Origin of the sequence: Trinickia terrae (genome assembly GCF_005144415.1) — a bacterium.
GTDB lineage: Bacteria > Pseudomonadota > Gammaproteobacteria > Burkholderiales > Burkholderiaceae > Trinickia_A > Trinickia_A terrae.
In genome coordinates, this window is the sequence record NZ_SWJE01000005.1 from 57,672 (window position 1) to 115,342 (window position 57,671).

Sequence of the window (57,671 nt, forward strand, 5' to 3'; positions counted from 1 at the left end):
TTCGTCGACATCGATCCCAATACGCTCAATCTCGATCCGCGCAAAATCGAGGCAGCCATTACGCCGCAAACGACTGCCATCATGCCCGTTCACTGCTATGGGCATCCGTGCGACGTCGAGGCGATTCGCCGGATCGCCGACAATTACAACTTGAAGGTCATTTACGACGCCGCACACGCGTTCGGTGTACAGACCGACAGCGGCAGCGTCCTGCAGCACGGCGATCTATCGGCGCTGAGCTTTCATGCGACAAAGGTTTTCAACACATTCGAAGGCGGCGCGATCATCTGTCCGGATGCGAAGACCAAGCAGCGCATCGACCACCTCAAGAACTTCGGCTACGTCGATGAAGTCACCGTGGTGGCGCCCGGCATCAACGCGAAGATGAGCGAGATCAACGCGGCGTTCGGCCTGCTGCAGTTGAAGCACATCGACGAGGCGATCGCCAGGCGCAAGCGAATCGATGCGATGTACCGCGAGCAATTGCGCGACGTGAAGGGTATTCGCTGTCTGGAAGATGCGGGCGAGACGGTGGCGAACTGCGCCTACTTCCCGATTCTCGTAGAGAGCGACTACCCGATGAGCCGCGATGCGCTGTTCGAGTTGCTGCGCTCGCACGACATCGTCGCGCGACGCTACTTCTATCCGCTCATTTCCGATTTCCCGATGTACCGCGGGCTGCCTTCGGCAAGCCGCGACAATCTGCCCGTGGCGACCGAAGCTGCTCTGAAGGTGCTCTGCCTGCCGATTTACCCAGCACTGTCCGAGGAGCAAGTTGAACGGATTGCGGGCATCGTTGCGCGAGGCCGCTCGTGACGTTCGCGCCGGCGGCAAGGGATGCGGTCGAACGTCTATCGACGCGACGCGATGCGATCGGCGGATACTTCGAACTGGAGTTGCCGCCCGCTCACGGCGAGCTCTATCCCAATGCGCTGCGCTTTCAATCCGCACGCGCGGCGTTCCTCGCGCTGCTCACGGCTGGCCGGCCACAGCGCGTCTGGATGCCCTGGTACATCTGCGAATCGATGCTCGAAGCGCACGCGATGACGGGGGTGCAAGTCCAGCGCTACCAGATCGATGAACACTTCGAGATCGCGAGCGACATCGCGCTGGGTGAAAACGACTGGCTGCTGTACGTCAACTATTTCGGGGTTTGTGACGCGCGGGTGGAGCGGCTCTTCGCCCGCTTTCCGCGTCAACAGACCGTGATCGACAATTCGCAAGCGCTGTTCTCTCCGCCTGTGGATTGCCTCGCAACCATTTATTCTCCGCGTAAATTCTTCGGCATTCCGGACGGCGGCTATCTGGTCACGGAACGTGACATGCCGCTGCCCGATGAGCAGGACACAGGTTCGATCGAGCGTTTCGAGCCGCTTCTAATGCGCCTCGATCACGGGGCGGAAGCCGGATACCAGAGCATGGTCGCGGCGCGCACGACGTTGCGCGGTCAGTCGCCGAAGCGCATGTCGGAACTGACTCGGCGTTTGCTCGCGCATATCGACTACCCGGCGGCGATCGCGCGCCGCAATCGCAATTACGCGCGCTATCAGCGCCTGCTCGGCGCCGACAATGCGCTGCCGTTGCCGGAAGCCCCGCAGTACGCGCCGCTTTGCTATCCCTTCTGGAATTATCGCGCGGACCTTCACGCGCGGCTTGCCGCTCAACGTGTCTACGTCGCCAAGTATTGGCCGCACGTACGAGGCGAGACCGGGACTCCGGCCGACCTCGAATACCGCCTCGCCACTGAGTGCCTCGCTCTTCCGTGTGATCAACGCTACGGCGACGAAGAAATCGACTTCGTCGTGGCAATGCTGTGCGAAGCGATCAAGAGCCGTTAAGCGAAGGCGTCAGTCAGGCGACGCACCTCGTATGGCTGCGCAACGCTTGCGCTACGGTCTCCGGCGCGTTCCAAAGCAGCACGTCGATGATCGATAGATGCGGTTCGTAACGGTAGGGCGCTGGATCGTAGCTGAACTCGTCGAACTCCGCGAACTTGAGTGTGACGCCGGCGCGCTTGAACGTCGCTGGGTCGAACAGCGCCCGCCCGCCCGCAGGATTGACGTACTCCGTAGCGCCGAGTTGCTGGCAGACAAGAGGCGCCCAGTCGCCAGCACCCATCTGCGACGGAAAATCGAGGCTCAATTCCGAGCAGACACGGTACGAAAAGGGCACGCCCAGGTACTCGCAAACCGCCTTTAGCGTATTGACGTTCAGTTCGCACAGCGAGTCGCTCGAGGTGCGATCGAATGCAGCGCACACGAGATCGTCCACCTGCGCGAAGAACGGTGCCTGGCGGCGGAACGCGGACAGTTTGCCGTGCAGGCTCGTCTTCGTATCGGCGACGTTCAGCACGCGCGCTTCGTGGGTCTTGATCGTGATCGACGAATTCGACAGTGGGACTGTCACGTACTGCCAGCCTTCCTTGGGATGCAAAATGCGGTTGCGATTCATCCAGGTTTTCGGCGTGTATTGTGTGACGTCGAAAACGATCCATTCGTCGACGGCGGCGATTAACGCGAAGTGCCCGAGATAGGGAAAGAAGTAAGGCTGCATGATACCGAGCCTCATGCCGCGGTTTCCTCCTGATGGGCCCGCGCGATGATCTCGCACACGGTTTCTACCATCGCTTCGCGTACATGTGCGCCGACGGGCAACTCGAGCCAGGACGAGCAGAGACGTGCGGTCACGGGCAGCGCAGCGGTTTGCCGCGCAACGACGCTCGCACGCGAGACGGCGCGCGCTTCCACGTTATCGAAGGCAAGCCGTTCGACCAGCGCGTCGCGCGACCTGCCGAAGACGCGCTCGTCCAACTCGACTAGGAGCGCCTGATGATTCGAAGCGTCCACGCCGCCGGGTTCGACGACGCGCAGTCCGGCAATGGACGAAAGGCGCGCCCGGTACAGGTTGGTCAAAGACTGGTTGTGCACTTGGTTGGCCGCGTAGTCGTCGAGACTCAGGAGACCGATCGCAGCCTGCCCTTCGGACATTCGCCCATTCGACGTTTTCACTACGGGCACAGGGCGACCTGCGCCATAGCTACTGCGAATGTTGCGCAGCCGCGCCGCGAGTTCGTCGTCATCCGTGGCGACGCATGCCCCGCCCGCAGCGTTCAGGACATTGGATTCGCTGAACGAGAAGACTTCGAGCGCGCCGAAGCGGCCTGCGCGACCGCCCCTCACCGTGCAGCCGAATGCATGCGTCGAATCGAACAACACCGGCAAGCCGCGATCCCGCGCGAGGCTGGCAAGCGCCTCGGCGTCGCATGCGCCCCCCCACAGATTCGCGCCGATGATCGCACTGACGGCCGCGTCAACGGAGGCCCCGTCGATTGTCGTGACCGCGCTGTCAAGGCAGATCTGGCCGGTGGCGGGGTCGACGTCGCAAGCCACCGCTTCGACGCCGCACCATGCGAGTGCGTGTTCGACGGCGCGATCGCAAACCCCCGGCACCAGCGCGTGTCCGGAGATGGCGAGCGCTTCGCTCGCCATCATCAAGCCGATGGTCGCGTTGGTGACGCAGACAGCATGTTTGACGCCGAGGAAGTCCTGCAAGCGTTGTTCGAGCTCCCGTGCGAGCGGGCCTTGGTTCGTGTAGTAACGCCGCTCGAAGATGCCGCGCATCGCGGCCTCATAGCGCTCCCATCCGGGCGCATTGCGTTGGCCGACGGCGAGCAACTGGGCGAAAGCGGGGGAGCCGCGATCGCGCATGGCCGATGGGGCGTCGATGGGCATCGTGGTTTTCACCGGGCGACCTCGCGGGTTTCGGCGCGCGCGTGGATTTCGCCGGCATGCGCCTCTACGAACGAAAGCAGCATGATCACTTCGTCAATGTCATCCATCGTCACGAACTCGCCGCACGGCAGCAGCGCGCAGCGCTGCGCGAGGCGATCGGTCTGCGGCAATTCGGCCGGAACGTGCGGATAGGCCATCGGTTTGGCGTGCAGCGGCGGAGAGTAGTAAGCGCGAGCGAGCACGTTTTCGGCATTCAGAATCTCGATCGTCAGTGATCGTGGCAGAGGCCAATCGTCGAGCAATTCGACCACGATGTTCTTGTAGCTCGTGCGGTGCGATTCATCGAACTCGATGAGGCGCACGCCCGGTACGCTCGGTAACGTCGTGCGATATCGCTCGTAACGTTCACGGTTGCGCAGGACTTGCACATCGAGTTCGTCGAGGTTCGCAAGCGCCATCGCCGCATGAACGTCGGCGAGCCGTGCGTCGAGGGAGCCAGGTTGCACTGTGCTGCCGTCGCGCAACGTCGCAAGTTCGGCGGCGAGCTCTGCGTCGTTCGTCGTGACGTAGCCGCCCTCGAAGCCGTTAAGGAGTTTGCTCGCGTGCAGCGAAAAGCATTCGGCGTTTCCGAAGCCACCCACTCGGCCGGCCGCACATTCCTCGTAGACGGATTCGACGGAATCGAACATCAACGGGATGCGGTGCCGCGTGGCGAGCTCGACTAGCCCTTCTACGTCGCAACAATTGACGATCGGATGGACGCCAAGCAAAAGTGCCGTGTCGTCACCGATACATGCGCTCGTGGTAGCCGCGCTAATCGCGAGCGTTTTCGGGTCGACTTCGCAAAAGCGCGGCAACAGACCCGTCCAGGCGACCACGTCGGCCATGCGTCGATAGGTGAGCGACGGCATGACGACTTCACGCTTGCCTGGCCGGGCGAGCGCGGTCATGGTTGTCGCCAGTGCCCAGAAGCCACTGCAAAAGCTCACACAATGTGCCGTTTGGTGAAACTTTGCGAGGCGCGCTTCGAGCTGCATCGTCACCGCACCCGGCGCCGTGCCCGCTTGACCATAAGCGTCGCGCGAATACTCGAGGAAGCGATCGAAATCCGGCCGTACGAGGTTCGAGGTCGACTTCGGGACAGAAAACAGGGGCTTAGCGCCGAACAACGCTAGGTCGGCGGCGCTCGACTTCTGCATCATTGCACGGGTCCTGGGTTGACTTGCTCGCGCGATGCGTTGGGCGCCGACCGGCGGTGAAGCACGGCGTCGTAACGGTAATACCCGGAGAAGTAGCCCTCCGGCATTGTTCCGAATTCGGTATCCCAGCCGGTGCTGGCAGCTAGCGCAGCAAATTCGGCTCGCGTGCGCCAGATGCCGATCCGCGCGCGAGGGTCGGTGAGCTCACCCGGCTCAGGGATGCGTGGTGCGTAAAATGCCGCGGCGCGTTCGCCGTCGGGCACATTACCGAGGAAGACGCGGTCGACGTTGACGAATCGGCTGTGCAGCGTTTGCAATGTCGTTTGCGCCTCTTGCTCGGAAAGGTACGAGAAGCTCGCGTAGCACATGACTTTAGTGAAGCGCTCGGGCATGGCTTCGGCGCAAACATACTCGGCAGCACCGCTGGCCGCGAAGGTGAATTGCGGCGGCACGGCGAAATGCTGATTCGCGATGTCGATCATGTATGACGAGATGTCCACGCCGACGAGCGACGAGCAGGCACGGAAGAGTCGCGCGGACAGCGCCCCGTTACCGCACGCGAGGTCGAGCACGATATCTTTGGGCTCGATCGCGAGATGCTGGCGGATCGCTTGCATGATCATATCGACGTGTTCCTCGGACACGACCTTGCCGCCCACGGTGCGTTTGACTTGCGCCCAAAAGTCGTCGGGGGCGCAAGTTCTCGCATGCTCGTCGTAATCGACGGTCGGATAGTTGCGCGGCGCACTCGGATTGGGATGGTTCATGGCTTTGCGAGGTAAGTCGAGCGGCTATTGGACGGACGGTTGTACGGACGCGAGTCGGGCACGTGCAGCCGCTTCCTTTCGCTGAGCGACACGTTGAGCCACGTTGGCGCGTGCAAATGCGAAGTCGGCCTGGAAGCGTTCCGACGAGAGAAGCTCCGCCGGTGGCCTTGCCGTCAGTTCTTCAAGATTGGCGGAAAGGCGCGCGATCTCCGGCAGCACTCCGGCGAAGTTGGCGTACAAGGCATGCAAACGGTGCTTCGCACCTTCGAGCAACGCCCCATGAAGGTTGCCGGCGGCGGCCTCGCTGCGCACCAGCAGTTCCCATTCATAGAGACCCGCGCTGAAATTCCAGCTCATGACGGTCGACAACTGGCCCGCATGTCGCCGAAAGGCGCTCAGGTAGCCGCCTACTGCGACGAGCGGCGCCTGCTCGGCTATGTTGAGGAACATTGCGACGTCGCTGCCAAGAAAGTCGAGTTGCAAGCCTCGATAGTCGACGATGCGTTCGACGTCGATCCGCTCGCGATCAACCATCACGTTACTCGGCTCGCCGATGAAGTTATTGAGTCCGGCGACCATCTGTTGTACGAGATAGGCGCGGTCGACGAGTGCTGTTTGTCCCACCTGTAGCAGCGGCTGCGGGGTGCCGAGCACATTGCCGTCACCGTCGATCACCACCCGGTCGTGAAATGCAAGGGCCGAATTGGGGTTTGCGGTGAGCGCTGCCGACAGCACTTCGATCGAAGCCGGCATCAAAAGGTCGTCGTCGCACAGCCATTTGACGTACTTGCCGCTCGCTCGCTTCCAGAGGGCCTGGAAGTTGAGCGTGCCCCTCTGGAAACCATGATGGAAGTAGCGGATTCGCGGATCGTCGAAGCTTTTGACGAGGGCTTCCAGATGAGCCTCCGGCGTGTCATCGCCGATGAGGATCTCGAAGTCCTGCAGCGTCTGGCGCAGGGCGCTGACGATTGCCTCGCGCAGGTGCCCGGCTTTATAGGCGGGAATCAAAATGCTGACCAAAGCCATGTGAGGCCCCCTTTTTCATCGTTCGACCCGCACTTTAGCTTCGCTAGTGACTATTCAATGGCGCAAAAAGAGCCCCAATTCCGCGGCAATTCCGAAGCTTCGTGGCCGCTCAGGCTTGGGGCGCTGCCGCATTGCGCGCTCTTCGCGCGGTCTGAATGAGCGTCTCGCGAATTTGCAGGAATATCTGCAAGTAGCTTGCGCGGCCCGTTTCGATCGCTGCAGTCTTCAATGCGTCGAGCACCGACAGATCGACAGGGTAGGGACTGACCATCGACCCCGACATCGGCAGCTGAATCGGGTCATATTGCTTCACGCGCCAATGGGGCTCGGCGGCGAGGAGCAGCGACACGACGCGCTCGATGATGAACACCTTCGACGGAACGAAGCCGCGTCCATAGACGGCCGGCGCGTTCAGTTGGCCGCTGAGCGCGCTGTTGCCGGTTTCCGCGATCGCAAAGAGCATTTCGCACTTTTCGAGCCAACGCCGCCAAAACGCGGGTGTGGCCACAAAGTAATTGCAAAAGATGCTGTGGCGCGAATCCATTGGTAGCGCGTGCGGATCGACGCCCGGCGCGATGAGCGCGACGCTCTGCTCGAAGATTGGCCAAATGCCAGGCTGATTTGTCGCCGCCTGCTCGAAAGTGTTCAGATATACGGCGCTCTGGTCGAAAAACGGCGAGAACGCGATGACGTCGGCGCCGCTTTGCACGCTTGCGATGAATGCGTTGACGGCGGTCGAGTGGAGCGTGGTCTTTTGGCCGAACTTTGGTGAGAAGAAGCCGTAGAGCGTGTTTTCATCGAGCGCATGCCCGAGCAGGAACTTGCGGATGGGCCAGTATTCGCGCCAGTCGGGCCGCTCTCCGCGATTGTCGAGCGGGATGAAGCCCGGATCGAGTTGAAGGCGCGTTTCGTCGGAGTAGTAGATCTGGCGAATTTCGACCGACCGTCCGCCGGACGATGGCTTCGAAAGTTCAAGCAAGGGATTGCCTCCGGTGATTGGGCGATTCTCATGTGCAGCAAGCGCCGCGCGTGAGAAGCCGCAGGATGGCGAGAGTTTGATGGTTGGGCTTCAGGTTGTATCGATCGAACAAGGCGTGGTTTCAGGCTCAATTCACGATGTTCGAATAAACGAAAGTCGGCCTCTCGCCAGCCAGGGTGCCGGTGGCGCGGTGCAGTTCTGAAAATGAACGGGAAACGACGTGCTTTTCCTGCGATTGAAGAACGTACGGCAAGGCTATGCTGCGGTCTATTGTCAGATGCGGCGTGAACGCGCTGTATCAGCCCGAATTGATTTCCGATCTCCCCCAATGAAGCCGATCCGACTCGTATGTGGCACCCGGCATTCCGACACGGCCTTTGCCGCGCAATCCGCGCTCGGCCGCTCGCTGAAGCTCTATGACCACCAGCCGCAGCAGCAGCTGGTGCTGTTCGACAACAACAGCAAAGGCCTGTCGACGATCTACAACCGCGCGATCGAGCACGCCCGGGAGAACCCCGCGATTCTCGTCTTCATCCATGACGACATCTCGATTTGCGACTTCTTCTGGGTCGAGCGGATCCACGAAGCCGTCAAGCAGTTCGACATCGTGGGCCTCGCCGGCAACACGCGCCGCATGCCGCGCCAGCCGTCCTGGGCGTTCACGCCCGAGATGCAATGGGACCGCCGTGAATTCCTGAGCGGCGTCGTCGGGCACGGCAAAGGCTTTCCGTGCGACGTCGTTTCGCGCTTCGGCCCGTCGGGCCAAGCGTGCAAGCTGCTCGACGGCCTCATGCTCGTTGCCGACAGCGAGCGGCTCATCGAAAGCGGCGTGCGCTTCGACGAGCAGTTCGATTTCCATTTCTACGACCTGGACTTCTGCCGCCAGGCGGAGCTGAAGGGCCTGACGATGGGCACTTGGCCGATCAGCGTCGTCCACGAAAGCGGCGGTGCGTTCGGCTCGCCGTCGTGGCGCGCGGCCTACGAGCGTTATCTGCGCAAATATGGCGAGTAAACCGATGCCGGCGGCGGGCCGGCTTCCCCAGCCGATCGAAGTCGGCCTCGCGCATCAGCAGGCCGGGCGCCTCGCCGAGGCGGCGGCCGTCTACAAGCAAATTCTCGCCGTCCAGCCGAATCATCCCGACGCGCTGCATCTGCTCGGGCTCGTCGCGTATCTCGAAGGCAACTACGGGGCGTCGGCCGATCTCATCATGAGCGCGCTGAGCCACCGCGAGAGCGAGATCTATTACGGCAACCTCGGCAATGCGTTTGCCGCGCTCAGCAAGCACGCGGCGGCTGCCGAGTGCTTTCGTTGCGCCATCGCGATCAAGCCCGACTACATACACGCCCACAACAACCTCGGCAACATGCTGCGCGAGTGCGGCCAGTTCGACGCGGCCGTGCAGAGCTTCAAGACCGTCATCGCGCTGAAGCCCGATCATGCCGAGGCGTACAACAACCTGGCCAACGTGCTGGTCGATCTCGGCGGCCTTGACGCCGCGATCGACGCCTACCAAAAGGCGATCGCGCTGCGGCCGGACCTGCTCACGACGCGCAGCAATCTGCTGTTCATCCTCAGCTACCGCGAAAGCCTCGCGTCGTCCGACTACCTGGCGCAGGCGCTCGACTTCGGCCGCGCGGCGACGGCCCAGGCGCGACCGTGGTCCGAGTGGCATGTGCCGCTGGCAAGCCGGCGTGACGGGCCGTTGCGCGTCGGCCTCGTTTCCGGCGACCTCAAGGTCCATCCGACCGGCATTTTTCTCGAGAGCATCCTCGCGCACGTCGACACGAGACGGATCGAGCTCGTCGCGTATCCGACGCAGCGGATCGAGGATGAGCTGACTGCGCGCATCAAGCCGCGTTTCGCGGCGTGGACGAATCTCACGTCGCTTACCGACGAGGCGGCCGCCCGCCGGATTCGGGACGACAGGATCGACGTTCTCGTCGACCTGTCCGGCCACATGAACCACAACCGCCTGCCGCTGTTCGCATGGCGGCCGGCGCCGGTGCAGGCGAGCTGGCTCGGCTACTTCGCGAGCACGGGGCTGCCCGCGATCGACTACGTGATCGGTGACCCGCACGTGCTGCCGGCCGCCAGCGAGAGCCAGTTTTCCGAGCGGCTCTGGCGCCTGCCCGACAGCTATCTCTGCTTCACGCCGCCCGAGGAGAACGTGGCAGTCGGCCCGCTGCCGCTCGCGGGAGAGCGGCACGTGACGTTCGGCTGCTTCAACCACCTGATGAAGATGAACGACACGGTGGTCGCCGTGTGGGCGCGCATCCTCCACGCGGTGCCCGGCTCGCGTCTCTTCCTGAAGGCCAAGCAGCTCGACGACGCGGCCACGCGCAACGAGACGCTCAGGCGCTTCGCCGCCGTGGGCATCGGCGCCGAACGGCTGATTCTCGAGGGCCGCTCGCCGCGCCATGAATACTTCGAGGCGTACAACCGCGTCGATATCGCGCTGAGCCCGTTCCCTTATCCGGGCGGCACGACGAGCGTCGAAGGACTCTGGATGGGCGTGCCCGTCCTGTGCCGCCGCGGCGACCGGTTTCTCGCGAACATCTGCACGAGCCTGCTGCACTCGGCCGGACTCGAGGAGTGGATCGCGGCCGACGACGACGACTACGTCGCGAAAGCCGTCGCGTTTGCGCGCGACCCCGAGCGGCTCGCCGCGCTGCGCGGCTCCTTGCGCGCGACGCTGCTCGCCTCGCCGCTGTGCGACGCCGCACGCTATGCGCGCAATCTCGAAGCGGCGTTCGAAGGCATCTGGCGCGAGCGCGTTGCGCAACTGGGTGCGCCGCCACGAGATCCCGCGCCCTGAGCGCGGCGGCGCGATCGCCTGGACACGCCTCGCGCCGCTGCCGTTTCCTCATCCACGGACTATCCATGCAAGACATTCGAGAGACGTTGAACGCCGCGCTGGCGCATCATCAGGCGGGCCGTCTCGCGGATGCGCGGACCCTCTATCGACAGATCCTGCACGCACAGCCACGGCATTCGGACGCGCTGCATTTTCTCGGGCTGCTCGCATGCCAGATCGCGCAGCATGACGCGGGCATCGCGCTGATGCGCGAATCGATCGCCGTCAATCCGAGCCCGATCTACTACAACAACCTTGGCAATGCGTTGCGCGACCACGGCTTGCTGGCCGACGCCATCGCTGAATATCGCCGCGCGATCGTGCTCAAGAGCGACTACGCCGAAGCCCACAACAATCTCGGCAATGCGCTGCGCGAGGCCGGCGACGCGGCCGCGTCGCTGCAAAGCTGCGCTCGGGCAGTCGAATTGCTTCCCGGCTACGCCGAGGGCTATAACAATCTCGGCAACGCGCTGAAGGATCTCGGCCAAATCGACGCGGCCTTGCTCGCGTACAACAAGGCGATTGCCGCAAGAAGCGACTTCGCGCTTGCTCACATCAATCTCGGCAATGTGCTCAGGGAGCAAGGGCATGCCGATGCAGCGGTCGAATCCCATCGAGCCGGCATCGCGCTCGCGCCGAACCTCGCCGCGGCGCACGATGCGCTTGCCGGCGCGCTGATGGATCGCGGCGACGTCGATGCGGCCATCGAGAGCTACCGGCGCGCGGCCGAGCTGCAGCCTGAACAGGCCGCTGCGCACAATGCCCTCGGCAACGCGCTGAACGGCGCCGGCCGAGCCGGCGAATCGGTAGCCTGCTACGAGCGCGCGCTTGCCTTGCAGCCCGATCTCGCCGATGCGCATCACAATCTCGCCAACGCGCTGAAACGCCTGGGGCGCGCCGAGCAGGCGCTCGGCTTCGCGCGGCGCGCCGTGGAGCTACGCAATGATGCGCCGTCGTTCCACAACAACCTCGGCATGATCCTCGCCGACCTGAACCAGTTCGACGCCGCGCTCGAGCGCTACCGCAAGGCGCTCGCGCTCGATCCCGATCTCGCGGAATCGCATACCGCCGTGCTGTTCGGCCAGGCCTATGCCGCCGGATGGTCGGCCGGCGCTCACCTCGCCGATGCGCGCTACTTCGGCCAGCGCATGGCCGCGCTGGCGTCGCCCTACACGCAATGGCCCGCGCTGGCGGATGCGTCGCGCGCGACGCGTGCGCTCAGGGTCGGCTTCGTGACGGCCGATTTCCGCGCGCATCCCACCGGCTATTTCCTGGAAAGCGCGCTCGCCCATCTCGACCGCGCGAAGATCGAGGCGATCGCGTATTCGAACGGCTTGCAACATGACGACGTCACGGCGCGTCTGAAGCCGCGCTTCGCGGCGTGGCGCCACATCGCCGGCATGAGCGACGAAGCGGCGGCGCGCATGATCCACGAGGATCGCATCGACATCCTCGTCGACCTGTCGGGCCATACCGCGCGCAACCGGCTGCCGCTGTTCGCCTGGCGGCCGGCTCCGCTGCAGGTGAGCTGGCTCGGCTACTTCGCGACGACGGGGCTCGACGCGATCGACTACGTGCTCGGCGACCCGCACGTGCTGCCCGCGGAAGACGAGGCTCAATATGTCGAACGCGCGTGGCGCCTGCCGGACAGCTACTTGTGCTTCACGCTGCCGGCGCGGCAGGTGCCGGTCGGCCCGTTGCCCGCGCTGCAAGCCGGCCATGTGACCTTCGGGTGCTTCAACAATCACAAAAAGCTCAACGATGCGGTCGTCGCGGTCTGGTCGCGCGTGCTGCATGCGGTGCCGAATTCGCGTCTGATGTTGAAGAACTTCCAGCTTGGCGAGCCGATCATGCGGCGCGATACGCTCGCGCGCTTCGCCGCGCACGGCGTCGGCAGCGAGCGGCTCGTGCTCGAGGGACCGTCGTCGCGCGACGAGTATTTCGCCGCCTACCAGCGCGTCGATCTCGCGCTGGACCCGTTCCCCTATCCAGGCGGCACGACGAGCGTCGAAGGGCTCTGGATGGGCGTGCCGGTCTTGAGCCGCCGCGGCAACCGGTTCCTGTCCCGCCTCGGCGAGATGGTGCTGCAAACGGCCGGCTTGCCAGAGTGGATCGCCGGCGACGATGACGACTACGTCGCGCGCGCCGCAGCGTACGCCGCCGACCTGCCGGGCCTCGCGGCGCTGCGCGCCGGCTTGCGCGAGCGCGTGATTGCCTCGCCGCTCTGCGATGCGCCGCGCTTCGCCCGAAATCTCGAAGCCGCCTTCGCGCAAATGTGGCAGCGCAGGCTTGCGGCGATTGACGGAGTGCCCCCAAACCTGTCGCTTCGCGCCAGGCCCCCCGAGGGGGCCGAGGAAACTTGGGGCCGCCCGGCGTTTCCTCGAGGAGACAACCCATGAACGCAATCGCACCGGAAGCGATCTCGCAGCAGGCCGTCGAAGCTGGCCTCGTCCATCATCAGGCAGGGCGATTCGGGCAAGCGCAGGCGCTCTACCAGCACGCGCTGCAACTCGTGCCGCGCAATTCGGACGCGCTGCATCTGCTCGGTGTGGTCGCCATGCAGCAGGGCCGGTATGCCGATGCGCTCGACCTGATCGCGCGCGCCATCGAGATCAGCCCGCAATCGATCTACTACGACAATCTCGGCTCGGTGATGCGCGGCTGGGGCAAGCTGGCCGCGGCTGCGGAGAGCTACAGCCAGGCGATTGCGCTCGATGCCGCCAATGTCAATGCGCACAACAACCTTGGCTTCGTGCTGCAGCAGATGCGTCTCTTCGCGGCCGCTGCCATGAGCTTTCGCACGGCCACGGCGCTCAAGCCCGATTTTGCCGACGCCCACTGCAATCTCGGCAACGCGCTGCGCGAGCTGGGCGATCTCGACGGAGCCGTCGAGCACTGCCGCAGGGCTCTGGCGATCAATCCCGCGCTCGGCGAGGCGCACAACAATCTCGGCAACGCGTTCAAGAACCAGGGCAAGCTGACCGAAGCGGCGCAGTGCTACGAGCACGCGCTGGCCCTGTCGCCGCACGAGCCGCAGATCCCGCTCAATCTTGGCATCGTCCGGCGCGAAGAAGGGCGTCACGATGCGGCCATCGCGTGCTTCAGGCAGGCCATAGCGTTGCGGCCGTCGTGGGCGCACGCATGGAGCAACCTGTTGTTCAGCCTGAGCTTCGCGCCCGGCGTCACGCCGGCCGACTATCTCGCCGAGGCGGCCGAGTTCGGGCGGCGCGTCGGCGCCGAGGTTCGCCCTTACACGGACTGGCTCACTGATACGGCGGCGGGCGCCCCGTTGCGAATCGGCTTCGTGTCCGGCGATCTCAGGGCTCACCCCGTCGGGTTCTTTCTGGAAAGCGTCCTCGCGCAGTTCGACCCCGCGCGCATCCGCCTCTTCGCGTACACCACCCGGCCTCAAGAAGACGAGCTCACTGCCCGCGTCAAGCCGCGCTTTGCGGCCTGGCGCAGCATCGTCGACATGAACGACGAGGCCGCCGCGCGCGCGATTCGCGACGACGGCATCCATATCCTGTTCGACATGGCCGGGCACACCGACGGCAACCGGCTGCCCGTATTCGCCTGGAAGCCGGCGCCGGTGCAGGTGAGCTGGATCGGCTATTTCGCGTCGACGGGGCTTGCGGCCATCGATTACGTGCTCGGCGACGATTGCGTGCTGCCGGCCGGCGAAGCGCATCACTTTGTCGAACGGCCGTGGCGTCTGCCGCAAAGCTACCTGTGCTTCACGCCCCCCGAGCCGGCTGTGCCGATCGAGGCCGAACCGCTGTCGGCCGACCGGCCGCTCACGTTCGGCTGCTTCAGCGATCTGGTGAAGATGAACGACCGCGTGGCGGCGGTGTGGTCGCGCATCCTCCATGCGGTGCCGGGTTCGCGTCTTTTCCTGAAGGCGAAACAGTTGGCCGATCCGGCGGCGCGCAGCACGACGCTTGCACGCTTTGCGGCGCACGGCATCGGCGCGCAACGGCTCGTGATGGAAGGCCCCTCGCCGCACGCGGCGTACCTCGCCTCGCACAACCGCGTGGACATCACGCTGAGTCCGTTTCCTTATCCGGGCGGCACGACGACGGCCGAAAGCCTGTGGATGGGGGTGCCGGTGCTGTGCCGCCGCGGCGACCGCTTCCTCGCGCATTTGTGCGAGAGCGTGCTGCGTGGCGCGGGCCTCGCCGACTGGATTGCATCGGATGACGACGACTACGTCGCGCGAGCCGTCGCATTCGCCCGCGACCGCGAGCGGCTTTCGGCGCTGCGCGGGGAACTGCGCGAGCGAGTGCTGGCGTCCTCGCTGTGCGACGCGCCGCGCTTTGCGCGCATGCTCGAGGACGAGTTCGCCAAGATGTGTACCGACAAAAAAGCCGCATCGCTGCGGCTTCGAGAGTGAATCCAATTCCGCATTGACGGCATGCGGTTGTTATTCGTTATCCAGGTTCCGGCCTCGAGGCCGTCGTCAGAGCTTCCCCGTCGTGTTGTAGAGGCTCGTGGCGGCGACCCGCTTCATCGCTTCGCTTTGCCGGCAGATCATCGCCTCGCGCTCGTCCTGCGTCTTGCGCGTGATCGTCGCGTCGATCTCCTGGATCGCGCGGATCGTGGCGATCGCTTCAGGCGTCTGCGTCTGGCCGAGCGTCATGAGAAGAGGGGAGCGCTCGTCGGCCAGATCGGACGCGAACAGCCAGTCGCCTGCCTCGACGGCGGCGGCGATCGTCTTTGTCAGTTCGTATGCGCGGGACAGCGATTCTTGCGTCATCGTTCTCGATCCTTGGTCAGCGGAAGCTCAAGCGTCAGGACGTCTTGTTCAGCGTGCCCGAGCTGCCGTTGCCGCCGAACAGCTGGTTCAGGTACGTCGTGTTGTTCTGCATCTGCGTCATCAGGTTGTTCAGCGCGGTGAACTCCGAGTTGTACTGGCTCGTCAGCGTGGCCGCATAGGCAGTCAGGGTGGCCTGTTGCTGCGTCAGGCTCTGGAGGTCCGAGTTGAGCGCCTGGGTGCGCTGGGCGAATTGGCCGCCGGACTCCGTGTACGTCAGGGTGTACGCATTGAGCTGCTCGCCGATTCCGTTCGTGCTGTTGAAGATGGCCGACACAGCGCTTGAGTTCGTGGTGAGCGCCGTTTGCAGCGCCGTGCTGTCGACCTTGATCGTGCCGTCCGGCTGCAGGTTCAGGCCGATCGAGGACAAGCTGTACGTCTTGCCGCCCACGGTGATGCCGTTACTGACCATCGAGGCCATGTCGTTCGTGGCCGTGTTGAGCATGGCGTCGCCCAAGAGCGGTCCGGCCGTCGCACTCGTCGAGCCGCTCGCGGCGGTGTAGGTCGACAGCCCGCTCGCGGTCGTGACCCACGAGTTGTACGCCGTGACGAAACTGTTGATTGCGGTGGTCTCGGAGGTCGTGTCCGCGGCCACGGTGAGCGTTTGCGTGGTGCCGACCGCGGCGCTCGTGAGGTTGAGCGTCACGCCGGTGAGCGCGCCGGTTACGGTGTTGCTTGCGCTCGTGACCGTGTTGCCGGCGATCGAGAGCTTTGCATCCTGGCCGGCCGTGACCTGCGTGAAGCTGGCCGTGTTCAGGCCGGAGTCCACGCCGGTGCCGGCGGAGATCGACACCGTGTTCGCCGCGCCGGTCGAGGTCGAGGTGAGCACGAGGTGCTGGCCGTCGGACGCGGTGATGACGGTGGCCGACACGCCGGGGTTGTTCGACGCGCCGTTGATGGCCGCCGCGACGCCGGCGAGCGTGTTGTTCGACGAGTTCAGCGCGATCGTCATCGAGCTGCTGCCGACGCCGACCGTCAGGTTGCCGGTGCCGAGCGTGGCACTGCTTGAATACGCACCCGAGGAAATCACGTTCGACTGGGCGATCTGCGTCACGTTGACCGAATATGTACCCGCAACGGCGCCCGAGCCGGTCGCGACCGTCGCCGTGATGCCGCTGCCGCTCGTTGTGGCGCTCAACTGCTGGAGCGCGCTGCCGTCCGTGAGACCCGACAGCGAGGTCTGCAGCGACGCCATTGCCGATTGCAGCGAGCCGATCGCCGACACCATGGTGTTGTCGGACGTCTGCTGGTTGGTGATCGTGGCCTGCTGGCCGGCGGTTTTCGCGTTAACGAGGGCCGTGACGAGCGAGTTGACGTCGAGGCTCGACTTGGTCGATCCACTGATGACGGACTGGGCTGCTTGCGCCAGCGCGGCGCTTGCGCTGGTGGAGGACGTTGCCGTGGTCGACATGGGTAGCTCCGTTCGTTTCGTTCGTTATTGCGAGTTTCGGTCCAGTGCAGACTGGCAGAGGTGTTTGGCCCGATGGGCAAGTACCGCCAATGACTACAGGGAGGAATACCTCCCTGTAGTGTTGCTTGAGTTGCGCTGCTTTACCGGGGCCGCCGCGTGTCGCGCTATCCGGCGTCGCTGGCGGCCCCGCGCAGCACAGCGTGTCTTGCGACTCGCTGTGCGCCGGTCACGCTTACTGCAGGAGCTTCAGCACTTGCTGCGGCAGCGAGTTCGCTTGCGCGAGCACCGAGATACCGGCTTGCTGCAGCACTTGCGCCTTGCTCAGGTTCGCCGTTTCCGACGCGAAGTTCGCGTCGGTGATTTGCGACATGGCCGAGCTCGTGTTGGTCGATTGCGTCTCGGTGTTGGTGATGGCCGACGAGAACGTGTTCTGCGCAGCACCGAGCTGGGCTTGGAAGTTGTTCACTTGCGTGAGTGCGGCATCGATCGCCGTGATCGCGTTTTGCGCACCCGAGGTCGTCGCAACGGTGAGACCCGTCAGGTTCATGCCGGCCGAGTTCCAGTTCGTCGTGCCGAAGTTGGCCGTCAGGTTCTGGTTGGCCGAAGCGCCGATCTGGAAGGTCACGCTGCCGCTCGTGCCGAGCGCGCCGCCAAGAACGGTTTGGCCGTTGAACGTCGTTTGCGTGGCAACGCGGTCGATTTCAGCCAGACGCGTCGACACTTCCGACTGCAGGTTGGCTTGTGCTGCCGTGCTCAGCGAGCCGTCGCCCGACTCGACCGCCAGCTGGCGGATACGCTGCAGGTTGGCAACCGTCGACGAGATCGCGCCGCCAGCCGTTTGCAGCATCGAGATGCCGTCGTTCGCGTTCGATACGCCTTGGTTCAGCGCGTTGATCGAGGCCGTCATCGTCGTCGAGATCGCGAGGCCGGCTGCGTCGTCAGCTGCGGAGTTGATGCGCTTGCCCGACGACAGGCGGTTGATTGCTTGCGACAGAGCGTTCTGCGAGCCCGAGAGATTCGTCTGGGCCTCGAGCGACATGATGTTGGTATTGATGTTCAGCATTTCTTTCCTCGTTTGGAAAACGCCTCAGAGATCGGCTATTTCAAGGTTCGGCGACGCGCTTATCGCGAGTGGCGCTGACCGCCTTTCCTGGTTGTCGGCGGGGGGCGGAGAAAACTTTAGGGAAGGGATGCGAAATTGGTGATAGCGCATTGGCAGCCCCGAGGCGAGGGCGTTCGGCCGCTCGACAACGCAAGTGCTTGAACGCAAATGTCAAAATGGTGGTCGACGCGGCGTTTACCTGTTAAGATCGCTGGTTCGCGGTGGACTCCGCACCAATTTCCCCGGCCCCCGGGGCCGATTGCCTCTCGTTTTGCTGCTTGCGGCAAGCGTCGGGAGGGCCGGCGCGAGGCGGACTGCCATGAGTGGGCAGCTGCCACGCATTTTGACCGTATCAAGCGACTTAGGAATTACATGACGACGATTCTTCTGAAGGAAAACGAGCCGTTCGAAGTGGCGATCCGCCGCTTCCGCCGCGCAATCGAAAAAAATGGCCTCATCGCCGAACTGCGTGAGCGCCAGTCTTACGAAAAGCCGACAACGGCTCGCAAGCGCAAGAAGGCTGCGGCTGTGAAGCGCCTGCACAAGCGTCTGCGCAGCCAGATGCTGCCGAAGAAGCTCCACTAAGAGCTTCCTCGGCGACGCGGCTCGCAGCCGCGTCGAAAGCAGTAAAAAAACGGCGGTGTGTGCTTCGAAAGAAGCCACGCCGCCGTTGTTCTTGGGGCTGGAGCGCGGCGCCTGACCGCGGCGTGCAGCCGGCTGACGGCTGCGCTTCGGTCGGCTTCAGGCCGCCTGCTTCTTGAGGTGTTCCGCCGACAGGCCGAATTCACGCGCGATCGAGGTCAGCCGCTCGGCCCATTCCCAAGTGCCGAACGCATCGTGGACGTTCTGCAGGCAGCTCAGCAGGTTGATGGCCGTCGGATCGTAGATGTTGACGCGCGCCCTGAGCAGCGCCCGCTTGAGCGCGGCGACGCCGGCGTCCATATACGTGGGCACTTCGTCGGGGCGCTTGCCGATGTAGCGCACCGGCACGCCTTCCATCGCGGTCACGTAATCGCGCGGCTGGATCAGGCTGCCGACCGGGCAGCCGCCGCAATAGCCCCGATAGGCGCCACCCCCGCGCGGCAGCAAGGCGGCGCGCCCTTGGCCGAAAAGATGGTCGACGGCGTGGTCGAACAGCGCTTGATGCGTTAGGAAATTGAGATTTTTCATGGTTTCGGCGGCTCGAGCTGAAATGCTTCGGCCGTTCGTTGTCTTATACGTGCAGCTATAACGCTTCGATCGGTAAAAATGCGGACATTTTTCATACCAGTTCGCAATTTTGACCGTAACCGATTGCACGCCCGGTTGCATTGAAAGTCCGCCGAACCTTACCGGACAAGGCTCGCCGCCGCCTTGCGCCAAGTCGTGCGGCGGCGTTTCGGGACTTTCCCCTAGCGATGGCGCGCGTCGCGGCCAATGTTGCGAAAACGCAATTACGCAGTAGCGCCCTTGTGCCCCTTCTTGCCGAGCGCCGCACAGGGGTCGTGGCGGAAGCAGCCGACTTCGTGGTCGTTCACCATTCCCACCGCCTGCATGAACGCGTAGCAGATCGTCGAGCCGACGAACTTGCAGCCATAGTTCTTGAGCGCCGTGCTGAGCGCGTCGGAGATCTCGGTCGAGGCTGGCGCATCCCTGTACGAGGCATGGCGGTTCTGGATCGGCACGCCGCCGACGAACGACCAGACGAAGTTCGCAAGCGAGCCATGCTCGGTCCGAATCTGCTGCACAGCGCGCGCGTTGAGGATGGCCGATTCGATCTTGGCCCGGTTGCGCACGATGCTCGTGTCCTGCATGAGTGCCTCGATCTTCTTCGACGCGAAGCGGGCGACGGCGTCGACGTCGAAATCGGCAAACGCGCGGCGATACCCTTCGCGCTTGTTGAGTATCGTCGACCACGACAGCCCGGCCTGCGCGCCTTCCAGCACGAGCATCTCGAAGAGGTGCCGGTCGTCGCGGGACGGCACGCCCCATTCGGTGTCGTGATAGTGCTGGTCCGCTTCGGTCTTTGCCCAGTGGCAGCGGTGTATCTGCTCTGTCATGTGCTCGCCTCGTTTTGTTTTCCGCGTGTTTTCTGTTTCGCTGGGCTTTGATTGGCGCCGCGATACTTCCGCAAGAGGATAGCGTATCGGCCTCGCACGGAAACTAGGCCGTTTGGCCGATTGGCGCGCGCAGCCGAAGCGGATAACCTCGCGGTCAAGTCACTCGATACAAGCGGATGGACGATGGACAAACATGATTTCCTGATCGGCATCGACGGCGGCGGCACCGGCACGCGCGTCGTGCTGGCCGACACGCGCGGCGTCGAATTGGCGCAGGGCACGGGCGGCTCGTCGGGGCTCGGGCTCGGCGTCGAGCGCGCGTGGCAATCGATCGAGGCGGCGTGCGCGCAGGCGTTCGAGCGCGCGCGCATCGCGTTCGACTGGTCGCGCTGCGCGCTGGGCTGCGGCCTCGCCGGCGTGAACAACCGCGACTGGCTCGCGGCCTTCGTCGCGCAGGCGCCGCGGGTCGCGGCGCTGGCCGTGGAAAGCGATGCCTATACGACGCTGCTCGGTGCGCACGACGGCGCGCCGGGCGTGATCGTCGCGCTCGGCACCGGCAGTATCGCCGCGGCGCTCGACGCCGAGGGGGCCTGCCGCATCGCCGGCGGCTACGGGTTTCCGTCGGGCGACGAGGCGAGCGGCGCGTGGCTGGGACTGCGCGCCGTCGTCCACGCCCAGCGCTCGCTCGACGGCCGCGTCAAGCCCGATGCGTTCTCGCAGGCGCTGCTGGCCCGCACCGGAGCGAGCGACCATGACAGCCTCGTCGTCTGGCTCTGTGCGGCAAACCAGACGGCCTATGCGAGCCTTGCGCCGCTCGTGCTCGAGCACCGGGCGCATCCGTTCGCGGCCGGTCTGCTCGCCCAAGCGGGGGCGGACATCGTCAGCCTGATCGATGCGCTCGACCCAGCCGCGCAATTGCCCGTCGCGCTGTGCGGCGGCCTGGCCGAACCGCTGACGCCGTTCGTGCCGCCTTCGCACCGCGCGCGGCTGCGTGCGCCATTGTCGGATTCGGCGCATGGCGCGCTGCGGCTTGCACAACGCGAAGCCGCCCGCGCCGCGTGAGAGGCCGGGCTGGGAGCGTGCAGACGGTACCCCCGGCGCGCACTCCGCGGTTGTCATCGGGCGGTTACAGCCAGCGGCGATAAAATAGGCGTTTTCCCGCAACTGCCCTCGCCCAGCCTCGCCATGTACCAAGTCATCGCCACCGATCTCGACGGAACCTTGCTCAACAGCGATCACCAGCTCGATCCGTTCACGGTGGCGACGGTTCGCAAGCTCGCGGACGACGGCGTGCAATTCGTTATCGCCACGGGGCGCCACCACCGCGATGTCGCAGGCATTCGCGACGTGCTCGGCATTCGCCCGTATCTGATCACGTCGAACGGCGCGCGCGTGCACGCACCCGACGACACGATGATCCACGCGCGCGACCTGCCGCCCGCCACGGTGCGGCGGCTCGTTCAGCCGGACGTGGTCGGCGGGCATGGCCGCGTCATCGTCAATCTGTTCGCCGACAAGGCGTGGCTGATCGATCGCGACGCGCCGGAGCTGCTGGCATTCCATCAGGATTCGGGCTTTTGCTACGAAGTGATCGATACGCTGTCGCACGACGGCGCCGACATCGCCAAGGTGCTCTATATCGGCGAGCCCGATGACCTCGCTCAAGTGGCGGAGAATCTGGCGCGCGAGTTCGGCGATGCGCTCTACGTCACCTATTCGCTGCCCGACTGCCTCGAGGTGATGACCGCGAGCGTGTCGAAGGGGCGCGCTCTGCAGTTCGTACTCGAGCAGTTGGGCGCGGATGCGTCGAAGTGCGTGGCCTTCGGCGACAACATGAACGACATCGATCTGCTCGAGACCGCAGGCCATCCGTTCATGATGAACAACGCGAATCCGGATTTGATCGCGCGCTTGCCGCAAGTGCCGCGCATCGGCAACAACTTCGAAGCCGGCGTTGCGCATCAGCTGCGCAAGCTGTTCGCGATGCGCGACGAGATCGCGCAGTAGCTTACGCTAACGCACGCGACGCGGATTGCCGGCGTTACTGCGACGCGGCGTGCGCAGCCGCGCCTGAAGCCGCCGAGACCGCGGCCGGCAGCGCCGCGCATGGGCAGTCGGCCGGGCGTCCATTGAGGCCTTGCGCTTCGCGCTTGAAGCTCGCGCGCGGCGCGCCGCCTTGCCAGTCGAGCTTCACGATATAGATGCTGTCGAAATCGCTGCTCTGCCAATGCGGGACGTCGCTTGCATTGCCGCCGTTGGCCGTCAGCATGTCGCGCACGAGTTCCTCGATCAGCTTGTGCTCCCACGCGATCACCACCAGCTTGCCGCGATACGCGGGCGCGACGAGTGTGCGTTGCAGCTTGTCGATCTGGGAAAGGCCATACGGCGTCTGAACGGGCAGGCCGAATTGAATCGCCGTGGGCTCGATGGTCGCGAGCGGACGGACGTAGTAATACAGGTGGCCGCTGTCCTTCTTCTGCTCGCTGGGGTCCGGCGCGTAGATCGCGTCCGGCTTGCCGAATTTGGCGGCGATCACCGCGGGCAAGGCGAGCGCGCGGTTCAGGCCCTGGCAGTCGAGCTGTCCGTAGCCTTGCGCCGGCTTTTCTCCATGCCGCACGAAGATCAGTGTTTCGACGTTGTCGTCGGCGGCGCGCACCGGCGGCGCGAGCATGCCGACGCACAGCGCGATGCCGGCGCATAGAAAGCGCTTGATGTGTCCATGCGGGAGAGTCATATCGAATCACCTTGGCTGGCTATGCAAAGTCGGGAGATTCTAGCAGCGCGGCCAGCCAGCCATCGAATCGCCCGCGCCGAAAATCGGCAGCGATACGGTATCCTAATCAGCAAGCGATGCAGACCAATGGGAAAAGGAACATTCGCCATTCCGCATTGGCCGTTCGTTATCGCGCATTCGAGCGGTCAATACTCAGAAATTGTTAAATAATCACGAGATCGATCTGATAATTTCCCAATAAAGGGCAATTGCTCGCGGTGTAAGCAAATTTAATAATTATCAGATGATTTGCGGTTAGACTGGGTGAATTGCGCATTGCTAATTGTGTTCTTTACGACTAATCTCGGGGCAAACGTGTACATAACAGGGAGGCCAACATGTCTCAATACGCGGAACTGAAGGCGCAAATCGCCAAGCTGCAAGCCCAGGCTGATGAGGCCCGGCGCACCGAACTCGGAAATGTGATCACGGAGATTCGCCTGAAGATCGCCGAATATGGTCTTTCGGCGCACGATCTCGGCTTTGCGGAGGCCGTTCGCCGCGGCCGTCCGCCGAAGAAGGCGCCGCTGCCGCCCAAATACCAGGACCCCAAATCAGGGAATACCTGGAGTGGGCGCGGTAAGCCGCCGAAATGGATTGTCGGAAAGAACCGGGATCGTTTCCTGATTCAGCAGTAGGAATCGGCTGGCTCGAAAGCGAATTGAAGGTAGGCGGATCGTCTAAGCGAATACCTAAATCGGCTGGCGCATCGGGGCTATGCGCGCCGGCAAGAAAATAGGCATTTTTCGGCAATTTTTTGTCGGCCCGATGTCGATCCGGACTTGGCGCTTTAGCGCTTAGTCCGGTCCCATGCAGAGCTGTTGGCGCTTCAGTGGTTACTCGGGACCCATGCAACGCAGCCGGCGAATGAATTGCGGATATCCGCGCTCGCGCTCGCGAGCCTGCCAGCGGCTTTATCGGGGGTGATCTGTCATCCAGTCCCCTTGAAAAGCCGCTGGCGGCGCTTCTGGTTTGAAGCGCCGCCAGCTGTTCCGATTCTTCAGCAGATCCTTCAGCCCGCCGCCACGCGTCGCAGGACTGGGCGCCGCGCGCGCTGCAGGAGCGCCGTGTAGCTGTCCACGTAGTTCTGCGCCATCGTCTTCGAGCTGAAGCGCCGCTCGAACTGCGCGCGGATTTCGCTGCGCGACAGTTCGTCGAGCCGCTGCAGCGCGGCGACGGCGCCCTTGGCGTCTTCCACGATGTAGCCCGTCACGCCGTGGTCGATCACCTCGGGCACCGAGCCGCGATTGAACGCGATCACGGGCGTCCCGCACGCCATCGCTTCGATCATGACGAGGCCGAATGGCTCGCACCAGTCGATCGGAAAGAGCAGCGCCTTCGCGCCGGAGAGGAATTCGGGCTTTTGCGCCTCGTTGATTTCACCGATGAATTCGACGTTCGCCTGCGAGAGCAGCGGCTCGATCTCGGCCTTGAAATAATCCTGGTCGACCTTGTCCACCTTGGCGGCGATCTTCAGCGGCAGACCGCTCATGGCAGCGATCTTGATGGCTGTATCGACGCGTTTTTCCGGACAGATCCGTCCCAGGAACGCGAGGTATTCGGGCTTGCGGTGCGGCTGCGGCGTCAGGAGCGCATCGGGCAGGCCGTGGTAGATCGTATTGATCCAGTTGGCTTGCGAGAGGGGCTGGCGCTGCGAGTCGGAGATCGAGACGACGGGCGCGTCGGTAAACGTGTCGAACATCGGCTGCAGCTCGGGCAGGTCGAGGCGTCCGTGCAGCGTGGTGACGAACGGCGTGTCGAGGCCGGAAAAGAGCGGAAACGGCAGGTAGTCGAGATGAAAGTGCAGCACGTCGAACTCGTGCGCGACGCGGCGCACTTTTTCGAGCAGCAGCATGTGCGGCGCGAGCGGGTCGCGGATCGTCGGATCGAGGCGCAGTGCGCGCGGCCACGCGGCTTCGAGGTTCGCGCAGGTGACGGAGTCGCCGCTTGCGAACAGCGTGACGTCATGGCCGAGGTCGACGAGCGCTTCGGTCAGGTAGGACACGACGCGCTCGGTGCCGCCATAGAGCTTCGGCGGGACGGCCTCATAAAGCGGCGCAATTTGGGCGATTCGCATGCGTAAATCTCCTCTGATCCCATGCAGGGCGTTCAAGAACTTCGCGGGCCGGGCCCTGGCTGCTTGCGGCGGCGGGGGCTCGGCCCGGCTAGCCGGATTGCCTTGGATGAGGCAACCCGGCGAAGAGCGGCCAACGATGCCCGCAATGGGTTTGGCCGCATGGTGGTTGTCATTATCGAGATCGAGCGCAGGGATTCGAGAGGTTTTTCAATCGCTTGCCGCTTGTTACAGGCCGAAACACCGGCGCGTTTCTTGCCGCTGGCGGATAAAGCCTGCGATTGGTGATGGCTGCCTCCTTTCGGAGCCGCTGCGCCCGCATGGCGTCGCAAAAATCGGGCCGCATCTGGTAAACGCGCGGGAGAAGCTCGCCAGACCTAATAAGGAAAGGAGCGGGAAGCAATGCCGACGGGACTTTTATTGCGGCACCGTGAAATCTCACTATAATTTCGCAAGGCGCATCACGTCCTCTTCTTTCGGGCCATTACAAGGCCGTCCAAAACGACACGCTTCCACTCCAGGGCGTCGTCCGTGTCAGAAAAATTCCTACACGTTTTATAGACATTTCCGTCAATTGGGCGGGGTGTCTATCTGATTTCCGCCGCTTGCACGTTTCGAGACAATGCAGACAGGACCATAAGCGGGCTCTTCGTGCGTCTTTTTTTCGTGCGAACGGGCAAACGTTTCCGTAAGCCTGACCAGCTAAGTAAGCAAGACCCGGGGGAATCATGAGCGCCACAAGCGAAATGCTCAGCGAGATCAAAGAAGTGAACCTGTCCTATCTATTGCTCGCGCAGCGGCTGCTGCGCGAAGACAAGGCGATGGGCATGTTCCGCATGGGCGTCAACGAGCAGTTGGCCGACGTGATCGCCAATCTCTCGCTGGCGCAAACCGTCAAGCTCGCCGCATCGAACCAGATGCTGTGCCGTTTCCGCTTCGACGACCATGCCGTCCTGTCCGCGCTTGCCGACAAAGGCAAGACCAACGCCGTTGCGCAGGCGCATTCCGCCATCCTGATGGCGAGCCAGCGGGCCGAAGCCATCGGCTGATCCGGCGCCGTTGCCGTCAAGCGAACATGCCGTCCGGCGGCGGTGCTGCTGCGGGGCGAGCCGTTACGGGGCAAAACAAGCAGTCAAGAAGGCAGGACACATCGCCATGGCTACAAAGAGCGTGGTGCTCGAAGTCAAGGAAATCACCTTGGCGATCGAGTTGATCGAGCTTGGCGCTCGTTTGCAATTGCTCGAAGCAGAAACGAGCCTTTCGCGCGACCGGCTAATCAAGCTGTACAAGGAACTGAAAGGCGTTTCGCCGCCGAAAGGCATGCTGCCGTTCTCGACGGACTGGTTCATGACCTGGCAGCCGAACATCCACTCGTCCCTGTTTTACAACACGTACCGGTTCATGGTCGAGCACGGCGGCTGCGAGACGATCCAGTCCATCGTGAAGAGCTACCGGCTCTATCTCGAGCACGTCCACCTGCACGGCGACGAGCCGCTCCTGAGTCTCACGCGCGCCTGGACATTGGTGCGTTTCTTCGACTCGGGCATGCTGCAGATGACCCCCTGCACGCGCTGCGGCGGGCATTTTGTCGCACATGCGCACGACCCGCAGCATGGCTTCGTCTGCGGCTTGTGCCAGCCGCCGTCGCGGGCGGGCAAGACGAAGAAGTCCTCGCGGCCCGAGTTGGCCGAACTGGCCGCATAACCGGCCGGGTTCCGGCCGGACCCCGGCGGGCGCCCGCTCCCCCGCGCGGCGCCTGGCCTCGGCCTCGCTTGCAGGCTCGTGGTTTACACGGCCTTCCACTCCCTTATTTCCCCCAAAGTTTTCGCCCTGCTTGCCGTAAACCAATTAACGGCGGTCTCCCCGTCGCTCATTGTGAGGGCCCGGCTGTGCTGATTTTCGTTGGAACACTCGTAACACTGTTGTCCGTCTTCGGCGGTTATGCGCTGGCAGGCGGCCACTTGGGTGCGCTGATCCAGCCGACCGAAATCCTGATGATCGGCGGCGCCGGCGTGGGCGCGTTCATCCTGGGCAACGGGATCAAGAACATCAAGGCGACCGTGCGCGTGCTGCCGACCTTGTTCAAGGGCTCGAAGTACAACAAGGACGTCTACATGGAGCTGATGGCGCTCCTCTACGTCCTGCTTGCCAAGGCCCGCAAGGAAGGCACGCTGACGCTCGAAGCCGACATCGACGATCCCGAGAAGAGCCCGATCTTCACGCAGTATCCGAAGATCCTCGCCGATCACCACATCGTCGAATTCCTTACCGACTATTTGCGGCTGATGGTGGGCGGCAACATGAACGCTTTCGAGATCGAAAGCCTCATGGACGAGGAGATCGAGACGCATCACACCGAAGGCGAAGGCCCGGCCCATGCGCTCTCGCGCGTCGGCGACGCGATGCCGGCGTTCGGCATCGTCGCCGCGGTGATGGGCGTCGTGCACACGATGGCCTCGGCCGACAAGCCGCCCGCCGTGCTGGGCGCGATGATCGCCGAGGCGCTGGTCGGCACCTTCCTCGGCATTTTGCTTTCCTACGGCCTGATCGGCCCGCTCTCGAGCCTCGCCGAGCAGCGCGTCGCCGAGTCGACCAAGATGTTCCAGTGCATCAAGGTGACGATCCTCGCGAGCCTGAATGGCTACGCGCCGGCGATCGCAGTCGAGTTCGGCCGCAAGGTGCTGTTTTCGACCGAGCGCCCGTCGTTCGCCGAGCTCGAAGAGCACGTGCGCCGCGTGAAGGCGAAGTAAGCGGCGACGGGAAGGAGAGAATGTCGATGAACTACCCCCACGCTCACTTTTGTTCGCTGTCGACCGGAGTTAGCGCTTTAGCGGTTACTCCGGTCCCATGCAAAGCTCCCCCCGAGGGGGCGGACGCCGCCCTTGGGGCGGCCCGGCGGGAGGCGTCATGAGCAAAGGAAAAGATCGCGCCATCATCGTCAAGCGCGTCGCGCCGGCGAAGAAAGGACATCACGGCGGCGCGTGGAAGCTCGCCTACGCGGACTTCATGACCGCGATGATGGCGTTCTTCCTGCTGATGTGGCTCTTGAGCGCCGTCACGCCGGTGCAGTTGAAGGGCATCGCCGAATACTTCCAGCAGCCGCTGAAGGCGGCGCTCTTCGGCGGCGACCGCAGCGCCGAGGATTCGAGCATCGTCAAGGGCGGCGGCCGCGACATCTCGACCGACAAGGACGGCGTCACGCGCCGCACCGACGGCGAGACCTCGAAGGCGACGCACACCGCCGCGAAGAGCGACGAGGAAGCGCGGAACCAGCAGCAGGGCTCGCTCGAGCGCCGCGAACAGGTGCGCCTGCACGACCTGCAGATCAAGCTGATGGCCGCGATCGAGGCCAACCCGGTGCTGCGCCAGTTCAAGCAGCAGATCCGCGTCGACTCGACGCTGACCGGCCTGCGCATCGAGATCGTCGACACCCAGAAGCGGCCGATGTTCGCCACCGCGAGCGACGATGTCGAGCCGTATATGCGCGACATCCTGCGCGAGATCGGCAAGACGTTGAACGACGTGCCCAACCGCCTCGTCGTGCAGGGCCACACCGACGCCGTGCCGTATGCGGGCGGCGAGAAGGGCTACAGCAATTGGGAGCTGTCTTCCGACCGCGCGAACGCGTCGCGCCGCGAGCTGATCGCGGGCGGCATGGACGAGGACAAGGTGCTGCGCGTGATCGGTCTCGCGTCGGCGCAGAACCTGAACAAAGCCGATCCGCTCGCCCCGGAGAACCGGCGCATCAGCATCATCGTGCTGAACAAGAAATCGGAGGACGCGCTGACGCGCGACGACACCACCACGACGACGCTGTCGGACGATGCCGCGGGCGCCAAGGCGCTCAGCGACCGGATCGCGCCGCCGCCCGCCGTGGCTCCTCAACCCGTGACAGTGACGGGCAGCAAGCCATGAGCAGCCAGACGCGGAAGCCGTGCGCGCCAAGCGAAAGCAAGACGCAGTGAGGAATTCATGATCAGGAACATTCTGGCGATCGACGATTCGGCCGCCATGCGCGAGATCCTGTCGGCTACGCTGACGGCGGCGGGCTACAGCGTGACGCTCGCCGCCGACGGCGACGCCGGTCTCGCGAGCGCGCGGTCGCAAACGTTCGATCTCGTGCTGACGGACCAGTACATGCCCCAGCGCAGCGGGCTCGACGTGATCGCGGAGCTGCGCAGGAGCGCGGCCTACGCTGAGACTCCGATCCTCGTGCTCACGACCGAAGACGGCGAAGCGTTCAAGGACGCGGCGCGCGCGGCGGGGGCGACGGGCTGGATCGAGAAGCCGTTCGATCCGGACACGCTGACCGAGATCGTGGCGTCGCTCGGTGCGTAGCGGCGGCGCGCCAGGCAGGACCGGAAGCAAGCGAAGGTAAACCCGCGCGTAGACGCGCGAAATTTGAACAAGCAGATTTGCAACGCGACTTCTCGCGGTGACCCAGCATGACTCTCGACATCACACAGTTCTACCAGACGTTCTTCGACGAAGCGGACGAACTGCTCGCGCAAATGGAGCAGTTGCTGCTCAACCTGGATATCGACGCGCCGGACCCCGAGGACCTCGCTGCGATTTTCCGCGCGGCGCACTCGATCAAGGGCGGCGCGGCGACGTTCGGCTTCACCGCGCTGACGGAGACGACGCACATCCTCGAGTCGTTGCTGGACCGCGCGCGCAACAACGAGCTCACGCTGCGCAAGGAGATGATCGACACGTTCCTCGAGACCAAGGACGTGCTCGCCGATCAGCTCACCGCCTACCGCGCGAGCGCCGAGCCCGATGCGGCCGCGGCCGCCGCCGTGTGCGCGAAGCTCGAGCGGTTCAATGCCGAAAGCGGCGACACGCCGCCTGCGGCGGCTCCGGCCGCAGCGCCTGCGCCCGCACCGGCGCCGGCTGTCGCGGAAACGGGCTCCACGCCGCCGGAACATGTCGTTTCGCAGGCCGAGCAGGAAATCGGACACGGCTCGGCTGCCAGCGCTGCGCCGGCAGCTGCCGGGGCCGATGCTGAACCTCACCTGAAAATTACGCTACGGGGGGTGGGGGAGAAGGACCAGGAGCTCCTGACCGAAGAGTTGGGCAACCTGGGGCAGATCGTCGGCACGGTGAAGAGCGGCAGCGACCTGACGCTGTATCTCGAGACCGACGTGTCGTCCGACGACATCACCGCCGTGTGCTGCTTCGTGATCGACGACAGCCAGATCGCGATCGGCCGCGGCACCGCGCCGCCGAGCGGCGAGGCGCAGCCGGAAGAGGCGGCTGCGCCCGTCAGCGAGGCGCCGGCCGCGCCTGCGGTGCAAAGCGCCGCGCCGGCCCAAGCCGCGCCGCCGCCCGCCGCGGCGCCCGCGGCCAGCGCACCCGCGCCGGCGCAGCCCGCCGCCGCTGCGCCTGCCCCGGCTCCGGTCCCGGCCAAGCCGGCCGAGCCGAAGCCCGCCGCCCCGGCGGCGGCCGCATCCGCCGGCGAGGACAAGAAGAGCCGTCCCGCCGCCGCAGCCGCGACGGGCGAAGGCAGCTCGATCCGCGTCGGCGTCGAAAAAGTCGACCAGCTGATCAACCTGGTCGGCGAGCTCGTCATCACGCAGGCGATGCTCGCGGAAACCACGAGCACCTTCGACCCGGCCCTGCACGACCGCCTCTACAACGGCATGGCGCAGCTCGAGCGCAACGCGCGCGACCTGCAGGAAGCGGTGATGTCGATCCGCATGATGCCGATGGACTACGTGTTCAGCCGCTTCCCGCGCCTCGTGCGCGACTTGGCGGCGAAGCTCGGCAAGGAAGTCGAGCTCGTCACGTTCGGTCAGGCGACCGAGCTCGACAAGAGCCTCATCGAGCGCATCATCGACCCGCTCACCCACCTCGTGCGCAACAGCCTCGACCACGGCATCGAGACCGTCGAGGCGCGCCGCGCGGCGGGCAAGGATTCGACGGGTCAGCTGGTGCTCTCCGCTGCGCACCACGGCGGCAACATCGTGATCGAGGTCAGCGACGACGGCGCGGGCCTGCGCCGCGACAAGATCCTCGCCAAGGCAATGAAGCAGGGCATGCAGGTCAGCGAGTCGATGACCGACGAGGAAGTCTGGAACCTGATCTTCCTGCCGGGCTTCTCGACCGCCGAGCAGGTGACCGACGTATCGGGCCGCGGCGTCGGCATGGATGTCGTCAAGCGCAACATCCAGGCGATGGGCGGCCACGTCGAGATTCAGTCGCAAGCCGGCAAGGGCAGCACCACGCGCATCGTCCTGCCGCTCACGCTCGCGATTCTCGACGGCATGTCGGTGAAGGTGGGCAGCGAGATCTTCATCCTGCCGCTGAACTTCGTGATGGAGTCGCTGCAGCCCGGCTCCGAAGACATCTATACGGTCGCCAACGGCGAGCGCGTGGTGCGCGTGCGCGGCGAATACCTGCCGCTCGTCGCGCTGCACGAGGTGTTCTCGGTCGAGGACGCGCGCACCGAGCCGACGCAGGGCATCGTCACCATCATGCAGACCGAGGGCCGGCGCTTCGCGATGCTGATCGACGAGCTCGTCGGCCAGCAGCAAGTGGTCGTGAAGAACCTGGAAACGAACTACCGCAAGGTGCATGGCATTTCGGCCGCGACCATTCTCGGCGACGGCAGCGTCGCGTTGATCGTGGACGTGGCGGCACTCTACCGTGAGTCCCGTGCTTCGCACGGCGCTCTGAACTTTTCGTAATTCCCAACCGTCTGGGGGCTAACGTGGCAGAACTGCAAACCAACCATTCAAGCGGCGTGGCCGGCGGCCGCCGCGACGCGCTGCAAGGCGACGCGGCCGGGCAAGAATTCCTCATCTTCACGCTCGGCGCGGAAGAGTACGGCATCGACATCCTCAAGGTGCAGGAGATCCGCGGCTACGACAGCGTGACGCGCATCGCCAACGCGCCCGACTTCATCAAGGGCGTGATCAACCTGCGCGGCATCATCGTGCCGATCGTCGACATGCGCATCAAGTTCCACCTGGGCCGCGTCGAGTACGACCACCAGACCGTGGTCATCATCCTGAACGTCGCGCATCGCGTGGTGGGGATGGTGGTGGACGGCGTGTCGGACGTGCTGACGCTCTCCGTCGACCAGATCATGCCCGCGCCGGAATTCGGCGCGACGCTGACGGCCGAGTACCTGACCGGCCTCGGCACCGTCGACGGCCGCATGCTGATCCTGATGGACATCGAGAAGCTGATGGCCAGCAAGGAAATGGCGCTGATCGAGAACTTCGCGCACTGACCGGCGCGGCTTACCCGGCATTCAGCCCGTTCCAGGCACACGGAGATTCACAATGCTGCACAACTGGTCGATCCGCACGACGCTGACGGCGATAGCCGTCGTGCTCCTCGCGCTGACTGTCGCGGTCGGCGCGCTCGGTCTGTCGGCGCTCAACGGCGCGAGCCACTCGCTCGACACGCTCGCGCGCGGCGACCTGCCCGCGATCCACTCGCTCGACGATGCCAGTTCCTACCTGCTGCGCTCTCGTCTCGCTCTCGACCGCTTCCGCGCGCTCACGGAGGCGAACAACGCCGACGAGGCGAAGAAGGTGCTCGACCGCGCGCAGGAGCTGCTCGCGAAGTCGAACCAGGCATGGCAGGCGTTCCAGGACGCGCCAAAGGCCGAGCTCGACAGCGCGCTCCTCGACGACCTGAACGCCAAGCACGCCACGATGGTGCACGACGGCGTCGAGCCCGAGTTCAATGCCGCGCGCGCGGGCGACCTGGCCGGCTATCACGCGATCGCCGACACCAAGATCAGCCCGATGTTCGTCGCCTTCGACGCGGCCGCCGCGCAAGTCATCAAGGGCCGCCAGGATCACGCGGAGGCGCTGCAGGCCGCGTCGCAGTCGCACATCTCGCTGATGAGCATGCTGATCGTCGCGGTGACGGCGCTCGCGCTCGTGCTCGTGGTGATGATCCGCTTCACGATGCGCGGGCTGATCGTGCAGCCGCTCGCCGATGCGGTCGCGCATTTTGACCGCGTCGCGTCGGGCGATCTCACGCAGCCGGTGCAGGTGTTCAGCAAGAACGAGATCGGCCAGCTGTTCGGCGGCATCAAGCGGATGCAGGACGGCGTCACCGGCATGGTGAAGGCGGTGCACGCGGGCACGGAATCGATCGATGTCGGCGCGCGCGAGATCGCGGTCGGCAACACGGACCTGTCGCAGCGCACCGAGCAGCAGGCCGCGTCGCTGCAGGAAACCGCCGCGAGCATGGAGCAGCTGACGGGCACTGTGCGCCAGAACGCCGAGAACGCGCGGCAGGCGAGCCAGCTGGCCGTGAACGCATCGGAGATCGCGATGCGCGGCGGCGAGGTGGTGAGCCAGGTCGTCGATACGATGGACGCGATCGCGACGAGCTCGAACAAGGTCGTCGACATCATCGGGGTGATCGAAGGGATCGCGTTCCAGACCAACATCCTGGCGCTGAACGCGGCCGTCGAGGCGGCGCGCGCGGGCGAGCAGGGCCGCGGCTTCGCGGTGGTCGCGGGCGAGGTGCGCTCGCTGGCGCAGCGCAGCGCGGCGGCGGCCAAGGAGATCAAGACGCTGATCGGCGATTCGGCCGACAAGGTGCAGAACGGCTCGGAGCTGGTCGGCCGCGCGGGCACGACGATGGAAGAGATCGTGCAGGCGGTGCGCCGCGTGACGGACATCATGGGCGAGATCAGCGCGGCGTCGGAGGAGCAGTCGAGCGGCATCGAACAGGTCAATCGCGCGGTCACGCAGATGGACGACGTGACCCAGCAGAACGCGGCGCTCGTCGAAGAGGCGGCTGCCGCGGCGGCGTCGCTCGAAGAGCAGACGCGCAAGCTGAAGGCGGTGGTGAGCACGTGGCGCGTCACGGGCGATGTGGGCCACGCGATGCAGCCGGCGGCGCGCATGCGCAGCAGCGCTTCGGCACGCGGCACGGGCAGTGCGGCGAGCAAGGGTGCGCTGTCGGCGCCCAAGCGCGCACAGCCTGCCGCGCCCGCGAAGCTGACGCCGCCTGCGCCGCGCGAGCCGCAACTGATGGCGCCTGCGCCGCAAGCGGCTCCGGCCGCGCCGGCACACGCGACGGCTGGCGCACAGGCCGCCGCGCCCGCGCCTGCCGCCGCGAAACCCGCAGTCGCCACGCGCTCTGCGGCAGCCGCCGCACCTGCGCCGCGTGTTCCGGCTCCCGCGCCGGTGGCCGCGAGCAAATCCTCCGACGACGACTGGGAAACTTTCTAACCCTTTCTTGACCGCAGCACGGAACCGACGAACATGCGACCCTTCGGCACCTCGCCCGCGACCGGGCGGCTCACTGCAGCGCGCGATGCCCGCGCGCGCGGTGCCGCATGGCAATCGCACGCAAGCACGACAGTCAACGCATCGAACCAGCGAGACTTGATGAACGGCCCCCACGCTCATATTCATTCGCTGTCGACCGGAGTTAGCGCTTTAGCGGTTACTCCGGTCCCATGCAAAGCTCCCCCCGAGGGGGCGGATGCCTCCCTTGGGGCGGAACCGGCGCCCGAAGGAAGTCCTCTTGGGGGACGGGAGGCATCATGACGACAGCGCGTGCACAACAGAAGCTCGAGCCCGTGCCGAGAACCGGCGAGATGGAGCGCGACTTCGAATTCACGTCGGCCGATTTCGCGCGCATTCGCGAGCTGATTCACCGGCGCGCGGGCATCTCACTGTCCGACCACAAGCGCGACATGGCGTACAGCCGCTTGGCGCGGCGTCTGCGCGCGCGCGGGCTCGACAGCTTCCGCCACTATCTCGACCTGCTCGAATCCGAGCAGGACCCGGCCGAGTGGGAAGCCTTCACGAACTCGCTGACGACCAACCTGACTGCGTTCTTCCGCGAGTCGCATCACTTTCCGATCCTCGCGGAGCTCGTGAAGCGCCGTCAGCCGCCGGTGTCGGTGTGGTGCTCGGCGGCCTCGACGGGCGAGGAGCCGTACTCGATCGCGATGACGCTGATCGAATCGCTCGGCGACTCGGCGGCGCGCCAGGCGAGCGTGCTCGCGACCGATCTCGACACGCAGGTGCTCGCCAAGGGCGAAGCCGGCGTGTACTCGCTGGACCAGGTCAAGCAGCTGAGCCCCGAGCGCCTGAAGCGCTTCTTCCTGAAGGGGACGGGCTCGCATGCGGGCTACGTGAAGGTGCGTCCGGAAGTGCGCGCGATGATCCGCTTCGAGCAGCTGAACCTGACCGATGCGGACTACCGGCTCACCTCGCCGTTCGACGCGATCTTCTGCCGCAACGTGATGATCTACTTCGACAAGCCGACGCAATCGCAGGTGCTGTCGCGCTTCGAGCCGCTCGTGAAGCCGGGCGGGCTGCTGTTCGCGGGGCATTCGGAGAACTTCACCTATGTGACGCAGGCGTTCCGGCTGCGCGGACAGACCGTCTATGAGCTGACGCGCGATGCCGGCGCGAACGCGCGCGGCTCGGCGAAGACAGCGGGAGCGGCTGGGCGCCGCGAGGCGGTGATATGAACAGCCCCCACGCTCACTATCGTTCGCTGTCGACCGGAGTTAGCGCTTTAGCGGTTACTCCGGTCCCATGCAAAGCACCCCCCGAGGGGGCGGATGCCTCCCTTGGGGCGGCCCGGCGGGAGGCATCATGAGCGGCCTCCCGATCGCCACCAATCTCTATTACGACAACCACTTCGGCCGCCAGGGCGTGAAGCTGCTGCCGAACGAGTTCTACACGACCGGCGACGACATGGTGCTCGTCACCGTGCTCGGCTCGTGCGTGGCCGCGTGCATCCACGACCGCACCGCGGGCATCGGCGGCATGAATCACTTCATGCTGCCCGACGACGGCACGGAGCCCGCCCAGGCCGCCTCGGATTCGATGCGCTACGGCGCCTACGCGATGGAAGTGCTCATCAACGAACTCATCAAGATGGGCGGCCGGCGCGAGCGTTTCGAGGCGAAGGTGTTCGGCGGCGCGGCGGTGCTCGCGGGCATGACGACCATCAACATCGGCGACCGCAACTCGGAGTTCGTGCGCCGCTACCTCGGGCTCGAGAAGATCCGCATCGTCGCCGAGGACTTGCAGGGCCAGCATCCGCGCAAGGTCGCGTTCATGCCGAAGACAGGCCAGGCGGCGGTGAAGAAGCTGCGCCTGCAGCAGGAGCCGAGCGTCGCGGAACGCGAGCAGGCGCTCGCCAGGCAGGCGGCGGAATTGCGCGCGGCGCGCCACGCGCGCGCCAAGGAGCACGTCGAGCTCTTTGCGGCGCCGGCGAGCAAGCCGCGCACCGAATCATTCAGCGGCGGCCAGGCGGCGGGAGGCGCGGCGGCAAAGCCCGGCGCCGCCGCCACGGCCAAGCCGCGTATCGAGCTGTTCGGCGCGAGTGCGAATGCGAATTCAAACGCAAGCCCGCGCCCCACCAATCAGAACAGCGCCAGGTCAGTAGAGGAGGCGTAGTAGCCGTGCAGAAAATCAAAGTATTGTGTGTCGACGATTCAGCGCTGATCCGCAGCCTGATGACCGAAATCATCAACAGCCAGCCGGACATGACGGTCGTCGCCACGGCGCCGGATCCGCTCGTCGCGCGCGACCTGATCAAGCAGCACAACCCCGATGTGTTGACGCTCGACGTCGAAATGCCGCGCATGGACGGCCTCGACTTCCTCGAAAAATTGATGCGCTTGCGTCCGATGCCGGTCGTCATGGTATCGTCGCTGACCGAGCGCGGCTCGGAAATCACGCTGCGCGCACTCGAATTGGGCGCGGTCGATTTCGTGACCAAGCCGAAGGTCGGCATTCGCGACGGCATGCTCGACTACGCGGAAAAACTTGCCGACAAGGTGCGCGCCGCGGCGCGCGCCCGCGTGCGGCAGGCGGCTTCCGCGCCGCAAGCGGCGGCGGGTGCGGGCGCTGCGGCCGCGCCGGTGCATGCGCCGATGCTCAACAATCCGCTCGTCAGTACGGAAAAGCTGATCATCATCGGCGCGTCGACGGGCGGCACCGAGGCGATCCGCGAAGTGCTCGTGCCGCTGCCGCCCGATGCGCCCGCCGTCCTGATCGCCCAGCACATGCCGCCCGGGTTTACGAAGTCCTTCGCGCAGCGCCTGAACGGCCTGTGCCGGATCAGCGTGAAGGAAGCGGAGCACGGCGAGCGGGTGCTGCCGGGGCACGCGTACATCGCGCCCGGCCACGCCCACCTGCTGCTCGCCCGCAGCGGCGCGAACTACATCGCGCACCTGTCGGACGATCCGCCGGTGAACCGGCACCGTCCGTCGGTCGACGTGCTGTTCCGCTCGGCGGCCCAGCATGCGGGCAAGAACGCCGTCGGCGTGATCCTGACCGGCATGGGCAAGGACGGCGCGGCGGGACTGTTAGACATGAGAAATTCTGGCGCATACACTCTCGCGCAGGACGAGGCGAGCTGTGTCGTGTTCGGCATGCCGCGCGAGGCGATCGCGATGGGCGGTGCCGACGAAGTGGCGTCTTTATCGGAAATGAGCCGGCGGGTGATGGTACGCCTCGCGGCAATGGGCGACCGCGTGCAGCGCGTGTAGCCGAAATAGATCCACGGTTTTTGCGCTGCAATTTTGGGATAGAGGGAATCAAGATGGCTTTGGACAAGGGAATGAAGATTTTGGTGGTGGACGACTTTCCGACGATGCGCCGGATCGTCCGAAACCTGCTGAAGGAGCTCGGCTACGGGAATGTGGACGAGGCCGAGGATGGCGCGGCGGGCTTGGCGCGTCTGCGCGCTGGCGGCTACGATTTCGTGGTGTCGGACTGGAACATGCCCAACCTCGACGGTCTCTCGATGCTCAAGGAAATCCGCGCCGACGCGTCGCTGACGCACCTGCCGGTGCTGATGGTGACGGCCGAGTCGAAGAAGGAGAACATCATCGCGGCGGCGCAGGCTGGCGCGAGCGGCTACATAGTGAAGCCGTTCACGGCCGCGACGCTGGACGAGAAGCTCAACAAGATCCTTGAGAAGATGGTGAAAACCGGGAGCTGACCGTGGACCAGCCAATCAATGCGCCCGCAGAGGGCATCGAGGATGTCGACATGACGGCCGACCGCATCCTCGCCCGCATCGCGCAGCTCACGCGCGCGCTGCACGACACGATGCACGAGCTTGGTCTCGACAAGCAGATCGAGGAGGCGGTGAAAGCCGCGCCGGACGCGCGCGACCGCTTGCGGTATGTCGCGACGCTCTCCGAGCAGGCCGCCGAGCGCGTGCTGACGGCCATCGACATCACGAAGCCGATGCAGGAGCAGATCCAGAACGAGGCGAAGCGGCTCGACTCGCTCTGGGCGCAGTGGTACGAGGCGCCGCTGGAGCGTAATGCGGTCGGCACGCTGCTTACCGATACGCGCGCGTTTTTCGCGAGCGTCGCGGAGGTGTCGGCAACGACCAACTCGAAGCTGCTCGACATCATGATGGCGCAGGACTTCCAGGATCTGACGGGCCAGGTCATCAAGAAGATCATCGAGGTGATCCATGTGATCGAGCGGCAACTGCTCGCGGTGCTCGTCGAGAACATCGCGCCGGAGCGGCGCGAGCAGTTCGCGGCTGCGGCGCCGACGCTCTCCGCTCACGATCCGGACGGTCTCATGAACGGCCCGCAGATCGATCCGGGAAGCAAGTCGGACGTCGTGCAGGGCCAGGAGCAGGTCGACGACCTGCTGGCGAGCCTCGGCTTCTGACAGCCTGATCTGCCGATCTTTCGCCGCCGGTTCCCGGCGGCGCGTTCCCTATGCAGCAGCCGGGCGGCGGGCTTGACCACCGCCGCCCGACGTCTTCCTTACCGGGCCTTACCCGGCGTTCCTTCCAAAGCCTTCCCTGGCGGACTTCGGCGTTCGTCCATGCTCGCTTGCGCCGCGTTTGCGTCCTGTCGAGCGTTCGCACCGTCATGAACAACAGGCATACTACGAAGCATGCACGCCGGTGCGCACGTGGTCAGGCCGCCGGACGCGCCCTTACCCCAAGCGCTGGCGGCAGATACGCCGACCAAGCGTGGGAAACCGATCGCAAGGGAGGCTTTCGTGATGCCGAGTCGCTTCAGACGCGCTGTTTTGCATGCGTCGATCGCTGTGCCCAGTTCGCTGTTCGCTGTCCTTCCCGCCTACGCCGTTCTTGGCGGCAGCCCCATGCAGACGCCCTCGGGCGCCACTGCCACGACCTCGTCCTCGGTGGCGCGTGCTGCCGCGACGGGCTCGTCCACGTCGTCCAGCTCGTCTTATTCCGTGATCGAGACCACGCTGGAGACCGGCACCGTGGTCCGCGAGTACGTGACCACGTCGGGCACCGTGTTCGGTATCGCCTGGAGCGGCCCGCAGATACCGAACCTCTCCGACTTGCTCGGCGGCTATTTCCCGCAGTTCGCTTCGGGCGTAGCGGCGTCGCACACCGCAGGCGTGAGAGGCCCGGCGTCCGTCGAGGCGAGCGGCCTCGTTGTCCACTCGGCCGGCCACATGGGCTCGTTCTTCGGCCAGGCTTACGTGCCGTCGGCGCTGCCGTCGGGCGTGAGCAGCTCTGACATCAAATAATCCCACCGACGAACGGAGAAGAACCTTGCGAATCACGACAAGACTCATCCAGACGCTCGGCGTGCTGGGTTTCGCCGCCGCGATTTCATTGCTGGCGGGCTGCGGGGGCGGGGGAGGCAGCAGCAGTAGTAGCAGCAGCTCGTCGTCGTCATCCTCGTCGTCGTCCTCGTCCACCTCGAACCAGGTGGCCATGACGGTGAGCTCCGGTGTCTCCAACTTTCCGAACATCCCGACGGTCAGCGTGACCGTCTGCGCGGCCGGCAGCACGACGAACTGCCAGACCGTCAACAACATCCAGGTCGATACCGGATCGTTCGGGCTGCGCATCGTCAACAGCGCGATCTCGAACGTGCTCAGCAGTCTCACGCAGACGACGGTCAGCGGCTCGAGCCTGTACGAGTGCCTGCAGTTCGTCAGCAGCTACACCTGGGGCTCGGTCCGCACGGCTGACGTCACGATCGGGGGCGAGAAGGCGAGCAGCCTGCCGATCCAGGTCATCGGCGACGTGGGCTCGACGTCCGTGCCGTCGGGGTGCTCGAGCGGCGGCGGGAGCGCAGTGAATACCGCCAGCGCGCTCGGCGCGAACGGCATTCTCGGCATCGGCGTCAAGCCCTACGATTGCGGAGCGTCCTGCGTGACGACCGCGAGCACGGCGTTCTACTACGGGTGCAGCGGCTCGAGCTGCTCGGTCACGACGGTGCCGCTTGCGCAGCAGGTGCCCAACCCGGTGTGGAAGTTCTCGTCCGACAACAATGGCGTGATTCTCACGATGCCGTCGATTTCGTCGAGCGGGCAGTCTTCGGCGACGGGCACGCTCACTTTCGGCATAGGAACGCAGTCGAACAACACCTATGGCGCGTCGAACAAGTTCACGACCAATTCGTCCGGCGACGTGGCCGGGACCGTGAACGGCACCGCGGTGTCCATCGCGTTCTTCGATTCGGGCTCGAACGGCCTCTTCTTCGACGACAGCTCGCTGACGCAATGCTCCAGCACCAGCAATGCCTCCGGCTTCTATTGCCCGTCCAGTACGACGAGCGTCCCGGCGACCGTGCAGAACTACGGCGGCACCGGCAGCTCGGTCAGCCTGTCGATGAGCATCGAGAGCGCCAGCACGCTGTTCTCCAACAATAGCGGCGGCAACTTCGCCTACAACGACCTGGGCGGCCCGTTCGGCGCAAGCGCGCTCGACCTCGGCTTGCCGTTCTTCTACGGACGCACGCTCTACTTCGGCATCGACCAGACCGCGCTGAGCTCGCCTGGCACCCAAACGCCATACGTCGCGTTCTAAAGCACGAGCGCCGGATGCGTTTCGCACGCATCCGGTGCTCGGACGCATCGTCGAATCCGCGCTTTGCCGCCGCCATCCGTGCCCGCCGACCCCTCCACCGCGCCTCGTTGCCGGTTCGCCGCCCCGATCCATCTCGCCGACATCACCCGGGAAGCCTATATCTACCTCGGCGCGGGTGCGACCGTCGTGCTGCAGCTCGCGCATCCGGGCGTCGGGCAGGGCGTCGTCGAGCATAGCGAGACGCTGCGGCGTCAGGTCGACAGGTTGCGCACGACGATGACCTACATCTACGCCGTGACGCTCGGTACACCCGCCGAGCGCGAGTACGTCGCCCGTCACGTCAACCAGGCCCACGCCCCGGTGGGCTCCGACGCGTACAGCGCGTTCGACCCGGACTTGCAGCGCTGGGTCGCGGCGACGCTGTTCAAGGGCGCGCTTACGCTGTGCGAGCTGTTCGACCGGCCGCTTGCGCGCACCGACGCCGACGCGCTGTGCCGCGAGGCGGCCGTCTACGGCACGACGCTGCAGATGCCCGCCGAGAGCTGGCCGGCCGATCTCGCCGCTTTCGACGCCTACTGGACCCGGCAGCTCGCCGGCTTCACCGTGAACGACGAAGTGCGGCGCTACGTGCACGCGCTGCTGGGCGCGAAGGGCGCGCCATGGTGGATCCGCGCGCTGATGCCGCTGCAGCGCTTTGTGACGCGCGCGCTCCTGCCCGCCGAGCTGCGCCGCGCCTTCGGCCTGCCGTGGACGGCGCGCGACGCGCGGCGCTGGGCGTGGTTCGTCCGCTATGCGCCGAGGCTCTACCGCTGCGTGCCCGGTGTGCTTAGGCACCTTCCGGCTGCGTGGGTCATGCACGGCTTCAGGCGGCGAATGGCGCGTGAAGCGCCGATTTGAGGCGGGATTTTCCTTTTCGCCGGCGCGGCCAGCGAATGAGGGCTGGGTTTGCACCATGCTTTTGTTACGTCGGCTTCAAATATCTTGGTCCGAATCCATTTTGGCTTTGTCGATTGCGGGAGTTGCAGAAAAAATATCCAGGGAAATTTAAAAATTCGGACCTTGATGAAATCCAGGATCTCCGCCGCGCCTCCGCGCACGCGCAGCACGCCCCTCCCGCCCCATCACTCGAAATACACCCCTTTCCCCGCCCTTATCCGCCGATCGCGGCTTGACGTCTGCCGGAATAATCGCTGCCAGTGGGAAAGCGGCATGTCGCCGTGCCCCGCCGTTACCCGTTTGGAGAGCTTCGTTCGTGGCAGAGGACAGCGACCTCGAAAAGACCGAATCAGCCACCCCCAGGCGCCTCGAGAGGGCGCGGGAGGAAGGGCAGGTCGCGCGGTCGCGGGAGCTGGCGACGTTTGCGCTGCTGTCGGCGGGGTTCTATGGCGCCTGGAGCATGGCCGGGCCGATCGGCGGCCATCTGCAGGCGATGATGCGCAGCGCTTTCACCTTCAATCACGCCGCCGTGCTCGACACCAGCAAGATGCTGATCGGCGCGGGCAGCGCGAGCATGGAAGGCTTCTACGCCATCCTGCCGATCCTCGCGCTCACGGGCGCCGCCGCCCTGCTCGCGCCGATGGCGCTCGGCGGCTGGCTGCTCTCGACGAAGTCGTTGCAGCCGAAATTCGATCGCCTGAATCCGCTCAACGGCCTCGGCCGGATATTCTCGCTCAACGGGCCGGTCCAGCTCGGGCTCTCGCTCGTGAAGACGATCGTCGTCGGCGTCATTGGCGGGACGGCCATCTGGAATCACAAGGATGACATCGTCGCGCTCGCGACGCTGCCGCTCAACGAAGCGATCGCCAGCGCGATGCACCTGATCGCCGTGTGCTGCGGGATGACGGTGGCGGGCATGTTCGTCGTCGCCGCGCTCGACGTGCCGTATCAGCTCTGGACGTACCACAAGAAGTTGCGCATGACGAAGGAAGAAGTGAAGCGCGAGAACCGCGAGAACGAAGGCGATCCGCACGTGAAGAACCGCATCCGCCAGCAGCAGCGCGCGATGGCGCGGCGCCGGATGATGTCGGCGGTGCCCAAGGCCGACGTGGTCGTCACCAATCCGACGCACTTCGCGGTCGCGCTCCAGTACACCGACGGCGAGATGCGCGCGCCGAAGGTCGTCGCCAAGGGCGTGAACCTCGTCGCCGCGCGCATCCGCGAGATCGCGGCCGAGCACAACGTGCCGCTGCTCGAAGCGCCGCCGCTTGCTCGCGCGCTCTATCACAACGTCGATTTGAACCGCGAGATCCCGGGCTCGCTCTACAACGCGGTCGCGCAGGTGCTCGCGTGGGTCTACCAGCTGCGCCGCTTCAAGGCGGAAGGCGGCGACATTCCGGCGACGCCGACCGAATTCGAAGTCCCGGCCGATCTGGACCAGGGACCGGTCTCGGACGAGGACGCCGACGAGGAAGCCGAAGAGGCGCTCAACGAGGGCGCATCCAGCAGGAAATCAGCAAAGGGCACGGATAAAGGAGCCTCGGCTTGAATTACCCCCACGCTCACTATGCTCTGCATGGGACCGGAGCAAGCGCTAAAAGCGCTAACTCCGGATCGACACGTTCGCTGCCCCCCGAGGGGGCTGACGCCTCCCTTGGGGCGGCCCGGCGGGTGGCGTCATGAACGCACGCGTAGGCGCCTTGCTCGGCAAGCGGCCGCAGATGCTCGCAGGCAACAACCTGCGCGCGCTCGCAGGGCCGGTGCTGATCTGCATGATCCTCGGCATGATGATCCTGCCGCTGCCGCCGTTCCTGCTGGATCTGCTGTTCACGTTCAACATCGCACTTTCCGTGATGGTGCTGCTCGTCAGCATGTACACGATGAAGCCGCTCGACTTCGCGGCGTTCCCGAGCGTGCTGCTGTTCTCGACGCTCCTGCGGCTCTCGCTGAACGTCGCCTCGACGCGGATCGTGCTGCTCGAAGGCCACACCGGCCCCGACGCGGCCGGCCAGGTGATCGAGTCGTTCGGGCATTTCCTCGTCGGCGGCAACTTCGCGGTCGGCATCGTCGTGTTCGTGATTCTGATGATCATCAACTTCATGGTGATCACGAAGGGCGCGGGGCGGATCGCCGAAGTGTCCGCGCGCTTCACGCTCGATGCGATGCCCGGCAAGCAGATGGCGATCGACGCCGACCTGAACGCCGGCCTCATCAACGAGGAGCAGGCCCGCAAGCGCCGCACGCAGGTCGCGCAGGAAGCCGAGTTCTACGGGTCGATGGACGGCGCGTCGAAGTTCGTGCGCGGCGACGCGATCGCCGGCCTGATCATCATGGTGATCAACATCATCGGCGGGCTGATCGTCGGCGTGGTGCAGCACGACATGAGCTTCGCCGCGGCCGGCAAGAACTACACGCTGCTCACGATCGGCGATGGCCTCGTTGCGCAGATCCCGTCGCTCGTGATCTCGACGGCGGCCGGCGTGATCGTCTCGCGCGTGGCGACCGACGAAGACATCGGCACCCAGCTCACCAGCCAGCTTTTCACGAACCCGCGCGTGCTGATGATCACCGGCTCGATCATCGTGCTGATGGGCCTGATCCCGAGCATGCCGCACTTCGCGTTCCTGCTGCTCGGCGGCGGCGCGATCCAGCTCGCGCGCGTGATGAAGAAGCGCGAAGAGGCGAAGAAGACGAGCTCGGCGCTCGTCGACGTCGCGCCGGCGGCGGCCACGCCTGTGGAAAGCAACGAGGCGAGCTGGGACGACGTGACGCTGATCGACGCGCTCGGCCTCGAAGTCGGCTACCGGCTGATTCCGCTCGTCGACAAGAACGCCGACGGCGAACTGCTCAAGCGGATCAAGAGCATCCGCAAGAAGTTCGCGCAGGAAATCGGCTTTCTGCCGCCCGTCATTCATATCCGCGACAACCTCGAGCTGCGGCCGAACGCTTACCGGATCGCGCTGAAGGGCGTGGAAGTGGGTACGGGCGAGGCGTATCCGGGCCAGTGGCTCGCGATCAACCCGGGACAGGTCACCGCCGCGATTCCGGGCACGCCCACGCAGGATCCGGCGTTCGGGCTGCCGGCGGTCTGGATCGATACGAACCTGCGCGAGCAGGCGCAGGTGTACGGCTATACGGTCGTCGATTCGAGCACGGTGGTGGCGACGCATTTGAACCACCTCGTCGTGCAGCATGCGGCCGAGCTGCTGGGCCGCCAGGAAGTACAGGCGCTGATCGCGCGCACCGGCAAGGATGCGCCGTCGCTCGTCGAAGACCTCGTGCCGAAGACGCTCTCGCTCACGACGCTGCAGAAGGTGCTGCAGAACCTGCTCGAGGAAGGCGTGCCGATCCGCGACATGCGCACGATTCTCGAATCGCTGTCGGAGCACGCGGTCAAGATCACCGATGCGCACGACCTCACCGCCGCGGTGCGCCTCGCGCTCGGCCGCGCGATTACGCAGCAGTGGTATCCGGGCAATGGCGACATGCAGGTGATGGGCCTCGACTCGGGGCTCGAGCGCGTGCTGTCGCAGGCGCTTTCCACGAGCGCGAACCCGGGGCTCGAGCCGGGCCTCGCGCATACGCTGCTCACCGAGACGCAGAAGGCGATGATGCGGCAGCAGAACACGGGGCTGCCGCCGGTGCTGCTCGTGCAGCATGCGCTGCGCGCGATGCTCGCGCGGTTCCTGCGGCGCAGCTTGCCGCAGCTGAAGGTGCTGTCCTATGCGGAAGTGCCGGATACGCGCACGATCAAGGTCGCGAATTTGATTGGGGGGAATGGGTGAGGGAGCTGTTTTTCCAGCTGCTCTCCATTTCACGCGAATTTTCGCCGCAAATGACCTTTTGAATCGTTTGTGCGCATCTGCCCGGCATGGTGAGGCAATCCTGATGGCCACATCGGGAGAGTCCTTGCATGGAATGCCAATCAAGTTTTTTATCTCGCTGCCGTATACCTGTTAGCCGAGCGGCGGCGGGGATTCAAAAAAAAAGCGGCAATTCCATCCAGCATGCGAGTTGCGCCGATCCTCGTCACAAAATCCACAAACAACAGACCAAGAAGCGAGGAATCGTGAAAAAGAAATTAATCGGGGTTAGCTGTCTTTCAATGGCCTTTCTCTCGCTGTCGGCTTGTTCCGACATGCAAATGGGCGCGCAGTCGGCCAAAACCACTGCAACGGGGTCGGCCGGCGGCGCGACGTCTCAGAACGCCAACGTCGGATTGCAGCATTGCCCGGCGCCGCTGGGTACGGTTTCGATCGTCGAAGACACGTCGGCGCCGTGGTACGGCTTGCTGACGGGCCAATACCAGTTGGGCAGCACAGTTCCTGTTCTCAAGCTGCTGGTGCAGCAGTCGAACTGCTTCGTCATCGTCGACCGTGGCCGCGCGCTCGACGCCGCGATGCAGGAGCGCGCGCTGAACTCGTCGGGCGAACTGCGGAAAACGTCCAAGATGCATAAAGGACAGATGGTCGCCGCCGACTACACGATCAGCCCGAGCATCACCTTCAGCAACAACAATGCGGGCGGCGGCGCGGCAGGCCTGCTTGCCTTCGTTCCGGTTGTCGGCGGCGCGCTCGCCGGCGTAGCGGGCACGATGAAGACGCAGGAAGCCTCGACGCTGCTGACGCTCGTCGACAATCGCAGCAGCGTGCAGCTGGCTGCCGCGGAAGGCTCTGCGAAGAACGTCGACTACGGCATGCTTGCAGGCTTGGCCGCGTTCGGCGGTGGCGCGGCGGGTGGCGCCGCCGGCGGTGCGTACACGAATACCGCCCAAGGCAAGGTCATCGTCGCGGCCTTCACCGACTCCCTCAACAATCTGATCGGCTCGGTCAAGCAGTACAAGGCGCAAAGCGTCAAGGGCGGGCTCGGCAACGGCGGCAACCTGCAGGTCAACTGACGGCGCTGACCGTTTCGAAGCGGCTGCCGCGGATCGAGGTTGAGCTGCGGCAGCGGCGCTGTGATGGGTGAAGCCGTCTTTCGTCGTAGACGAAGACCGCGGCAGGATCGACAGCCAATCAGCAGCCTCCGATCAGTCGAGTTGGCTCTCGCTCGAAGCACCAGAAAACACGTTTTTCAAAGAAGAGGAGTTTGATGAAAGCGCTTTTAAAAATGACCACAGCCATGGCATTCGCCGGGACGGCTCTGCTGGCCGCCCTGCTCGCCGGTTGCGCAACCGAAACCTCGCAAGCACTGCCGGTGCAGAAAGTAGAAAGCGCGAGCCTTCCCTACACCGGCGTGCGCACGCCCATCGCAGTGGGCAAGTTCGACAATCGTTCGGCCTACATGCGCGGCGTGTTTTCGGACGGTGTCGATCGCCTCGGCGGTCAGGCCAAGACCATTCTGATCACGCACCTCCAGCAGACCAACCGCTTCAACGTGCTCGATCGCGACAACATGGCCGAAATCAAGCAGGAAGCCGTCATCAAGAACACCGCGCAAAAGCTCAAGGGCGCCGACTACGTGATCACAGGCGACGTGACCGAATTCGGCCGCAAGGAGACCGGCGACCAACAGTTGTTCGGCATCCTCGGTCGCGGCAAGGAGCAGGTCGCCTACGCCAAAGTCAACCTGAACGTGGTCAACATCTCCACGTCGGAAGTCGTGTACTCGGTTGGCGGCGCGGGTGAATACGCGTTGTCGAACCGCGAAATCATCGGCTTTGGCGGCACCGCCAGCTATGACTCGACGCTCAACGGCAAGGTGCTGGACCTGGCGATGCGGGAAGCCATAAACAATCTGGTCAGGGCTATCGACAGCGGCGCGTGGAAGCCGGGTGCGCAATAAGACGGAACCACGAGAAATCAACGGGGATAACAACAATCATGAGCAAGACGTTTGCAATGTCGAGAACGGTGGCAGTCGCTGCCGTCGGCGGGGCGCTGCTGGCCGGTTGCGCTGCGCCGAGCAAGCCGCTGTACCAGTGGGAGGGCTATCAGCCCCAGGTCTACAAATATTTCAAGGGTGAATCGAAAGAAGCGCAGGTTGCGGAACTCGAGAAAGGCCTGGAGAAGATCAAGTCTGACAACGGCGCGGCGCCGCCGGGCTATCACGCCCAATTGGGCCTGCTTTATTCGAGCCTGGGCAAGGACGACCAAATGGTCCAGGAATTCCAGACCGAGAAGGCGCTGTTTCCGGAAGCGGGGGCGTATATCGACTTCCTGATGAAAAACGTCAAAAAGGAGTCCAACTGATGGCCAAGCGCTTTCTGAAACTGTTTGCCGCCGCTGGCCTGGTTGCCTTGATGGCCGGTTGCACGGCGCCGGTCAGGAACGTGGATTACTCGGCCTTCAAGGCCAGCAAGCCGCGTTCAATCCTGGTGTTGCCGCCGCTCAACGAATCGCCGGACGTCAATGCGACCTACGGCATGCTGTCGCAGGTGACCGTGCCGCTCGCCGAGGCCGGCTACTACGTGCTGCCGGTTGCGCTGGTGGACGAGACCTTCCGCCAGAACGGCCTGACCGTCGCCGGCGACATCCATGGCGTACCGGCTGCCAAGCTCAGGGACATCTTTGGCGCCGATGCCGCGCTGTACATCACCATCACCAAATATGGCACCAAGTACATGGTGCTCGACAGCGCCACCGTCGTCGCGGCCGATGCCAAGCTCGTGGACCTGGTGGGCGGCCAGACGCTGTGGACCGGCCATGCCAGCGCCTCGAGCAACGAAGGCAATAACNGGCGGCGGCTTGATCGGCATGCTGGTGGTGGCCGCCGTCAAGCAGATCATCAACAGCGCGACCGACCAGGGCTACAACATGGCCGGCGTGACAAGCGCTCGCCTGCTGTCGGCCGGGAAGCCGGGCGGCATTCTCTACGGTCCGCGTTCGCCCAAGTACGGTACGGATTGACACTCTGCGCGGCGGCTAGGCCGGTTCCATCGGTTGGCTAGCCCGCCCCAGGTGGCGCCTGTTGCCCTGAAAACCGAGGCAACAGGCGCCCATCTTCAGCAATAGCAGTCGTTATGGAAATCCCACCGAGGCTGAGCGTCGTGCCCGTCGGCGTCTGGTCCGGCGCGTGATAGGTCTCCGTAAGCATAAAACGACGCTGCCCAACGGCAAATGAGCCAGGACTGCCGGCCGCAGGCGAACCGCCTCCTGCGTCAAGGGGGCTCCCGCCGCCCGAACCCGCCGCCTGCCCGCCGCAGCCGCTCCTCCCCCGCCATCGCTCGAAATACACCCCTTTCTCTGCCTTTATCCGCCGATCGTCGATTGACCTCGGCGGGAATAATCGATGTCAGTGGGAAACGGTCTGTCACCGCGCCCGTATCGAGGCGTCCCGTGGCAGGCAGCGGCGGCTCGGCAAGACCGGACGAGCCGCGCTGTCGGAAGCCGTCATGCCAGATACGAGCACGATAAAAGTCGTCAACCTCATCGGGGGTCTAGCTTGAACATTCGTAAATTCATCGGTGCGACGAGCCGCGACGCACTGCGCCTCGTGCGCGAGGCCCTGGGCGCCGATGCGGTCGTGCTGTCCAACCGCACGATGGACGACGGCAGCGTGGAGATCGTCGCGCTCGCCGACAGCGACCTCGCCTCGATCGCGCCGAAGGCCGGCGCCGCGTCCGGCATGCCCGCGCTGCCCGCCGCACGATCCTCGTCGTTCGCGCAATCGAATCCCTACGCGAGCGGGATGCCCGATGTGTTTTCCGCCGTGTTCGGCGCGAGCCCGGAAGTCGGGGCGGACGTCGCGCAGGGCGCTGCGGTTTTGGACGCCGCCAAGCCGGCCGCTTCGCCGGAAAGCACCGATGCGGCGGACGCCGATCGCGACTGGCAAGCGCCGGCATCGTTCGAGCCGCGCGCCGGCTCGCGCGGCGAGCAGAACCAGGAAGCGCGCGCCGACGACATCGCGCCGCGCCTGGACACCCACGCCGGCCCGGCCCCGAAAGCCCCGAAGGCCCCGGCCCGCGCGGCGGCCGCCGAGCCGCTCGTCACGCGCGCGCCCGAAATGCCGCGCACGATGGCCGAATCGAATCCCTGGCTGATCGATCACGCGCGCCGCATCGCCGCGCAGAAGACGCAAGGCAATGCCGCGCAAGCCTCGAAGCCGCACGCGATGACGCCGGCCGCCGCCGCCGCGAAGGGCCTCGGCGCGCCGGGCAAGGTCCTCACCACCGAAGAGCTGGCCGCCGCCGCGCAGCCCGACTGGGCTCGCGAAGCGACGCAATCGGCCGCGCGCCGCGCCGCCGCGCGCCTCGGCCTGCCGCGGTCGGCGGTGGTCACGCCGGCCGGCGAAATCGACGGCGCCACGAGCTCGATGGCCGAGACGATCCGCGCGCGCGTCGAGCAGATGGTCAACGAGACCGTGATGAACGAGCTGTCGTCGATGCGCGGCATGATGGAAGAGCACTTTGCCGGCCTGCTGTGGGGCGACCGCCAGCGCCGCAGTCCGACGCACGGCGCGCTCACCAAGCACTTGTTCGCAGCGGGCTTCTCCGCGCAGCTCGTGCAGATGGTGGTCGACAAGATGCCGGAGGTCGCGGACATGGACGCCGGCATGGACTGGGTCAACACGGTGCTCGCCAACAACCTGCCCGTGCTCGAGAACGAAGATGCGCTGATGGAGCGCGGCGGCGTGTTCGCGCTGATGGGCCCGACGGGCGTCGGCAAGACGACGACCACCGCCAAGCTCGCAGCGCGCTGCGTGATGCGCTTCGGCGCGAGCAAGGTGGCGCTCCTCACGACCGACAGCTACCGGATCGGCGGCCACGAGCAGCTGCGCATCTTCGGCAAGATCCTCGGCGTCTCCGTGCACGCGGTGAAGGACGCGGCCGACCTGCAGCTCGCGCTCGCCGAGCTGCGCAACAAGCACATCGTGCTGATCGACACGATCGGCATGAGCCAGCGCGACCGCATGGTCTCAGACCACATCGCGATGCTGTGCGGCGCGGGCCAGCCGGTGCATCGCCTCCTGCTGCTGAACGCGACGAGCCACGGCGACACGCTCAACGAGGTCGTGCAGGCCTACCAGAGCGCGCCGGGCCAGCCGGAGCTCGCTGGCTGCATCCTCACCAAGCTCGACGAGGCGACCAACCTCGGCAGCGTGCTCGACACCGTGATCCGCTACAAGCTGCCGGTGCATTACGTGTCGACGGGCCAGAAGGTGCCGGAGAACCTCTACGTCGCCACCAAGAAATTCCTGATCAAGAGCGCGTTCTGCATTCCGCGCGACGGTTCGCCGTTCGTGCCGGAAGACGACGATGTCCCCGCACTGCTGTCGGCGCTGTCCGCGCGCTCGACGGCCGAGCTCCACGAGGTTCGATTTGGATAAGGTCATGATCGACCAGGCAGAAGGACTGAGGCGGTTGTTGAGCAGGAGCGGTTCGCGCGTGGTGGCGGTCACGGGCGGATCGAGCCACGTCGGGCGTACGTCGACGGTCGTGAATCTCGCCGCGGCGCTTGCGGCGCAGGGCAAGGACGTGCTCGTCATCGACGAGTGCCTCGGCGAGAACTCGGTGTCGGCGATGCTGGGCGGCGTTTCGAGCGCGAGAGGCGCGGGCGGTTTCAACGCCGTGATGCGCGGCGAGATGCCGATCGAAGAGGCGGCGGCGCGGCATCCGCTCGGCTTCTCGGTGCTGGCGGCGGCGCGCCACCTCAGCGAGGGCTGCGCGCCCGAGCAGTTCGGCGCGGTGCTCGACGGACCGGCCGACGTCGTGCTGATCGATGCGCAGCTCGACCGGCACGGCGCGCTGTCGGCGCTTGCGATGCGCGCGCACGACGTGCTGATCGTCACGCGCGTGGCGGCGCTCGCGATCACCGAGGCGTATGCGTGCATGAAACGGCTGCACTACGCGCACGCGATCGGGCAGTTCCGCGTGCTGCTGAATCACGTATCGAGCGTCGCGGACGCGCACACCGCGTTCGAGAACCTCGCCGACGTCGCGGGGCGGTATCTCACGGTGCAGATCACGGACGCGGGCTTTGTGTCGTCCGATCCGCTGATGGAGCGCTCGTTCGAGCTGTCGCGCTGCGTGGTCGACGCGTTTCCGTCGACGCCCGCGGCGCGCGACTACCGGCATCTCGCCGCCGAGATGCTCTATTGGCCGATGCGCGCGGTGACGTTCTCGCGCGCGCCGCACGATGCGGCAACGCAGCCGGCGGCGACGGCGGTGCCCGCGGGCCTGCCGCAGGCGCGGCACGCGGACAAGCCGTCCGCGCAGCACGCGTGAGACGAAGGGACGAAGCCCGCCGAGGGCCTGGAGTAAGTGCTCTGCACTAACTCCAGACAACCTCGGCATGGGATCGGAGTAGGCGCTGAAGCGCCAACGCCGATCGACAGGAGAACACGATGTACAACGCTCAAGGCAAGATGTCCCAGGAGGACGTGCTGACGCAGTACGCGCCTCTGGTGCGCCGGCTCGGCTTGCAGCTCGTGGCGAAGATGCCGGCGAGCGTGGACCTGGACGACCTGATCCAGGCCGGGATGATCGGCCTGCTCGACGCGGCGAGCCGCTACAAGGAAGACCAGGGCGCGCAGTTCGAGACCTACGCGAGCCAGCGCATCCGCGGCGCGATGCTCGACGAGCTGCGCAGCAACGACTGGCTGCCGCGCAGCCTGCGCAAGACCTCGCGCGAAGTGGAGTACGCGGTGCACCAGGTCGAGCAGCAGCTGGGCCGCTCGGCGAGCGAGACCGAGGTCGCGCAGCAATTGAAGATGCCGCTCGATGCGTATCAGTCGATGCTGCAGGACCTGCACGGCAGCCAGCTCATCTACTACGAAGACTTCGACCGCTCCGCCGACGACGAGCCGTTCCTCGACCGCTATTGCGTCGACCATTCCGATCCGCTCTCGGCGCTGCTCGACGAGAGCCTGCGCTCGGCGCTGATCGAAGCGATCGATCGCCTGCCCGAACGCGAGAAGCTCCTGATGTCGCTCTACTACGAGCGCGGCATGAACCTGCGCGAGATCGGCGCGGTGATGGAAGTGAGCGAATCGCGCGTATGCCAGCTGCACAGCCAGGCCGTGGCGCGCCTGCGCACGCGGCTGCGCGAAATGGCGTGGGCTAGCGCGGAAAACTGATTCGACGGCGTGCCGCAGCGGGGTCGATGCAACGTCGATGCCCGGTGCGCCGGAGCAGGATAAATCCCCAACAAGCATGGAAAACGAGAAGCGCGGCAAATGGCTGCGCTCTTTGTTTTATTCGCGCGCCGGATACCTTATCTCTAAATGAGCCTTTTGGTAAATGGCATTTTCGCCAAGCGTGCCCGCGTGCGGAAAGGTTTGTCTATTGCCAATGGACAGCGAATTTAGATATCGTTGGAATTGCCTACTTTTTTGATCTGTATCGACTTAAGTCGATCGCTATTCCCGTGTCGGCATATCAAAAAACTGACTGTGCATAAATTTCTGTTTTTGGGATTAGGGCGATGCTAAATTACGGTCGCTTTGCATTTCCGATAATCGCGATACTGAGGGTATTCAAAATGCTTAAATCATTCGTGCGCCGTTCGTGCGCCGTCGCGCTGCTGTCTGGCGCATTCGTTTCCGGGCTGGCGTGCGCGCAAACCGCCACGACCGGCACGATCAATTTCACCGGCAGCGTGACTGCGGTGCCGTGCGAAATCGATACTGCTGCCACGTCCGGCACGGTCACCATGGCGAAAGTCTTCGCCAACGACTTTACGGCAGTCGGCTCCACGGCCGGCACCACCAGCTTCAAGATCGCGCTGAAGAATTGCGGTACGGCCACCAACGGCGCCACCGTCACGTTCACGGGCACTGCCGATTCGGACAACGCCACCGCCTTGAAAACCAGCGGCGGCGCGACGGGCGTCGCACTGCAGCTCGTCGACGACAGCGGTACGCCGGTCAGCGTCGGCTCGGCGTCGAAGACCTACACGATCAGCGAGGGCAGCAACACGTTCAACTTTGCCGCCCGCTACATCGCGACGAACGCCACGATCGGCAGCGGCAACGCCAACGCGACCGCGCTCTTCGCCCTCACCTACAAATAACCGGGCTGGCGGGCCAGGCCGGCCGCCGCCAAGCACGCGGCGTATGCCGCGTGAAACCTCGGGAGATGTTTCATGCGTTTTTCCAGAATCGCACAAGCGGCCGTGGCCGCAACGATCGCGCTTTCCAGCCTCGGCGCCCAGGCCGGCATCCAGGTGGGCGGCACCCGCGTCATTTTCGACGCCAAGAGCGACAAGCGCGAAACCACGCTCGCCGTGCGTAACAAAGGCGATACGCCTTACGTGGTCCAGGCCTTCATCGACGACGGCGCGGGCGACACGAAGAACATGCCGTTCACCGTGACGCCGCCGCTGGTCCGCCTCGAAGGCGGCAAGGAGCAGCTGCTGATGATTCGCCGCGTCGAGGGCAAGACGCAGCTGCCGTCCGACCGCGAGTCCGTCTTCTGGGTCGACGTGAAGGAAATCCCGCCGACCGACCGGAGCCTGCAGAAGGACGCCAGCGCCCTGAAAATCGCCGTGCTCACGCGCGTCAAGCTCTTCTACCGTCCGGCCGGGCTCACGGGCAACGCCGCCGACGCGCCCGCGCAGCTGAAATGGTCGGCGGTGCCTGGCCAGAACGGCCGCGGCGCCGCGCTCAAGGTCAGCAACCCGACGCCTTACCACGTCACGTTCTCGACGATCGAAGTAGACGGCGCGCAGAAGGAAAGCATCAACGCCGACATGGTCGAGCCGCAAAGCGATCTGCTGATTCCGATTCCGGAGCGCGCGGTGTCGAAGGTGGGGCCCGTCAAGTTCAGCTACACGACCATCAACGACTACGGCGCCGTGACGCCAGCTACGCAGGTGACGGCATCGCCTTCGGCCGCGCGGGCCGCATCGCAGTAGGTCTCTCGTGCCCCGGCGCGCCGCGACAGGCCGTCGGCCTCGCGGTGCGGCCGACGGCTCCTTCCGAATACGCGACATCGCTTTGGCGGTCGCGTTTTTCGCGTATTCGCTCGGCGCGCAGGCGCAGCAGAAGCTCGACTTCGACCCGGCCTTTCTGGAGCTGGGTGGCGGGCAGGGCGCAGCGGACCTGTCGATGTTCGCCACCGGCAACCGCCTGCTGCCGGGCCGCTACCTCGTCGATGTCGAAGTCAACGGCGAGCTTGCCGACAAGCGCGAGATCGCCTTCATCTCCGACGAGCCGGACGCGACGGCGCACGACGCCGTGCCTTGCCTCACGCGCGACATGCTCGCCGAGTGGGGCGTCAATGTCGCGGCGTTCCCCGAGCTGGCGCAAGCGCCTGCGGACGAATGCGTCGAGATTGCGCGCACGATTCCCGATGCGAAAGTCGCGTTCGACAGCTATCGGCAATTGCTCCAGGTGAGCGTGCCGCAGGCGGCGATGAAGCGCCGCGCGCGCGGCTGGGTCGACCCGTCGAAATGGGATCAGGGCATTCCCGCTGCGCTGCTCGACTACCAGCTGAACGCCGCGCAGTACGCCGGCAGCAACTATAGCAACTCGCCGTCGCGCACTTCGCTCTACGCGGGCCTGCGCGGCGGCGTCAACTTCGGCCCCTGGCGCCTCGCGTACGAGTCGTCGTTCCTGCGCGGGCTGAACGGCGCGAGCCAGTTCGAGCTGATCGACACCTACCTCACGCGCGACATCGTGAGCTGGAACAGCCGCCTGACGGTCGGCGACGGCACGACGCCATCGAGCATCTTCGACGGCTTCCAGTTCCGCGGCGTGCAGCTCGGCACCGACGAGAGCATGCTGCCCGACAGCCTGCAAGGCTATGCGCCGACGATCCACGGCGTCGCGCAGACCAACGCGCAGGTGACGGTGCGGCAGAACGGCTACGTGATCTACAACACGTTCGTGCCGCCGGGGCCGTTCACGATCGACGACCTCTACCCGACCTCGTCGTCGGGCGACATGGAGGTGACGATCACGGAGGCCGACGGCCGCGTCACCAAGTTCATCCAGCCGTACGCAGCCGTGCCGCTGCTGCTGCGCGCCGGCTCATGGCGCTACAACGTGACCGCGGGCCAGTACCGCGACGGCATCGCCAACACGCATCCCACGTTCGGCATGGCGACGCTCGCGCACGGCCTGCCCGGCGAGTTTTCGCTGTACGGCGGCGTGATCGGCACCGACATGTACCAGGCCGCGCTCGCGGGCATCGGCAAGAACCTGGGGCGCTTCGGCGCGGTGTCGTTCGACGTGACGCACGCGCGCAGCGAGACCAATCTCGCCGATACGAACGTGGTCACCGGCAACTCGTTCCGCTTCCTCTACGCGAAGACGTTCGCCGGCAGCGGTACGGACGTGCGCGTGCTGGGCTACCGCTATTCGACCTCCGGCTACCGCAGCTTCGCCGATGCCGTGCAGCTGCGCGACGGCACCGAATCGCTCGCGCTCGGCGCGAAGCGCGCGCGCGTGGAAGGCACGATCAATCAGCGTCTCGGCGGTTTCGGCTCGGTGTACGCGACCATCGGCACGCAGAGCTACTGGAACGGCGGCGGCACGAGCGAGCTGTTCCAGGTGGGCTATACGGGGCAGGCCGCTCGCGTGTCCTACGGCGTCTACGGCACGTACAACAAGGGCAACGGCGTGCCGACGAGCTGGAACGTGTCGCTCTCGCTGTCGGTGCCGCTCGACGTGCTGTTCGGCCGCGGCAACCTGCCGGGCGGCGGCAACAGCCAGGGCGTCACGTACTTCGCGAGCCGCGACAACGAGAACCGCCTCAACCAGCAGGCGACGCTGTCGGGCACCGCAGGCGATAACCAGCAGTTCAACTACAGCCTGAGCGCGGCGCACTCGAACGAATCGTCGGCGAGCGGCACGGCCACGGCGAGCTACCTCGCGCCGTTCGGGCGCTACGACCTGTCGGTGGCGAGCGGCAGCGGCTATACGCAGGCGGCCGTGACCGCGGCGGGCGGCGTCGTCGTGCACGGCGGCGGCGTGACGTTCTCGCAGCCGCTGGGCGAGACGGTCGGCTTGGTCGAGGTGCCGGGCGTGCGCGGCGTGCGCTTCGAGACGAATCCGGGCGTCGCCACCGATGGTGCGGGCTACGCGGTGATTCCTTATCTGAATCCGTATCGGATCAATCGCGTCACCGTGAGGACGCGCGGCCTGCCCGAGGACGTCAGCCTCGACAACCCGGTGCTGGAAATCGTGCCGACGCGTGGCGCGGTGGCGGCGGGGACGTTCGAGTCGAAGGTCGGGCATCAGGCGATGTTGATGCTCAAGGGACCGGACGGCAAGCCGGTGCCGATGGGGGCGATGGTCGAAAACGACGAGGGGCAGGAGCTTGGCGTGGTCGGCATGGATGGCGCGGCGTTCGTCAGCGGGCTGCCGGCGTTGACGGGGCAGGTGGTAGTCCATTGGGGCGCCGAACGTGAGCACGCATGCCACATCACTTATTCTCTGCCGCCGGTCAAGTCGAATGGCGACGCTTATCCGCAGATCGAAGGGACGTGTCAGCCCTAGTGGCGAAGCACGCTGCGATCTCGCCCGGCGTGCGGGACGTGGAAGCAGGCACGTTGAACTACATCAAACGAATGAGGCATGCGATGCGCTTATTGAGGGAAAAACGAAGGATATTCGGCGGGCTCGCGCGGGTGTTGCAGCGGTGCTTGCTGCCATTGGCGCTGGCCGCCGTGACGCCTTGCGCGTACGCGATGGACTGCACGGCGTCGAACAGCACGCTGATCACTATGCCGACGCTCAAGATTGCCGCCGACGCGCCTGTCGGCGCGACATTGTGGAGCAAGCAGTCGATACCGTTTTCAGCCAACTGCACGACCAACCTGCTTTCCTGGCCCGGCGAAGGATACGTGTGGCGGCGTAGCCTGGTTCTGTCGGCGTATGGCCTTGAGTTCGTCCTGACCTACAAAGGCAATTCAGGAAGCGGTGCGGCACAGATCGATATGGGCACTTACATCAGCGACGGCACGGTTGTCAGCGGAACGGTGGATCTGACGCTGCGCAAGACGGGGGCGACGCCCTCTAGCGGCACGGTCACCTCGGGGGATCTTTACGCGTTCACAATCGATGGCACTACCGACAACGGCAAAGCCCCGCACTACATACGCGGCTTGAGCAACATCAGCTTCACTTCCTACACCTGCGACATCGACACCGGCTCGCGCAGCATCAGCGTGCCGCTCGGCGACATGCGCGAGGACAAGTTCACCGGTATCGGCACGACCTCCCCGGACAAGACGTTCCACATCAACTTGAACTGCACGCAGCCGTCCGGCACGTACAACGTGGCGCTCACCTTCAACGCCACGGCGGA

Annotated in this window: 54 protein-coding genes and 1 pseudogene (2 of these 55 cut by a window edge); 40 read left to right on the forward strand and 15 right to left on the reverse strand. The window is 65.1% G+C overall.

The window, feature by feature from the left end:
- Both FAZ69_RS09620 and FAZ69_RS09625 read left to right on the forward strand, forming a co-directional pair.
- Positions 1-816, forward strand: partial view of a DegT/DnrJ/EryC1/StrS family aminotransferase gene (locus FAZ69_RS09620; RefSeq protein WP_136894878.1) — the 3' portion only. 336 nt of this gene lie to the left of the window's left edge; the window shows 816 of its 1,152 coding nt (coding positions 337-1,152); its start codon lies beyond the left edge, outside the window; the stop codon is at positions 814-816.
- On the forward strand, positions 813-1,838 hold the full coding sequence (locus tag FAZ69_RS09625; protein ID WP_136893765.1) for an aspartate aminotransferase family protein: 1,026 nt from the start codon (positions 813-815) through the stop codon (positions 1,836-1,838). Before FAZ69_RS09620 ends, FAZ69_RS09625 begins: the two co-directional genes overlap by 4 nt.
- A 13-nt stretch (positions 1,839-1,851) precedes the next feature.
- Here the strand turns inward: FAZ69_RS09625 and FAZ69_RS09630 are convergent, their stop codons facing one another.
- The 6 genes from FAZ69_RS09630 to FAZ69_RS09655 form a co-directional block, all read right to left on the reverse strand.
- The gene (locus FAZ69_RS09630; protein ID WP_206171183.1) at positions 1,852-2,568 is read right to left on the reverse strand and encodes a WbqC family protein; all 717 of its coding nucleotides are present in this window, start codon (positions 2,566-2,568) and stop codon (positions 1,852-1,854) included.
- Positions 2,565-3,743: a DegT/DnrJ/EryC1/StrS family aminotransferase gene (locus FAZ69_RS09635; RefSeq protein WP_136893767.1), complete on the reverse strand. Its 1,179-nt coding sequence runs from the start codon at positions 3,741-3,743 to the stop codon at positions 2,565-2,567. The genes FAZ69_RS09630 and FAZ69_RS09635 overlap by 4 nt, the downstream gene beginning before the upstream one ends.
- Positions 3,740-4,933, reverse strand: a complete 1,194-nt coding sequence (locus tag FAZ69_RS09640) for an aminotransferase class I/II-fold pyridoxal phosphate-dependent enzyme (protein ID WP_206171184.1) — start codon at positions 4,931-4,933, stop codon at positions 3,740-3,742. Before FAZ69_RS09640 ends, FAZ69_RS09635 begins: the two co-directional genes overlap by 4 nt.
- Positions 4,930-5,697 (reverse strand): class I SAM-dependent methyltransferase, encoded by a 768-nt coding sequence (locus tag FAZ69_RS09645; protein WP_136893769.1) that lies wholly within the window; start codon positions 5,695-5,697, stop codon positions 4,930-4,932. The genes FAZ69_RS09640 and FAZ69_RS09645 overlap by 4 nt, the downstream gene beginning before the upstream one ends.
- 24 nt (positions 5,698-5,721) lie before the next feature.
- Positions 5,722-6,723, reverse strand: coding sequence for a glycosyltransferase family 2 protein (locus FAZ69_RS09650; protein WP_136893771.1), 1,002 nt, complete (start codon positions 6,721-6,723; stop codon positions 5,722-5,724).
- 109 nt (positions 6,724-6,832) lie between these two features.
- Positions 6,833-7,702: a hypothetical protein gene (locus FAZ69_RS09655; RefSeq protein ID WP_136893773.1), complete on the reverse strand. Its 870-nt coding sequence runs from the start codon at positions 7,700-7,702 to the stop codon at positions 6,833-6,835.
- Between the two features lie 328 nt (positions 7,703-8,030).
- Here FAZ69_RS09655 and FAZ69_RS09660 point away from each other — a divergent pair, with 328 nt between their 5' ends.
- The 4 genes from FAZ69_RS09660 (at position 8,031) to FAZ69_RS09675 (ending at position 14,947) form a co-directional block, all read left to right on the forward strand.
- On the forward strand, positions 8,031-8,714 hold the full coding sequence (locus tag FAZ69_RS09660; protein WP_136893775.1) for a glycosyltransferase family protein: 684 nt from the start codon (positions 8,031-8,033) through the stop codon (positions 8,712-8,714).
- Positions 8,704-10,518, forward strand: coding sequence for an O-linked N-acetylglucosamine transferase, SPINDLY family protein (locus FAZ69_RS09665; RefSeq protein ID WP_240702167.1), 1,815 nt, complete (start codon positions 8,704-8,706; stop codon positions 10,516-10,518). The genes FAZ69_RS09660 and FAZ69_RS09665 overlap by 11 nt, the downstream gene beginning before the upstream one ends.
- 65 nt (positions 10,519-10,583) lie before the next feature.
- Positions 10,584-12,956, forward strand: a complete 2,373-nt coding sequence (locus FAZ69_RS09670; protein ID WP_136893777.1) for a tetratricopeptide repeat protein — start codon at positions 10,584-10,586, stop codon at positions 12,954-12,956.
- On the forward strand, positions 12,953-14,947 hold the full coding sequence (locus tag FAZ69_RS09675) for an O-linked N-acetylglucosamine transferase, SPINDLY family protein (RefSeq protein ID WP_136893780.1): 1,995 nt from the start codon (positions 12,953-12,955) through the stop codon (positions 14,945-14,947). Before FAZ69_RS09670 ends, FAZ69_RS09675 begins: the two co-directional genes overlap by 4 nt.
- Positions 14,948-15,013: 66 nt before the next feature.
- On the opposite strand, the gene fliT is transcribed toward FAZ69_RS09675, so the two are convergent.
- From fliT to FAZ69_RS09690, 3 genes are all read right to left on the reverse strand, one after another.
- Positions 15,014-15,310: a flagellar protein FliT gene (fliT, locus tag FAZ69_RS09680; protein WP_136893782.1), complete on the reverse strand. Its 297-nt coding sequence runs from the start codon at positions 15,308-15,310 to the stop codon at positions 15,014-15,016.
- Positions 15,311-15,344: 34 nt separating this feature from the next.
- Positions 15,345-16,778: a flagellar filament capping protein FliD gene (gene fliD, locus FAZ69_RS09685; protein WP_136893784.1), complete on the reverse strand. Its 1,434-nt coding sequence runs from the start codon at positions 16,776-16,778 to the stop codon at positions 15,345-15,347.
- A 232-nt stretch (positions 16,779-17,010) separates the two neighbouring features.
- Complete coding sequence (locus FAZ69_RS09690) at positions 17,011-17,841, reverse strand: flagellin domain-containing protein (RefSeq protein ID WP_136893786.1); 831 nt, start codon at positions 17,839-17,841, stop codon at positions 17,011-17,013.
- Positions 17,842-18,252: 411 nt separating this feature from the next.
- Here FAZ69_RS09690 and rpsU point away from each other — a divergent pair, with 411 nt between their 5' ends.
- Positions 18,253-18,465 (forward strand): 30S ribosomal protein S21, encoded by a 213-nt coding sequence (gene rpsU, locus FAZ69_RS09695; protein ID WP_006050883.1) that lies wholly within the window; start codon positions 18,253-18,255, stop codon positions 18,463-18,465.
- Positions 18,466-18,621: 156 nt separating this feature from the next.
- On the opposite strand, the gene FAZ69_RS09700 is transcribed toward rpsU, so the two are convergent.
- Positions 18,622-19,050 carry a hypothetical protein gene (locus FAZ69_RS09700; RefSeq protein ID WP_136894886.1) on the reverse strand — a complete coding sequence of 143 codons (429 nt, stop codon included), beginning with the start codon at positions 19,048-19,050 and terminating at the stop codon, positions 18,622-18,624.
- Between the two features lie 263 nt (positions 19,051-19,313).
- Positions 19,314-19,919 carry a DNA-3-methyladenine glycosylase I gene (locus FAZ69_RS09705; RefSeq protein WP_136893788.1) on the reverse strand — a complete coding sequence of 202 codons (606 nt, stop codon included), beginning with the start codon at positions 19,917-19,919 and terminating at the stop codon, positions 19,314-19,316.
- Between the two features lie 183 nt (positions 19,920-20,102).
- Here FAZ69_RS09705 and FAZ69_RS09710 point away from each other — a divergent pair, with 183 nt between their 5' ends.
- Together FAZ69_RS09710 and FAZ69_RS09715 are read left to right on the forward strand one after the other, a co-directional pair.
- Entirely contained in the window at positions 20,103-20,981 is an 879-nt protein-coding gene (locus FAZ69_RS09710; protein ID WP_136893790.1) for a glucosamine kinase nucleotide-binding domain-containing protein, read from the forward strand.
- Positions 20,982-21,104: 123 nt separating this feature from the next.
- A complete protein-coding gene (locus tag FAZ69_RS09715; protein WP_136893792.1) occupies positions 21,105-21,926 on the forward strand; it encodes a Cof-type HAD-IIB family hydrolase in 822 nt (273 codons plus the stop codon).
- 34 nt (positions 21,927-21,960) lie between these two features.
- Here FAZ69_RS09715 and FAZ69_RS09720 read toward each other — a convergent pair whose 3' ends face one another.
- Positions 21,961-22,653, reverse strand: coding sequence for a histidine phosphatase family protein (locus FAZ69_RS09720; RefSeq protein WP_136893794.1), 693 nt, complete (start codon positions 22,651-22,653; stop codon positions 21,961-21,963).
- Positions 22,654-23,030: 377 nt separating this feature from the next.
- Between FAZ69_RS09720 and FAZ69_RS09725 the strand changes: the two genes are divergently transcribed.
- Positions 23,031-23,330 carry an H-NS histone family protein gene (locus tag FAZ69_RS09725; protein ID WP_136893796.1) on the forward strand — a complete coding sequence of 100 codons (300 nt, stop codon included), beginning with the start codon at positions 23,031-23,033 and terminating at the stop codon, positions 23,328-23,330.
- 374 nt (positions 23,331-23,704) lie between these two features.
- Here FAZ69_RS09725 and FAZ69_RS09730 read toward each other — a convergent pair whose 3' ends face one another.
- Positions 23,705-24,769 (reverse strand): glycosyltransferase family 4 protein, encoded by a 1,065-nt coding sequence (locus FAZ69_RS09730; protein ID WP_136893798.1) that lies wholly within the window; start codon positions 24,767-24,769, stop codon positions 23,705-23,707.
- 102 nt (positions 24,770-24,871) lie between these two features.
- Between FAZ69_RS09730 and FAZ69_RS09735 the strand changes: the two genes are divergently transcribed.
- From FAZ69_RS09735 to FAZ69_RS09860, 26 genes and pseudogenes are all read left to right on the forward strand, one after another.
- A complete protein-coding gene (locus FAZ69_RS09735) occupies positions 24,872-25,054 on the forward strand; it encodes a hypothetical protein (RefSeq protein WP_136893800.1) in 183 nt (60 codons plus the stop codon).
- 440 nt (positions 25,055-25,494) lie between these two features.
- Entirely contained in the window at positions 25,495-25,815 is a 321-nt protein-coding gene (flhD, locus tag FAZ69_RS09740) for a flagellar transcriptional regulator FlhD (protein WP_136893802.1), read from the forward strand.
- Positions 25,816-25,921: 106 nt separating this feature from the next.
- Positions 25,922-26,470 carry a flagellar transcriptional regulator FlhC gene (gene flhC, locus FAZ69_RS09745; RefSeq protein WP_136893804.1) on the forward strand — a complete coding sequence of 183 codons (549 nt, stop codon included), beginning with the start codon at positions 25,922-25,924 and terminating at the stop codon, positions 26,468-26,470.
- A gap of 185 nt (positions 26,471-26,655) precedes the next feature.
- Positions 26,656-27,516 (forward strand): flagellar motor stator protein MotA, encoded by an 861-nt coding sequence (motA, locus tag FAZ69_RS09750; RefSeq protein WP_136893806.1) that lies wholly within the window; start codon positions 26,656-26,658, stop codon positions 27,514-27,516.
- A gap of 157 nt (positions 27,517-27,673) precedes the next feature.
- Entirely contained in the window at positions 27,674-28,681 is a 1,008-nt protein-coding gene (gene motB / locus FAZ69_RS09755; RefSeq protein ID WP_136893808.1) for a flagellar motor protein MotB, read from the forward strand.
- A 57-nt stretch (positions 28,682-28,738) separates the two neighbouring features.
- Positions 28,739-29,104, forward strand: coding sequence for a response regulator (locus FAZ69_RS09760; protein ID WP_136893810.1), 366 nt, complete (start codon positions 28,739-28,741; stop codon positions 29,102-29,104).
- A 107-nt stretch (positions 29,105-29,211) separates the two neighbouring features.
- On the forward strand, positions 29,212-31,455 hold the full coding sequence (cheA, locus tag FAZ69_RS09765; RefSeq protein ID WP_136893811.1) for a chemotaxis protein CheA: 2,244 nt from the start codon (positions 29,212-29,214) through the stop codon (positions 31,453-31,455).
- Positions 31,456-31,478: 23 nt separating this feature from the next.
- Complete coding sequence (gene cheW / locus FAZ69_RS09770; protein ID WP_136893814.1) at positions 31,479-32,003, forward strand: chemotaxis protein CheW; 525 nt, start codon at positions 31,479-31,481, stop codon at positions 32,001-32,003.
- A gap of 52 nt (positions 32,004-32,055) precedes the next feature.
- Complete coding sequence (locus FAZ69_RS09775) at positions 32,056-33,972, forward strand: methyl-accepting chemotaxis protein (RefSeq protein WP_136893816.1); 1,917 nt, start codon at positions 32,056-32,058, stop codon at positions 33,970-33,972.
- Between the two features lie 317 nt (positions 33,973-34,289).
- Positions 34,290-35,228, forward strand: a complete 939-nt coding sequence (locus FAZ69_RS09780) for a CheR family methyltransferase (protein ID WP_136893818.1) — start codon at positions 34,290-34,292, stop codon at positions 35,226-35,228.
- A 124-nt stretch (positions 35,229-35,352) separates the two neighbouring features.
- On the forward strand, positions 35,353-36,165 hold the full coding sequence (gene cheD / locus FAZ69_RS09785; RefSeq protein WP_136894888.1) for a chemoreceptor glutamine deamidase CheD: 813 nt from the start codon (positions 35,353-35,355) through the stop codon (positions 36,163-36,165).
- A 5-nt stretch (positions 36,166-36,170) separates the two neighbouring features.
- Positions 36,171-37,262 (forward strand): protein-glutamate methylesterase/protein-glutamine glutaminase, encoded by a 1,092-nt coding sequence (locus tag FAZ69_RS09790; RefSeq protein WP_136893820.1) that lies wholly within the window; start codon positions 36,171-36,173, stop codon positions 37,260-37,262.
- 59 nt (positions 37,263-37,321) lie between these two features.
- Positions 37,322-37,717, forward strand: a complete 396-nt coding sequence (cheY, locus tag FAZ69_RS09795) for a chemotaxis response regulator CheY (protein ID WP_136894890.1) — start codon at positions 37,322-37,324, stop codon at positions 37,715-37,717.
- Between the two features lie 50 nt (positions 37,718-37,767).
- On the forward strand, positions 37,768-38,409 hold the full coding sequence (gene cheZ / locus FAZ69_RS09800) for a protein phosphatase CheZ (protein ID WP_136894892.1): 642 nt from the start codon (positions 37,768-37,770) through the stop codon (positions 38,407-38,409).
- A gap of 342 nt (positions 38,410-38,751) precedes the next feature.
- Complete coding sequence (locus FAZ69_RS09805; RefSeq protein WP_136893822.1) at positions 38,752-39,252, forward strand: DUF2844 domain-containing protein; 501 nt, start codon at positions 38,752-38,754, stop codon at positions 39,250-39,252.
- Between the two features lie 25 nt (positions 39,253-39,277).
- A complete protein-coding gene (locus FAZ69_RS09810; RefSeq protein ID WP_136893824.1) occupies positions 39,278-40,543 on the forward strand; it encodes a DUF3443 domain-containing protein in 1,266 nt (421 codons plus the stop codon).
- A gap of 63 nt (positions 40,544-40,606) precedes the next feature.
- On the forward strand, positions 40,607-41,440 hold the full coding sequence (locus FAZ69_RS09815; protein ID WP_206171185.1) for an oxygenase MpaB family protein: 834 nt from the start codon (positions 40,607-40,609) through the stop codon (positions 41,438-41,440).
- Positions 41,441-41,795: 355 nt separating this feature from the next.
- The gene (flhB, locus tag FAZ69_RS09820; RefSeq protein ID WP_136893826.1) at positions 41,796-43,028 is read left to right on the forward strand and encodes a flagellar biosynthesis protein FlhB; all 1,233 of its coding nucleotides are present in this window, start codon (positions 41,796-41,798) and stop codon (positions 43,026-43,028) included.
- A 130-nt stretch (positions 43,029-43,158) separates the two neighbouring features.
- Positions 43,159-45,264 carry a flagellar biosynthesis protein FlhA gene (flhA, locus tag FAZ69_RS09825; protein WP_136893827.1) on the forward strand — a complete coding sequence of 702 codons (2,106 nt, stop codon included), beginning with the start codon at positions 43,159-43,161 and terminating at the stop codon, positions 45,262-45,264.
- A gap of 320 nt (positions 45,265-45,584) precedes the next feature.
- Complete coding sequence (locus FAZ69_RS09830; protein WP_136893829.1) at positions 45,585-46,376, forward strand: CsgG/HfaB family protein; 792 nt, start codon at positions 45,585-45,587, stop codon at positions 46,374-46,376.
- A gap of 212 nt (positions 46,377-46,588) precedes the next feature.
- Complete coding sequence (locus FAZ69_RS09835; RefSeq protein WP_136894896.1) at positions 46,589-47,263, forward strand: CsgG/HfaB family protein; 675 nt, start codon at positions 46,589-46,591, stop codon at positions 47,261-47,263.
- 38 nt (positions 47,264-47,301) lie between these two features.
- Positions 47,302-47,670, forward strand: a complete 369-nt coding sequence (locus FAZ69_RS09840; protein ID WP_136893831.1) for a DUF4810 domain-containing protein — start codon at positions 47,302-47,304, stop codon at positions 47,668-47,670.
- Positions 47,670-48,327 (forward strand): annotated as a pseudogene (locus FAZ69_RS09845) (DUF799 domain-containing protein). Before FAZ69_RS09840 ends, FAZ69_RS09845 begins: the two are co-directional and overlap by 1 nt.
- Positions 48,328-48,862: 535 nt before the next feature.
- Complete coding sequence (gene flhF, locus FAZ69_RS09850; protein ID WP_136893833.1) at positions 48,863-50,746, forward strand: flagellar biosynthesis GTPase FlhF; 1,884 nt, start codon at positions 48,863-48,865, stop codon at positions 50,744-50,746.
- A complete protein-coding gene (locus tag FAZ69_RS09855) occupies positions 50,739-51,644 on the forward strand; it encodes a MinD/ParA family ATP-binding protein (RefSeq protein WP_136893835.1) in 906 nt (301 codons plus the stop codon). Before flhF ends, FAZ69_RS09855 begins: the two co-directional genes overlap by 8 nt.
- A 119-nt stretch (positions 51,645-51,763) precedes the next feature.
- On the forward strand, positions 51,764-52,495 hold the full coding sequence (locus FAZ69_RS09860) for an RNA polymerase sigma factor FliA (RefSeq protein ID WP_136893837.1): 732 nt from the start codon (positions 51,764-51,766) through the stop codon (positions 52,493-52,495).
- Between the two features lie 355 nt (positions 52,496-52,850).
- Here FAZ69_RS09860 and FAZ69_RS33815 read toward each other — a convergent pair whose 3' ends face one another.
- Entirely contained in the window at positions 52,851-53,072 is a 222-nt protein-coding gene (locus FAZ69_RS33815; RefSeq protein ID WP_240702209.1) for a hypothetical protein, read from the reverse strand.
- Between FAZ69_RS33815 and FAZ69_RS09865 the strand changes: the two genes are divergently transcribed.
- From FAZ69_RS09865 to FAZ69_RS09875, 3 genes are all read left to right on the forward strand, one after another.
- The gene (locus FAZ69_RS09865) at positions 52,966-53,430 is read left to right on the forward strand and encodes a fimbrial protein (RefSeq protein ID WP_240702201.1); all 465 of its coding nucleotides are present in this window, start codon (positions 52,966-52,968) and stop codon (positions 53,428-53,430) included. The two genes, FAZ69_RS33815 and FAZ69_RS09865, sit on opposite strands and share 107 nt — an antisense overlap.
- Before the next feature lie 72 nt (positions 53,431-53,502).
- Complete coding sequence (locus FAZ69_RS09870) at positions 53,503-54,273, forward strand: fimbrial biogenesis chaperone (RefSeq protein WP_136893841.1); 771 nt, start codon at positions 53,503-53,505, stop codon at positions 54,271-54,273.
- Between the two features lie 82 nt (positions 54,274-54,355).
- On the forward strand, positions 54,356-56,860 hold the full coding sequence (locus FAZ69_RS09875) for a fimbria/pilus outer membrane usher protein (protein ID WP_240702168.1): 2,505 nt from the start codon (positions 54,356-54,358) through the stop codon (positions 56,858-56,860).
- Positions 56,861-56,918: 58 nt separating this feature from the next.
- Here FAZ69_RS09875 and FAZ69_RS33820 read toward each other — a convergent pair whose 3' ends face one another.
- Positions 56,919-57,101 (reverse strand): hypothetical protein, encoded by a 183-nt coding sequence (locus tag FAZ69_RS33820; protein ID WP_240702169.1) that lies wholly within the window; start codon positions 57,099-57,101, stop codon positions 56,919-56,921.
- On the opposite strand from FAZ69_RS33820, the gene FAZ69_RS09880 reads away from it, so the two are divergent.
- Positions 57,088-57,671, forward strand: the 5' portion of a protein-coding gene (locus FAZ69_RS09880; protein ID WP_240702170.1) for a fimbrial protein. 241 nt of this gene lie beyond the right edge of the window; only the first 584 of its 825 coding nucleotides appear in the window; its start codon is at positions 57,088-57,090; the stop codon falls past the right edge of the window. The two genes, FAZ69_RS33820 and FAZ69_RS09880, sit on opposite strands and share 14 nt — an antisense overlap.

Bases quoted from the DNA above. Each gene is read 5' to 3' on its own strand.
- FAZ69_RS09630 (WP_206171183.1), bottom strand. From the start codon at position 2,568: ATGAGGCTCGGTATCATGCAGCCTTACTTCTTTCCCTATCTCGGGCAC.
- FAZ69_RS09640 (WP_206171184.1), bottom strand. From the start codon at position 4,933: ATGATGCAGAAGTCGAGCGCCGCCGACCTAGCGTTGTTCGGCGCTAAG.
- FAZ69_RS09645 (WP_136893769.1), bottom strand. From the start codon at position 5,697: ATGAACCATCCCAATCCGAGTGCGCCGCGCAACTATCCGACCGTCGAT.
- FAZ69_RS09650 (WP_136893771.1), bottom strand. From the start codon at position 6,723: ATGGCTTTGGTCAGCATTTTGATTCCCGCCTATAAAGCCGGGCACCTG.
- FAZ69_RS09660 (WP_136893775.1), top strand. From the start codon at position 8,031: ATGAAGCCGATCCGACTCGTATGTGGCACCCGGCATTCCGACACGGCC.
- FAZ69_RS09665 (WP_240702167.1), top strand. From the start codon at position 8,704: ATGGCGAGTAAACCGATGCCGGCGGCGGGCCGGCTTCCCCAGCCGATC.
- FAZ69_RS09670 (WP_136893777.1), top strand. From the start codon at position 10,584: ATGCAAGACATTCGAGAGACGTTGAACGCCGCGCTGGCGCATCATCAG.
- FAZ69_RS09675 (WP_136893780.1), top strand. From the start codon at position 12,953: ATGAACGCAATCGCACCGGAAGCGATCTCGCAGCAGGCCGTCGAAGCT.
- fliT (WP_136893782.1), bottom strand. From the start codon at position 15,310: ATGACGCAAGAATCGCTGTCCCGCGCATACGAACTGACAAAGACGATC.
- fliD (WP_136893784.1), bottom strand. From the start codon at position 16,778: ATGTCGACCACGGCAACGTCCTCCACCAGCGCAAGCGCCGCGCTGGCG.
- FAZ69_RS09690 (WP_136893786.1), bottom strand. From the start codon at position 17,841: ATGCTGAACATCAATACCAACATCATGTCGCTCGAGGCCCAGACGAAT.
- rpsU (WP_006050883.1), top strand. From the start codon at position 18,253: ATGACGACGATTCTTCTGAAGGAAAACGAGCCGTTCGAAGTGGCGATC.
- FAZ69_RS09700 (WP_136894886.1), bottom strand. From the start codon at position 19,050: ATGAAAAATCTCAATTTCCTAACGCATCAAGCGCTGTTCGACCACGCC.
- FAZ69_RS09705 (WP_136893788.1), bottom strand. From the start codon at position 19,919: ATGACAGAGCAGATACACCGCTGCCACTGGGCAAAGACCGAAGCGGAC.
- FAZ69_RS09710 (WP_136893790.1), top strand. From the start codon at position 20,103: ATGGACAAACATGATTTCCTGATCGGCATCGACGGCGGCGGCACCGGC.
- FAZ69_RS09715 (WP_136893792.1), top strand. From the start codon at position 21,105: ATGTACCAAGTCATCGCCACCGATCTCGACGGAACCTTGCTCAACAGC.
- FAZ69_RS09720 (WP_136893794.1), bottom strand. From the start codon at position 22,653: ATGACTCTCCCGCATGGACACATCAAGCGCTTTCTATGCGCCGGCATC.
- FAZ69_RS09725 (WP_136893796.1), top strand. From the start codon at position 23,031: ATGTCTCAATACGCGGAACTGAAGGCGCAAATCGCCAAGCTGCAAGCC.
- FAZ69_RS09730 (WP_136893798.1), bottom strand. From the start codon at position 24,769: ATGCGAATCGCCCAAATTGCGCCGCTTTATGAGGCCGTCCCGCCGAAG.
- flhD (WP_136893802.1), top strand. From the start codon at position 25,495: ATGAGCGCCACAAGCGAAATGCTCAGCGAGATCAAAGAAGTGAACCTG.
- flhC (WP_136893804.1), top strand. From the start codon at position 25,922: ATGGCTACAAAGAGCGTGGTGCTCGAAGTCAAGGAAATCACCTTGGCG.
- motB (WP_136893808.1), top strand. From the start codon at position 27,674: ATGAGCAAAGGAAAAGATCGCGCCATCATCGTCAAGCGCGTCGCGCCG.
- FAZ69_RS09760 (WP_136893810.1), top strand. From the start codon at position 28,739: ATGATCAGGAACATTCTGGCGATCGACGATTCGGCCGCCATGCGCGAG.
- cheA (WP_136893811.1), top strand. From the start codon at position 29,212: ATGACTCTCGACATCACACAGTTCTACCAGACGTTCTTCGACGAAGCG.
- FAZ69_RS09775 (WP_136893816.1), top strand. From the start codon at position 32,056: ATGCTGCACAACTGGTCGATCCGCACGACGCTGACGGCGATAGCCGTC.
- FAZ69_RS09780 (WP_136893818.1), top strand. From the start codon at position 34,290: ATGACGACAGCGCGTGCACAACAGAAGCTCGAGCCCGTGCCGAGAACC.
- cheZ (WP_136894892.1), top strand. From the start codon at position 37,768: ATGACGGCCGACCGCATCCTCGCCCGCATCGCGCAGCTCACGCGCGCG.
- FAZ69_RS09805 (WP_136893822.1), top strand. From the start codon at position 38,752: ATGCCGAGTCGCTTCAGACGCGCTGTTTTGCATGCGTCGATCGCTGTG.
- flhA (WP_136893827.1), top strand. From the start codon at position 43,159: ATGAACGCACGCGTAGGCGCCTTGCTCGGCAAGCGGCCGCAGATGCTC.
- FAZ69_RS09830 (WP_136893829.1), top strand. From the start codon at position 45,585: ATGGCCTTTCTCTCGCTGTCGGCTTGTTCCGACATGCAAATGGGCGCG.
- FAZ69_RS09835 (WP_136894896.1), top strand. From the start codon at position 46,589: ATGACCACAGCCATGGCATTCGCCGGGACGGCTCTGCTGGCCGCCCTG.
- FAZ69_RS09840 (WP_136893831.1), top strand. From the start codon at position 47,302: ATGAGCAAGACGTTTGCAATGTCGAGAACGGTGGCAGTCGCTGCCGTC.
- FAZ69_RS09860 (WP_136893837.1), top strand. From the start codon at position 51,764: ATGTACAACGCTCAAGGCAAGATGTCCCAGGAGGACGTGCTGACGCAG.
- FAZ69_RS33815 (WP_240702209.1), bottom strand. From the start codon at position 53,072: ATGGTGACCGTGCCGGACGTGGCAGCAGTATCGATTTCGCACGGCACC.
- FAZ69_RS09870 (WP_136893841.1), top strand. From the start codon at position 53,503: ATGCGTTTTTCCAGAATCGCACAAGCGGCCGTGGCCGCAACGATCGCG.